46 protein-coding genes, 1 tRNA gene and 1 other RNA gene (1 of these 48 running past the window's edge) are annotated in these 57,671 nt (G+C 39.3%); 17 read left to right on the top strand and 31 right to left on the bottom strand.

All coding sequences use genetic code 11. From position 1 onward, the window contains the following. From P2W72_RS13885 to P2W72_RS13840, 10 genes are all read right to left on the bottom strand, one after another. A protein-coding gene (locus P2W72_RS13885) for an alpha/beta fold hydrolase (protein WP_276363678.1) crosses the window boundary here: on the bottom strand, positions 1-330 show its beginning. Its footprint begins 789 nt before the window's first position; only the first 330 of its 1,119 coding nucleotides appear in the window; the start codon lies at positions 328-330; its stop codon lies beyond the left edge, outside the window. An 85-nt stretch (positions 331-415) separates the two neighbouring features. Further along, positions 416-1,489, bottom strand: a complete 1,074-nt coding sequence (locus P2W72_RS13880; protein WP_276363675.1) for a DUF5017 domain-containing protein — start codon at positions 1,487-1,489, stop codon at positions 416-418. 21 nt (positions 1,490-1,510) lie between these two features. After that, entirely contained in the window at positions 1,511-3,325 is a 1,815-nt protein-coding gene (locus P2W72_RS13875; RefSeq protein WP_276363672.1) for a RagB/SusD family nutrient uptake outer membrane protein, read from the bottom strand. Positions 3,326-3,344: 19 nt separating this feature from the next. After that, complete coding sequence (locus P2W72_RS13870) at positions 3,345-6,521, bottom strand: TonB-dependent receptor (protein WP_276363669.1); 3,177 nt, start codon at positions 6,519-6,521, stop codon at positions 3,345-3,347. Between the two features lie 336 nt (positions 6,522-6,857). Next, positions 6,858-8,195 (bottom strand): hypothetical protein, encoded by a 1,338-nt coding sequence (locus P2W72_RS13865; protein WP_276363666.1) that lies wholly within the window; start codon positions 8,193-8,195, stop codon positions 6,858-6,860. A gap of 52 nt (positions 8,196-8,247) precedes the next feature. Further along, positions 8,248-9,636 (bottom strand): DegT/DnrJ/EryC1/StrS family aminotransferase, encoded by a 1,389-nt coding sequence (locus P2W72_RS13860; protein WP_276363664.1) that lies wholly within the window; start codon positions 9,634-9,636, stop codon positions 8,248-8,250. Between the two features lie 210 nt (positions 9,637-9,846). Then, a complete protein-coding gene (locus P2W72_RS13855; protein WP_276363662.1) occupies positions 9,847-11,061 on the bottom strand; it encodes a RidA family protein in 1,215 nt (404 codons plus the stop codon). A 24-nt stretch (positions 11,062-11,085) separates the two neighbouring features. Beyond that, a complete protein-coding gene (locus P2W72_RS13850; protein WP_276363659.1) occupies positions 11,086-11,472 on the bottom strand; it encodes a high-potential iron-sulfur protein in 387 nt (128 codons plus the stop codon). A gap of 45 nt (positions 11,473-11,517) precedes the next feature. After that, the gene (locus P2W72_RS13845; RefSeq protein WP_276363656.1) at positions 11,518-13,617 is read right to left on the bottom strand and encodes a PVC-type heme-binding CxxCH protein; all 2,100 of its coding nucleotides are present in this window, start codon (positions 13,615-13,617) and stop codon (positions 11,518-11,520) included. 322 nt (positions 13,618-13,939) lie between these two features. Continuing rightward, positions 13,940-16,438 carry a heparinase II/III family protein gene (locus tag P2W72_RS13840; protein WP_276363654.1) on the bottom strand — a complete coding sequence of 833 codons (2,499 nt, stop codon included), beginning with the start codon at positions 16,436-16,438 and terminating at the stop codon, positions 13,940-13,942. A gap of 508 nt (positions 16,439-16,946) precedes the next feature. On the opposite strand from P2W72_RS13840, the gene P2W72_RS13835 reads away from it, so the two are divergent. The 3 genes from P2W72_RS13835 (at position 16,947) to P2W72_RS13825 (ending at position 18,989) form a co-directional block, all read left to right on the top strand. Further along, positions 16,947-17,498, top strand: a complete 552-nt coding sequence (locus tag P2W72_RS13835) for a fasciclin domain-containing protein (RefSeq protein WP_276363651.1) — start codon at positions 16,947-16,949, stop codon at positions 17,496-17,498. A gap of 120 nt (positions 17,499-17,618) precedes the next feature. Beyond that, positions 17,619-18,170, top strand: a complete 552-nt coding sequence (locus tag P2W72_RS13830; protein WP_276363648.1) for a sigma-70 family RNA polymerase sigma factor — start codon at positions 17,619-17,621, stop codon at positions 18,168-18,170. After that, positions 18,171-18,989: an anti-sigma factor gene (locus P2W72_RS13825; RefSeq protein WP_276363645.1), complete on the top strand. Its 819-nt coding sequence runs from the start codon at positions 18,171-18,173 to the stop codon at positions 18,987-18,989. A 34-nt stretch (positions 18,990-19,023) separates the two neighbouring features. Here the strand turns inward: P2W72_RS13825 and P2W72_RS13820 are convergent, their stop codons facing one another. From P2W72_RS13820 to P2W72_RS13775, 10 genes are all read right to left on the bottom strand, one after another. Further along, a complete protein-coding gene (locus P2W72_RS13820; RefSeq protein ID WP_276363641.1) occupies positions 19,024-19,452 on the bottom strand; it encodes a hypothetical protein in 429 nt (142 codons plus the stop codon). 395 nt (positions 19,453-19,847) lie between these two features. Then, positions 19,848-20,843, bottom strand: coding sequence for an aldo/keto reductase (locus tag P2W72_RS13815; RefSeq protein ID WP_276363638.1), 996 nt, complete (start codon positions 20,841-20,843; stop codon positions 19,848-19,850). 15 nt (positions 20,844-20,858) lie between these two features. Then, entirely contained in the window at positions 20,859-21,344 is a 486-nt protein-coding gene (locus P2W72_RS13810; RefSeq protein WP_276363635.1) for a cupin domain-containing protein, read from the bottom strand. Positions 21,345-21,351: 7 nt separating this feature from the next. After that, complete coding sequence (locus tag P2W72_RS13805; protein ID WP_276363633.1) at positions 21,352-22,377, bottom strand: alpha/beta hydrolase; 1,026 nt, start codon at positions 22,375-22,377, stop codon at positions 21,352-21,354. A 51-nt stretch (positions 22,378-22,428) separates the two neighbouring features. After that, entirely contained in the window at positions 22,429-23,148 is a 720-nt protein-coding gene (locus tag P2W72_RS13800) for a carboxymuconolactone decarboxylase family protein (RefSeq protein ID WP_276363630.1), read from the bottom strand. Between the two features lie 182 nt (positions 23,149-23,330). Further along, a complete protein-coding gene (locus P2W72_RS13795; RefSeq protein ID WP_276363627.1) occupies positions 23,331-23,957 on the bottom strand; it encodes a flavodoxin in 627 nt (208 codons plus the stop codon). A gap of 28 nt (positions 23,958-23,985) precedes the next feature. Beyond that, positions 23,986-25,092, bottom strand: coding sequence for an alpha/beta fold hydrolase (locus tag P2W72_RS13790; RefSeq protein WP_276363625.1), 1,107 nt, complete (start codon positions 25,090-25,092; stop codon positions 23,986-23,988). Positions 25,093-25,147: 55 nt separating this feature from the next. Then, positions 25,148-25,627 carry a hypothetical protein gene (locus tag P2W72_RS13785; protein ID WP_276363623.1) on the bottom strand — a complete coding sequence of 160 codons (480 nt, stop codon included), beginning with the start codon at positions 25,625-25,627 and terminating at the stop codon, positions 25,148-25,150. Between the two features lie 44 nt (positions 25,628-25,671). Then, the gene (locus P2W72_RS13780) at positions 25,672-26,124 is read right to left on the bottom strand and encodes a nuclear transport factor 2 family protein (protein ID WP_276363620.1); all 453 of its coding nucleotides are present in this window, start codon (positions 26,122-26,124) and stop codon (positions 25,672-25,674) included. A 315-nt stretch (positions 26,125-26,439) separates the two neighbouring features. After that, on the bottom strand, positions 26,440-26,751 hold the full coding sequence (locus tag P2W72_RS13775) for a hypothetical protein (RefSeq protein ID WP_276363617.1): 312 nt from the start codon (positions 26,749-26,751) through the stop codon (positions 26,440-26,442). Between the two features lie 168 nt (positions 26,752-26,919). On the opposite strand from P2W72_RS13775, the gene P2W72_RS13770 reads away from it, so the two are divergent. Then, positions 26,920-27,816, top strand: coding sequence for a helix-turn-helix transcriptional regulator (locus tag P2W72_RS13770; protein ID WP_276363614.1), 897 nt, complete (start codon positions 26,920-26,922; stop codon positions 27,814-27,816). Here P2W72_RS13770 and P2W72_RS13765 read toward each other — a convergent pair. Both P2W72_RS13765 and P2W72_RS13760 read right to left on the bottom strand, forming a co-directional pair. Continuing rightward, the gene (locus tag P2W72_RS13765) at positions 27,793-28,032 is read right to left on the bottom strand and encodes a hypothetical protein (protein ID WP_276363612.1); all 240 of its coding nucleotides are present in this window, start codon (positions 28,030-28,032) and stop codon (positions 27,793-27,795) included. The genes P2W72_RS13770 and P2W72_RS13765 overlap by 24 nt on opposite strands. A 105-nt stretch (positions 28,033-28,137) precedes the next feature. After that, positions 28,138-28,213: transfer RNA gene (locus P2W72_RS13760), tRNA-His, on the bottom strand. A 296-nt stretch (positions 28,214-28,509) separates the two neighbouring features. Between P2W72_RS13760 and P2W72_RS13755 the strand changes: the two genes are divergently transcribed. Continuing rightward, a complete protein-coding gene (locus P2W72_RS13755) occupies positions 28,510-30,609 on the top strand; it encodes a cation-translocating P-type ATPase (RefSeq protein WP_276363611.1) in 2,100 nt (699 codons plus the stop codon). 22 nt (positions 30,610-30,631) lie between these two features. Beyond that, a complete protein-coding gene (gene rnhA, locus P2W72_RS13750; protein ID WP_276363609.1) occupies positions 30,632-31,099 on the top strand; it encodes a ribonuclease HI in 468 nt (155 codons plus the stop codon). Here rnhA and fbp read toward each other — a convergent pair. The 4 genes from fbp to P2W72_RS13730 are packed head-to-tail and all read right to left on the bottom strand — an operon-like array spanning position 31,096 to position 33,786. After that, positions 31,096-32,166, bottom strand: coding sequence for a class 1 fructose-bisphosphatase (gene fbp, locus P2W72_RS13745; protein WP_276363606.1), 1,071 nt, complete (start codon positions 32,164-32,166; stop codon positions 31,096-31,098). The two genes, rnhA and fbp, sit on opposite strands and share 4 nt — an antisense overlap. Before the next feature lie 21 nt (positions 32,167-32,187). Beyond that, positions 32,188-32,682, bottom strand: coding sequence for a metallophosphoesterase family protein (locus P2W72_RS13740; RefSeq protein ID WP_276363603.1), 495 nt, complete (start codon positions 32,680-32,682; stop codon positions 32,188-32,190). A 4-nt stretch (positions 32,683-32,686) separates the two neighbouring features. After that, positions 32,687-33,346, bottom strand: a complete 660-nt coding sequence (locus P2W72_RS13735) for a methyltransferase (protein WP_276363600.1) — start codon at positions 33,344-33,346, stop codon at positions 32,687-32,689. Positions 33,347-33,399: 53 nt separating this feature from the next. Beyond that, positions 33,400-33,786 (bottom strand): VOC family protein, encoded by a 387-nt coding sequence (locus P2W72_RS13730; protein ID WP_276363597.1) that lies wholly within the window; start codon positions 33,784-33,786, stop codon positions 33,400-33,402. A 444-nt stretch (positions 33,787-34,230) separates the two neighbouring features. Between P2W72_RS13730 and P2W72_RS13725 the strand changes: the two genes are divergently transcribed. Together P2W72_RS13725 and P2W72_RS13720 are read left to right on the top strand one after the other, a co-directional pair. Beyond that, positions 34,231-36,405, top strand: a complete 2,175-nt coding sequence (locus P2W72_RS13725; RefSeq protein WP_276363595.1) for a glutamine synthetase III — start codon at positions 34,231-34,233, stop codon at positions 36,403-36,405. A 114-nt stretch (positions 36,406-36,519) separates the two neighbouring features. Then, complete coding sequence (locus tag P2W72_RS13720; protein ID WP_276363594.1) at positions 36,520-37,713, top strand: AIR synthase related protein; 1,194 nt, start codon at positions 36,520-36,522, stop codon at positions 37,711-37,713. A 150-nt stretch (positions 37,714-37,863) separates the two neighbouring features. On the opposite strand, the gene P2W72_RS13715 is transcribed toward P2W72_RS13720, so the two are convergent. Beyond that, positions 37,864-41,160 (bottom strand): TonB-dependent receptor, encoded by a 3,297-nt coding sequence (locus P2W72_RS13715; RefSeq protein ID WP_276363593.1) that lies wholly within the window; start codon positions 41,158-41,160, stop codon positions 37,864-37,866. Between the two features lie 241 nt (positions 41,161-41,401). On the opposite strand from P2W72_RS13715, the gene lpdA reads away from it, so the two are divergent. From lpdA to P2W72_RS13700, 3 genes are read left to right on the top strand one after another with little or no spacing between them, the layout of a single operon-like run. After that, positions 41,402-42,790: a dihydrolipoyl dehydrogenase gene (gene lpdA / locus P2W72_RS13710; protein ID WP_276363592.1), complete on the top strand. Its 1,389-nt coding sequence runs from the start codon at positions 41,402-41,404 to the stop codon at positions 42,788-42,790. Positions 42,791-42,850: 60 nt separating this feature from the next. Next, positions 42,851-43,180 (top strand): multidrug efflux SMR transporter, encoded by a 330-nt coding sequence (locus P2W72_RS13705; RefSeq protein ID WP_276363589.1) that lies wholly within the window; start codon positions 42,851-42,853, stop codon positions 43,178-43,180. Between the two features lies 1 nt (position 43,181). Further along, positions 43,182-44,027, top strand: coding sequence for an MBL fold metallo-hydrolase (locus P2W72_RS13700; RefSeq protein ID WP_276363586.1), 846 nt, complete (start codon positions 43,182-43,184; stop codon positions 44,025-44,027). 36 nt (positions 44,028-44,063) lie between these two features. Here P2W72_RS13700 and P2W72_RS13695 read toward each other — a convergent pair whose 3' ends face one another. Continuing rightward, the gene (locus P2W72_RS13695; protein WP_276363584.1) at positions 44,064-45,047 is read right to left on the bottom strand and encodes an aldo/keto reductase; all 984 of its coding nucleotides are present in this window, start codon (positions 45,045-45,047) and stop codon (positions 44,064-44,066) included. 173 nt (positions 45,048-45,220) lie between these two features. On the opposite strand from P2W72_RS13695, the gene smc reads away from it, so the two are divergent. The 4 genes from smc (at position 45,221) to P2W72_RS13675 (ending at position 51,547) form a co-directional block, all read left to right on the top strand. Beyond that, positions 45,221-48,772, top strand: coding sequence for a chromosome segregation protein SMC (smc, locus tag P2W72_RS13690; protein ID WP_276363581.1), 3,552 nt, complete (start codon positions 45,221-45,223; stop codon positions 48,770-48,772). Between the two features lie 11 nt (positions 48,773-48,783). Further along, complete coding sequence (locus tag P2W72_RS13685) at positions 48,784-49,713, top strand: M28 family peptidase (protein WP_276363578.1); 930 nt, start codon at positions 48,784-48,786, stop codon at positions 49,711-49,713. 10 nt (positions 49,714-49,723) lie between these two features. Next, positions 49,724-50,105, top strand: an RNA gene (gene rnpB, locus P2W72_RS13680) — RNase P RNA component class A. Between the two features lie 62 nt (positions 50,106-50,167). Next, positions 50,168-51,547 carry a sigma-54 dependent transcriptional regulator gene (locus P2W72_RS13675; RefSeq protein WP_276363575.1) on the top strand — a complete coding sequence of 460 codons (1,380 nt, stop codon included), beginning with the start codon at positions 50,168-50,170 and terminating at the stop codon, positions 51,545-51,547. A 75-nt stretch (positions 51,548-51,622) separates the two neighbouring features. Here the strand turns inward: P2W72_RS13675 and P2W72_RS13670 are convergent, their stop codons facing one another. Genes P2W72_RS13670 through P2W72_RS13660 form a run of 3 tightly spaced genes read right to left on the bottom strand, consistent with a single transcriptional unit; the run spans position 51,623 to position 54,564 of the window. Further along, positions 51,623-53,029, bottom strand: coding sequence for an NAD(P)(+) transhydrogenase (Re/Si-specific) subunit beta (locus P2W72_RS13670; RefSeq protein ID WP_276363572.1), 1,407 nt, complete (start codon positions 53,027-53,029; stop codon positions 51,623-51,625). Between the two features lie 40 nt (positions 53,030-53,069). After that, positions 53,070-53,378, bottom strand: coding sequence for an NAD(P) transhydrogenase subunit alpha (locus tag P2W72_RS13665; RefSeq protein ID WP_276363569.1), 309 nt, complete (start codon positions 53,376-53,378; stop codon positions 53,070-53,072). A gap of 55 nt (positions 53,379-53,433) precedes the next feature. After that, a complete protein-coding gene (locus tag P2W72_RS13660) occupies positions 53,434-54,564 on the bottom strand; it encodes an NAD(P) transhydrogenase subunit alpha (protein WP_276363566.1) in 1,131 nt (376 codons plus the stop codon). Positions 54,565-54,742: 178 nt separating this feature from the next. On the opposite strand from P2W72_RS13660, the gene lepA reads away from it, so the two are divergent. Further along, the gene (gene lepA, locus P2W72_RS13655) at positions 54,743-56,530 is read left to right on the top strand and encodes a translation elongation factor 4 (RefSeq protein WP_276363563.1); all 1,788 of its coding nucleotides are present in this window, start codon (positions 54,743-54,745) and stop codon (positions 56,528-56,530) included. Between the two features lie 83 nt (positions 56,531-56,613). After that, positions 56,614-57,492 (top strand): tetrahydrofolate dehydrogenase/cyclohydrolase catalytic domain-containing protein, encoded by an 879-nt coding sequence (locus P2W72_RS13650; RefSeq protein WP_276363560.1) that lies wholly within the window; start codon positions 56,614-56,616, stop codon positions 57,490-57,492. Positions 57,493-57,671 lie beyond the last annotated feature (179 nt).

Below are 57,671 nucleotides of genomic sequence, written 5' to 3'. Positions count from 1 at the left end.
AACATACAGATAAACCGTCAGTCTTTCATTTTCAGCGGTAGCAAAATTCAGAGAATAGCGTGTGAAACCATTATCCTTAAGGCTATCAGTTATTTTAATATCCAAATCTGGTAGATTTTTACGATCAGGTAATTTCCCCATTACCTTCTCCATATTCTTCAGGATTCTCTTTCTTAAATGAGATGAAAATTTATCAGGATCAACTGAGTTAAACCCAATTTCCTTATCGCCGGAAGTATAAACTTTGTGGTCTGCAACTACAGCTGTTGTATTAAAAAAAAGGCCTGTAAACAGTAACAGATAAACAGGATAATTCAGAATGGTTCTCATAATAGGAATTTTGTCAGCTCTCTCTATAAAAACAAAAGGATCAATCTTTATCAGATTGATCCTTTTGCCACTTGTAAAGAATAACTTATGGAGTTACAGTTATTGAAATTTCCTTAGTTACCTTCTTTTGCTGATCAATATTTCCATTTGATGCAACAAAGACTGCTTTGTAAGTTCCTGCTTTAGCATAAGTATAACGATACTCACTTAAAACAGGACTTGTAAGACCTTTTATAGCAGTTGACCAGTCTGGTCCTAAATCAACTTTATCAATTGTGATACCCTTACTAACTGCCCAATGCTCGCTTTCTGGATCATTATACGGACTTGCAGGATCAAAAGGTACGAAAGGTTTATAAACCGCGGTTGGCTGATACGCCGGTTCCTTTGGATTATAAATTGGGTTAAGCGGATCAAAAATAGGATTCTTAGGATCAAATTGCGGAAGACCTGCATTAAGATAAGTATTACCCTGAAGTGTTAATCTTGTAGCCGTTACTGAAGATAAGGCAGGTGCTTTATCTTTCAGATCATCAACAATTCTAAAACCTGTACTTGCCTGATCTGCAATTGTTAAAGTAAGCGTATTATCCAACAACTTCTTGCTGTTTAAAGTAAAAGTTTGAATAAACCACTGACGTGCAATACCATTAGTTGCCTGTGCTTTAGTATTGTAACGGAAAGCAAAATAAATAGGCTTTCCTGCAACAATAAGATCAGACACATCCACTGTACCTGAAGCAAGGAAAGCTGCACTGGTACCCAGTTTAAATCTGCTGGTAATATCAACCCAGGTTGCCGCTTTTACTTTTGCAACACTACTGTAGTCGCCAGTAAAATTAGTAGATGCAAGCAATGAAACCTGATTCGCCTGAGTACCTAATTGTACGCTGCTTGAAAAGGCAAGAGTAGCTCCCTGCCCGGCAACATCAACAACACGACCAGTATTGGATTCGAATTGTTTAAGTAACTCACCGGAATAGAAAGAAATATTCTGAGTCTCTCCTCCGCTTATCTTAAATTTAATAACCTCTCCTGCTTTAACAGTGGTCTTTTCTGCCGTGACATCAAATGCCGGTGTCTCTGCATCAAGCGTTGGTTTTTCGCAGGATGCCATAAATAGCGCCGCTGCGATAATACTGTATATTTTAAGTTTCATAATTTCTATATTAAATTAATGTTATTCCCAACCAGGATTCTGAGTCATTTTTAAGTTTGAAGACATTTCGTTAATAGGAACAGGCATTAACAAATCTCTTGAACTTACGTTTGAGTAGTATTTAACAAAGAATTGTCCAGGACTCTGCTGCTGCAATTTATTGCCCATATCCTGATGAACTTTAAGGAATGTTCCCCAACGTAACAGGTCTCCTTTCCTAAGATTCTCAAAGTTAAATTCTCTCATTCTTTCATCCTGAATAGCTGCAAGGAACTCTTCTTTTGAAGCAGGAGCAAGATTACCTTCCGTATCCTTACTGATGGTTGCAGTTGCGGTAGCGCCTGAACCCCCTCCACCTGAAATGGTTATTGTTGGAACAGCAGAATATTTACCTTCATTAAAGAAAGTAACAGCCATCGGATCACGATCAAGAGTAATAGCAGTTACTATTCCTCCTGAAACTGTTGCAGTAGCTGTTGCACCGCCATTGCCACTGATCGTTACGGTTGGAGCTGTGGTATACCCTGCACCACCATTTGTTACCGCGATTGTTTTAATACCGGTTGACCAGGCTCTTCTTCTTACCTTATTGAATGCTTCTACGGCATCGGCAGTTGGGCCTTTTAATTCATTCTCAGCTTCTGCATACATTAACAAAATATCAGAATATCTTAAAAGAACCATATTAATCGGAGTTCTAGTTGGGCTCTTTGGTAATAAAGTCTCATATTCCCTCCTCCATTTTGCCGGTTTCATGAGATTCTTGGCATTCTCATTTACAGGTAATAAACTCATCGTCTTATCTCCGGTAGCTGTATAAGTAAAATGAGCAATACTAAACCATTTGCGGTTATCACCAGATTCAAACTTGTTATAAAGCTCTGAAGTGATATTCATATAGGCATCTGCTCTTCCTGTTTTCGAATTAACTCCGGCAGCAGGACCATTGATCCAGCCAATATTTCCAGTTTCTACGTATTGGTCTGTAAGGTTACCATAGAATTCAACTTCCCAGATACTTTCCTTGATATCATATTTATCACCGGCAAGTTTCATGAAAATATCAGAATAACTTGGATTTAAAGCATGACCTGCCTCTGCATCATCAATAACCATTTTAGCCCATTTACTGGCCTCTGCATATCTGGTTTTATCTTTTACAGGCTCTCCGGCCATATGAAGATTAACACGGGCAAGCATACCACGAACAGCTGATTTACTGATTGCACCACCAAACCCTAAAGTTTTAATACCTGGCACAAGCTTTTCAGCTGCTTCCATATCCTTAATGATTTGAGTATATACATCCTTTGCAGAAGCTCTTGCAATGTCTACATCAATTACGGAAGACGTAGGCTCAAGCTTCAGAGGAACGCCACCATAATATTGTACCAAAGTAAAGTAATAGTAAGCTCTTAAAAATAAAGCTTCCCCTCTGATCGGATCACGCTTTGACTGAGGGATTGCTGTATTTTTATCTACATTTTTAATCAATACGTTTGCTTTATTGATACCTGCCCAAAGGTTATTCCATAAACCTGCATTATACTGGTCGGCAGATGAATAGAAATAGTTCCATGGACCTGTAGTCAGGGTAGCTCTGTTCATATAGCCTTCATCAGCAGTCCATGCGAGCAAATAGCTGGCATAAGTTCCGTGAAGACCACCTGCACCCAGATGATGATAAACACCTGCACGGGCAAATTGTAACTGAGCTTCTGTTTGATAGTAATTATCCGGATTCAGAAAGTCAGAAGGTTCCGTTTCCAGGTATTTCTTACATGAGCCTAAACTCATTAAGAAAAATGCTGCGAGTATATAATGTTTAATTTTCATTTTCTTTCAATTTTAATCGTTAAAATCCTGCTTTAATACCAAAAGCAATTGTCGGTGATCTTGGATAGGACGAGAAGTCAAAGCCCGGAGTCAGAGTATTGTTACGGGTTGATACTTCCGGATCCATTCCTGAGTAATTTGTCCAGGTAACCAGATTCTGTGCAGAAACGTTTACACTTAAACTACTCAGGTAAGCAGACTTAATTAGTTTCTCAGGTAAGTTGTAATTCAAAGAAACTGTTTTAAGACGAATGAAAGAACCATCTTCAACAACTCTTGAAGAGTGGAATCCAATTGGACCTTGTCCGCGGGTACGATAATTAGCATTTGTTGGATTAGTTGGCGACCAACGATTAGAATAGCTCGCAAACTGATTGATATTAGCCCAGCCATTACTATTACCTTCCATAATCAGTCTGTTGGCATTGTATAGATCATTACCATACGACCACTGCATGAAAACATTCAGGCTGAAAGCTTTATATGTAAAATTATTAGAAAAACCACCGGTATGAATTGGCTGACCTCTTCCAATAAAAGTAAGATCGGCATCATTCATGATTCCGTCGCCATTGATATCTCTGTATTTAATATCACCCGGCAGAATAGTATTTCTAACTGCACCATTGGTTGGGATATTCGGTTTCAGGATGTAAACACCAGGAGAAGGATTATCAAAATCCCCATACTGATAATTACCTTCCCAGATATATCCGATCATCATACCTGCAGGTTTTCCAATTTCAGCTACGTATAAAGGCTTATTAAACTGAGAAACATATTCAGAGTTACTTGGTAATGAACGCTGCCCACGGGTTAGTTCCATTACTTTATTTCTGTTGAAACTGATGTTAAAATTACTTTCCCACATGAAGTTCTTAGACTGCACGTTTACGGTATTTAAAGTAAATTCAAGACCATCATTCCTCAATTTTCCTATATTCTTAACAGCTGAACCAAAGCCTGTTGAAGGAGGCAAAATTGCATTCAGCAACAAATCTTCTGTTGTTTTTCTGTATAAATCTACTTCAAAAGTGATCCTGTCTTTCAGCACACCAATTTCATAACCTAAATCTATTGTATTTACCTTTTCCCATGCCAGATCCGGATTACCTACAGCAGAAACATAGTTAGAAGCGATTGGGGTAGAGTTATTGAATGAATAACCATCGATATTTTGCAGTAAACGTGCATAAGTATCAAAATCACCTACCCTGTTATTTCCATTGCTGCCATAACTGGTTCTAAGTTTGGAAGTTGAAATACCCGGGAAAATCTTAGCAAAGAAACCTTCTTTATGCATATTCCATGCTAATGCTGCTCCTGGAAAATATCCCCAGTGATTCTTAAACTTAGACGAACCGTCAGCCCTGAAAGTACCGGTTATAATGTATTTAGATTTGTAATTATAATCTAAGCGGCCTGCATAAGATGCCATGGTATTACGGCTGGAATATGAAGTCTGATTAAATGCTAAACCTTCATCCAATCCATCCATACCAAGATTCTCGTTTGGCAACAATCTGCCGCCGTATCCTTTACCGCTCGTATTACTGCTGTTAATAGCGAATAATGCCAGACCGGTAATATTATGATCCTTTTTAATGGTTTTCTTGTAATTCAGCGTAGTCTCATTGGAGAAACTGTTCGAAAAAATATTATTAATCGAACCATTAACACCATTTACGTTATTCGGACTTGATCCGCCTTGTGCAGTTTTTGAATTATAAAAGCGCTCTAAGGTCAGTTTATTATGACGTACACCTGCAGTAGACTTCAATGTGAAATCTTTGTTGATATCATAACTAACATATCCGTTTCCTTCAACAAGGTTGGTGATATTATAAGAGTGCTGATTTTGAAGATCAATAAATGGATTAACCCTGAAGTCAGATGCATTCATCGCTTCATCATCCACTGCATCAGCCAATAGATCATCAGTTGGATTTGGTGTAATCGGACGATACAACCATGCTCTTGATAATGCAAAAGCAGTAGGGTTGCCCGAAGTCAATGCACCCTGGTTAATGATTTGTCCGTTTTGTTTGATTCCACTATAATTTGCAGTAACACCCGCTTTGATCTTATTACTGATCGTTTGGTCAACTGTTACACGACCTGAATAACGGTTGAAGCCGGTATTTATAATTGAACCAACCTGATCAAATAATGAACCTGAAATAGAATACTTTGTTTGCTCAGTACCACCTCTCAATGCCAGATTATAATTCTGCACCGTACCTTGCTGCAATACATAATCCTGGAAATTAATTCCTTCAACGTTTTTGTAATCTTCCAGAGTTTTACCGCCGGCAAAGAATGCAGTTGTAGTTGCAGATGCCGGATTCAGCTCCATCTGGTATTTAATGAACTCATACGGGCTCATCAGATCCATTGGTTTCGGAACTGCCTGCATTCCATAGGAACTTGAGAAATTAATAACCGGTTTTCCTACTTTACCACGTTTCGTTTGAATCAAAATTACTCCGTTTGCCGCTCTCGATCCGTAGATCGCAGTTGACGAAGCATCCTTTAAGATGGTCATTGATTCAATCTCCTCAGGGTTGATAGATGCCGGATCCGGATCTTCCACCGGGAAGCCATCAATTACATACAGAGGAGAAGTACTTTGAGTAAGGGAACCCGCACCACGGATTACGATATTAATACCACCACCCGGCTGACCATCGGCAGCATTAACTTTTACACCGGCAACACGACCAGCCAAAGCTTCTGCAAATGTTCCAACCGGCGCTTTTAACATTTCATCCATTGGTACCACACCAACAGAACCGGTAAGATCAGGTTTTGCAACAGTTCCATAACCAATCACAACTACCTCACTTAATGAAGCACTTGATGCCTGAAGGCTTATATTAATTGTAGTACGATTGCCAACAACAGTTTCCTGAGTGACCATCCCTAAAAACGCAAATACAATCGTTTCATTATTTGCTGCCTGTATACTGTATTTTCCATTAGCCAGAGTAGTAGTTCCTCTGCTGGTTCCTTTAACCCTTACGGTTACACCGGGTAAAGGCTGCCCTGCTTCAAGAACAGTACCGGTAATGTTCTTTAGTTGCTGAGAAACTGCCTGCCCGGAAAAACTGAGCAGAAGCATCATCAGCATTACCATCCCTGCTCCGGAGGGAAAGTACCTGTGTTTTTTAAACGCCATCATGTAAATTTTTAGCATAGTTTATAATTAAAAGTGAATAAATAGGCTCTTTTGTTACGGGTGCGTACCCGCAATTTGTTTTTAAAAATATCAACCGCTCAATTAAAAAATCAAACTGTTAAATTATTACACATCGAGTAGGGTGCAACCTAACGATCTCAAAAAACACTTCAAATTCATAAAGTATTTTTCAGAAAAACTAAACTATCTGGAAACTAAAGACCGAAAACAAGATCTGTAAATGCTAATTAAACAATTAACGTTTACGTACACTAATATAAATAATTATTTAACAATTAAAAATATCCTTAAAAAAACAGAGGGCATGAATCACACCCTCTGTTGAAATAATTATTAAAACTGGACGAATGGATTAGGTATCTTGATCAAATCCGTACGCGTATGATCATTTTCAGTAACTCTTGCTAATGCATAAACTTCTCCACCTTTTCCTACTGCGATTGAATTTACATAAAGGGGACGATCACCATCTTCATAAAATATGGGACCATGATCCTGATACCTGCCTTCCGGGATATTATAAGTAATCAGATGAAGGTTTTCAAGTCCCTTGGCTGCACCTTTCGCTATCTCTGACGCTCCTGCAACCCTCTTTCCATCAACATAAATAGGTCCACCGGTCAGATAATAAATCGTTTTACCATCCGGACCTAATTGAAATCCAAGGTAACCATAACTAAACTGGTCGAACATCCCACTTTTTTGAGAGGGCTCTGAAGTAATCCTTTGCACGAGCTCAATGTTCGGCTTTTCAGGATGGAATCTGAATAAGTATCCGGAATTCCCATGTACTCCATATGCGGTGTTTTCAGGTTTATACCAAAAAATCTTCCTCCAGTTATAACCCATACTACCCGGACGGGTGGGATCATACTTTCCAAAATAATCAAGTCTCAGATTAGTATTTTCTAATTTTTTAATTACACCCTCCTCAGGATTATAACCCCAAATATCCCCTTCAGAAATTGAAAAATAAACAGTGCCATTAAGTGGGTTTATCACCAGTGAACGACACAATGAACGAAAATCGTCACCGGGCTCACCATCCTCACCATTATGGGATATCTGTCCTAAATTTCTAAGTACTCCCGTATTGATATCATAATGAACAAACCTGCCTTTTGGCCATGTAATACCATAAATATGGCCACGTTCAATATCCATTGTCATGGAAACCATACCCTCACCATTAGGCAAAACAGCCAGATCCTCAAATTCACCGCTTTTCAGATCATAGGAAAGAATATGACCTCCGGGATATAGCTTATAGCCTGCAGGCGGATTTACAGGTAAACGATCCATCCCTTTGATTAATTCATAAAAACCTACATGGGTTGAAAAATACAGCTTGCCATTTTTCTCATAAAACCGTGTATGACTCTTCCCCTGAGGGATACAGCCATGATCCTTCTCACCGCAGACTTCAGTAAGGTCAGCAATAAATTTTGTCTGATCCGTTGAAGGATCATAGACATACATTTTACCACCAACGTCTACCCGATCAGATGAAAGTACATAATAGATTTTTCCGTCACTTGCCGCTGAGAGGGCATTATACGTATCATGAGCTTGCAGGAAGCCCGAATTATATGTTTTTGCAGTCAAAGTACTGCCCAGATCTGAAGTAAAGGGCATAACTATCCCCTCTTCAATTCCTTCAATTTTATTCATGTATCTTGATTTGTCTTTTTTAATTCCGCTTCCTGAATTTTAAACAGGGGGACTATTTTTCCAGAGTCTTTTTAACTTCGCCTGCATTTGCATGAATCTTTGCAATTGCTGAAGCAATCGAATCCATATCTTCTTTACTTCCCAAAAGCAGATTTTGGGTAAACCATACAGCTTCAGTACATAAAAGGTCGTTTTCAGGACATTGATTTTGCTCCATATACTTGTTATAGTCAAGCATATCTTTATGATACATCCGCTTGTAATTCTTTGATGCAAATGCTTCCTTTAAGAATTCCTGCTTATTTAAAGGGGTATACCCGCCCGAACAAGGAACTCCTTCTGCCCTTAAGGCCTGCATAAATGCATTTCTGGACAATCCCTGGAAAAATTCTTTCTTATATCTGAAGGAAAATAAATGGAATGAGATTCTGGTTGCAGAATCATATGTTTTATAAGGCACAATACCCGGAATGTTTTCAATCTTAGATTTCAGGTATGCGGCATTCTGTTCACGAGTGGTGGTCTGCGCATCCAGTCTCTTAAGCTGAGCCAAACCAATAGCTGCCTGGTATTCAGTTAACCTGACCTTAGTGCCAATCCTTACACTTCCGGCATTAAAAGTACCAACTGCAGTACCATAAGGCAAGCCAAGGTTCTGAAATGAAAAACAACGATCGATAAATGCCTCATCATTACTAACTACAGCACCACCCTCGCCAATTGGAATATTTTTAGAATTCTGGAAACTGAAACAGCCTGCATGGCCAATTGTACCTACCTTCTTATTATTAATTTCTGTAAGCGGTGCCTGACAAGCATCTTCAACCACTAACAAATTATGCTTTTTAGCAATTTCCATTATTCTTGGCATATCGGCTGGCATTCCTAAGATGTGCACCGGCAATATTGCTTTGGTTCTGGGAGTAATCTTAGCTTCAATCTTTGCAGGATCAATCTGATAAGTTTCAGGATCAATATCAACAAATATCGGCATTGCCCCATTCATCAAAATAGCCTGAACTGTAGAAATAAAGGTATATGGCGGAACAAGAACCTCATCACCTGCTTTAATATCAAGCTGGTTCAAAGCTACTATAAGTGCATTTGTTCCGTTGCTAACAAGCAATGTACGCTTTACGCCAAGAGTATCTGACCAAACCTTCTCAAATTCTGAAACAACAGATGCACGCGACCAAACTCCGCTTCTCAATACTTCCAGAACGCGTTTCTCATCAGTTTCAGGAATCCAAATTGGCCATTTAATCCATCTCGCCTTATCCCAGGCTGCTGGTCCGCCAAGAATTGCAGGTCGTGAAGTGTTATCAAGACCTTTAGCCATCAATGAAGGGCTTATACCCATAGACAACATAGCTCCTGCTCCTGCAACAGATGTTTGCTTTAAAAACTTACGTCTTGAAGCATCGGTGTTTTTATTTTTCATGATAATAATATAAGGCAACAAATAATCAGGAGTATCACTCCATAAAACCTTCAGGAAAATAGTCTGAAATTATTTCAGACGCATCTGCACTGATTTTCACGTCTTTATAGTTAACGTTTACGTACCCGAAAATATAAATTTTTTTCGTTTAAACAATAGAAAAGCACGAATAATTTGATCTTAAAAAGCAAAAATGAAATTATACCCCCGTTATTTATTTTCAGTTAGCACAGCGATCATATCAATTGTAAGCCCTGCTCCTCTCAGTCCTACATCTTTAACCAAAGCTTTAGATGCAGCAGGTGGTCGCTTAGGGTCATAAAATTTCGGGCGTAATTCATTAAGACCTGAACTGTGAGCATCTTTACTTACGTAATATGTTGCTTTCACAAGATGCTTAAAATCACTTCCTGATTTCTTAAGAATAGCATCCATTGAATTAAAAATATCCATTATCTCAGGCTTAGCCTCTCCCGGATTATTACCAAATAGCCCGGATATATAAATCTTATTGCCATAATTAATTCTGGTAACCTTACTGTAAACCGGTGAAGCTGTCATTCCGGGAGGTGTAATAAAATCAAGTTGTTCTCTGGAATCAGTTTGAGTATTAACAGAAGATGCAATGAGTTCAATTTCTACCAGGGGATCTTTACTTAACCATTCTACATATACCAATGGAGGAATGCGTTCACCTTTAAAAAAATCAGCTATCTCGCGCTCTACAACAGCTATATTTGTTACCGGATTAACAAAAGATTTGATCTGTACCACATCCTTCTTCTTAAGTCCGAGATGATCAAGTGTTTCACCGAGCTGCTTTAAAGTACCTCTGCTTGCGGCAGAAAGCATCCCTTTATCTGCCTGTCCGGAAACATAAACAGCTGAACCTGCAGGCATTATAGCCACATCTGCCATTCCCTCTGCAGAATCTGAATTTATATATTTTACCTCCCGGCCCCGATAACCTGAAGCAACAGCAATTGCATCAATACATATCAGGGCATCTTCATGAGCAAGTTTACCTGCCACAAAACTTATTGCAGGTACCTTTCCTGATTTAAACCGTTCTTTAATCAGAGAAACTGCTTCATCTTTCAGTTCATGACTGCTGATATAAACATTAAGCTTAATAATCTTATCTATTCCGGAACCTGATTTATTAAGCGCCTTAGATAGGTTTTGAAATACCTGGCTGCTTTGCTCCCTTAAACCGGAGCCTGCAATTTTGCCGGTCTTGCCGATTGGTAAAAACTGTACTGTATGCGCCAGCGGAAGCTCATCTACAATTACCGCATCTGAATAGTCTCCTGACGATGAAGTAATGTACTGAACTCCCTTTTTATTACCCGAAACCGCCCCTTTTTCCTGCGCTGAACCTGCAATAGCACAAAACAGCAGAGTTATAAGAATAAACCTTTTCATTTAAGCTCTTTTAAGGAACTATTGTTAATTATTTACAGGAGCCCAGTAAGCACAATATCCATCAGCACGAACAGGACCTTTGAATAACATACAACCTCCGCAAGGCTTATCTTTGCCCGGCGGAATGTATAAAGTACAATTACTGCAATGACTGTCAGCTATTGGGGTCTTGTTAACATATGCCAGTTTTTTACGCTTTTCAAGCTCTTCCGCACTCACTCCTGCCATGTTATCACATGGGTTCTTCTGTGCCGGCTGGGGCGTCTTAGGTTGCTGATCCTTACTTTTATCTGATCCTTCAGCCAATGCCTTGAGTGAACTTCCTGCAATGACAATACCTGCACCCAGAGTCACTGATCCGGCAAATAAATATTTACCTAAGAATTTTCTTCTTGAATATTTGTTTTCCATATCAATTTAATTTGATCGGCTCATTATTAAATAAGACGAATAGTATTAGTTCTTTTTTAGCAAAGAAAAACCTGCTTTTACATCTTCAGCAGAACCTGTGCTCAATCCGGCAGCAAGTTCTTTGGTTGATTCATTTTTATTTAATCCGATTTTCAATCCTTTTAACGCTGCGGTCTGAATATTAGTACCTGCAAGTGCTGCACCTGAAAGTAAATTCAGATAGGAAGAGAACTGAGCCTTATCATACCTTGCTGCAATTACATTAGACAGATCCTGAACAAAGCTTAATTTCCAGGCTTCTTCCTTACTGAAGAATGAATCATCCTTAGCAAGTTCATTTAAAATTTCAACAGATGAACCCTGATCAGAGCTCAAAACAGCACTTCTGAACCACTCATTCTGACCATGCATTTTAACAACTTCTGCCAGTGACCGGAAAACTGATTTCCCTTTAAATTCCCCAAGGCTAAGTGCAGCCTGCAATGCCACTCTCTTAGAGGGGTCATTAATCATTTTTATCACTAATGGCAATGTTTTAGGAAACCTTTCGGCCAGAATGATCGCATTCTCACGAACACCGGGCTCAGAATCCTGAAGCGCCTGTTTGATTATGGCAACATCAAGTGCATCCATACCTTCAAGCACATATAATGCATGAAGTCTTGCTCTTGAACTCTGTGCTTTTGAAACTAATACTTTAACTGCAGGAATAATTGATTTATCCTGACGCTCTAAAAGTAAACGCTGCGCATTAGAACGATACCATCCATTATTGTGCGATAAATACTCTAATAATTTTTCACTGGATGCATCTCTTAAATTCACACTAACACCTTTATAACTTGTATTAGCCGGAACTACACGATAAATCCTTCCCATATCGCTTCCTGCCATGAAATCCATTTCAGCCTTAAGATCATCAGGAATTGATACCGGAGTTTCAATATGCTGTCTGTAATAATCCAGAACATATAAATATCCATCAGGACCTACAGAAAAGGTAACCGGGCGGAACCAGGTATCAGTGGAGTAGATAAACTCTCTGCTTTTTTCAGAACCGGCACGCTTTGCTACAAGTACAGGACTGGTTTCAGAAGGAATCAAAATATCCCTGTGGATCAAACTACCCGACACATCTGTTGTAAATACATTACCATAAAATTCTTTAGACAAAGCATCGCCATTATATATAGTACCGCCTGATGCACCTGTAAAACGATCTTCAGCATACTCTATTCTGTTCAGATTTGCCTCTTTATACATTTTATTTCTACGGGCACTTCTTTCGGCTCTCCAATAAGCCGGCGGAATTTCCTGAAACATGATTTCCTCATGATCTGTAATTGATACATTAAACTTACTGCCTGGCATAAACGCATGCCGGTGAGTATATCTCCATGGAATGATAGCCTGCTGCAGGTGAATAGAATTTTCAGTGAAGAAACGATGTCCCCAGTCATCAATGGTCTGACCAAATTGTCCGGGACCGGTTTCCAATTCAAAAACATTACGATCTAACCTGAAACGAAAATCAGCTCCTCTTACTTCAAGCGGTGCTGCCCCGGGAGTTTTGCTGTAAACAACTTTACCGCTTTGACCGCGGTTATTGGCGTATATCCAGTTATCAACTCCCAGTCTGAGGCTGGTAACCTGAGCTTCAGAATTGTTCTGAAAAAAACCTGAGAACAAAATTTCGGAGCTATCTGATTTCCCGTCACCATTGTTGTCTTTTAAGTAGAGGATATTGGGTGCCGCTGTAACAATTAAACCACCTTTCCATGGCAAAATACTTGTCGCCTCTGTGACATTTTCAGCAAAAATGATCGATTTGTCAATTTTCCCATCGCCATTGGTGTCTTTCAGAATGCGAATACGTCCATGGCCTTTACCCGGTTCAACTTCATAGGGATAATCAGGCATTTCTACAACATAAGCATTTCCCTGTTCATCAAATTCGAGTGCCACAGGATCGAAAACATGTGGTTCAGAAGCAAATAACTGCACCGAAAAACCATCGGCAACACTCATTTTCTTCATTGATTCTTCCGGACTCAATGCCGATGGATAACGTTGTGCAAAGCTGTTACCAGCCAATAAGATTAAAGTTGCCAGTAAGGCTGATCTGCCTTTTAAATTAGTATTCATTCTTGCTATTTTTCTTAAAATCATTTATGTGAAAGCACCGTTTTCAACTATCATGATGAATTTCACGAACCTAAATTATTTATTAAAATTTCAATAATCCTCAATCAAAGCTTAATTACTGAGATATTACATCCGGATTTAACTGACATATGTACTCTTTATACCTGGTAAGCCCCTTAAAATCCAGTTTAACAGGTAATCAAACCCCTTTGCGGTTACGTACCCGAAATTAGAGTATATAAACGGGATATTAAAATTTATTTTGAAGCGAAAGTACAGTCCCTCCTGTTAAACTATAAATAAGCAAATCAGGCATGACATCCTATTTTGTTGATTGGAATACTGTAAAGTTCAACTTTCCTGAATATTCGGTATGAGGGAAGGTTATAAAACGCATTTTCTCCTCATTTTCCATCCTCAAGCCCGGATCTTCTTCAAGCTCAATCATATTTCCTTTAACCCCACTTACACGACAATAAACGGTATCACCATTTGGAAAATCAAGACGTACAAAAGAAACATCAGGAACTGTACGATCAGTTTTAAGAGTCCACTTTTCATTGATATTTACCAGATCCTTCACTCCGCCTTTCACCTCTCCGCCTGAATCATACTTCCACCCTGCCCCTGAAACAACCTGAACTCTGTCTCCATTAATTTTAACACGGTCCTGAACCGTTTTACCTTCAAGTTCATACGTTATAATATATGTGTCTTCCGCAGCTTTAACAGATTTAATCCAGGGATTAGTTTTAAATGGTTCATGCACAGCGATGAAAGATGACTGCCCTCCTTCATGCCTTTGCATGTATCCCAAACGCATATAATCATCCAGTTTATTATCATTCTCATCGGCAAGTCTGACTGAAGGAGCCTTAAAAGTGTAAATTTTTGTTCCCGCCTGCGAAATGTTATGTGTTCTCAAGCCCGAATTCTGGTATCTCCATGTTGCTGTCCAGGATTTATCTGCTTCAGCTGTCTTAATATCCCTTAAATAGCTATAAGCGTGAATTCTTTTACCCTCATTATCGGCCTCGTACTGATTTTTGGGTTTTGCAGTGCCGCCCCATGAAGGAACCAGTGTAGTCACAGAAGTATTAACCGGAATACTGCTTTCAAATACTCCTTCTTCTTCGCACATACCGTGCAGAAACCAATCGTGAGTAGTACCACCCCTAACATCAAATCGGTCTATCACATAATCTTTCCCTTCTGCAGCATGAATATGAATCAGCCTTCTGCGATATTGATTTGCAGATTTATAGGCAGGTGAAGCATCAATGTCCATCACTTTTACATTTGGATTCAGGTCATCATAAAATTTCAGTTTACCACTTGCCGGATTTTCCTTAGTACCTGTATCCTGCACTTTCTGATTAATTACAACTGTATTGTGTGAAGCGGTATGGAGAGTCCACCCCCTGTATTTTGAATGGGTATAGCCTATATCAGACAATAACTCCTGACCTGAAGCATAAAGTATAATTGATGCATTATCAAGGTGATGGTGACCATAATTACCACTCCAGTTCATATTTAACATAAACTGATTATCAGCACTTCCTGCACCGAATGCCGCATTTCCGTAGGCAGCCCATAATTTTGAAACGGAGACATCCAAAGGCTTCTGTTTCGTGCCCCTGATTGCCCAGGTATCATTTAGAGGAATTTTACGTCCGTTAGGCAGAATTGCATTCTGAGTCACAGCCAGGGCACCTTTAAAAAATGGCATTGATTTCGTAAGATCCAGATTATCAAAACGCTCTGCCTTCAGGTCGGCCGGGTCAGTATATCCATATGCTGCCTCCGCCACACTTCTTAAGCCGCCGATCGTCTGGTCATGATAAGAAGCCGTTCCCTCTTTCCACCAGCCGTCAGAATAGAACCCGAGTTTTAAAAATTCGGTAAACCTACCGACACCATCATGTACCATATCAGGTCTGTTCAGAATTCTTCCCAAACGCACCATATCACGATACATTCCCGGCGACATATTAGTATAAATTTCAGGATTTGCCGCTGTAAAATCATATCCCATCACCAGAAGGTCAGTCACGATTCTCTTGTCAGTATCTTTACCTATCAGCTTATCCATTCTTGCCCATTCATAGCCATCTTTAAGAATATCATAAACATTAGCCATCTGAGAGGGAATATCGCCATAAGCCCACCAGTTCCATTTAGCGCCCCGGTATGGAACAAGTCCCTGATAGGGCCACTTCTGATCTGCCGGAAAGAACTTCTTTGCCGCACTCGGATAATCATAACGAATAGCATAATCAGGAAACACCTGGGCAAATCGCCCCGCAATTGCCGCTGCCCTGTCGCCATAGGCATTATCTCTGGTAGCTGCCCATACCTGTGCAAGTTGCTGCCCCTGCTGCTGAATCCATTTCCAGCGCTCAAACCATGCATGTGCCTGATAAAAATATTGCGTCCCCTCCTGGTTTTCATAATACCGGTAAACCTGCTTAGCCCCACCCGGAGCAATAATCACTTTCTCCTTATTATCCGGAAATTTCTCATTTGGGAAAGTCATACCGCAAAAATTACACTTCACACTTTCGCCCAGTTCGGGTGTCCAGCCAAGTACATTCATCTCCTGAGCTCCTCCATTACAATTTGGACACCCGATAAAATGTATACCTGAAGCAATCGGCACTTGTGATTTCACCTCTTCAAGACTCATTTTAATCAATGATTCAACATTGCGTTTCAAACTTTCGACCCGCTGCTGATCTGCCTGAGCATAAACATTCGAACAGTAGAACATGCTGATTCCGGAGATAAGCACTTTACAAAATAGTGATCTGAACTTCATACCATGTATTTTTACATTCAATTAATCGTGTACGTACCCGAATCTATTGTTATTTTTTGGGAATGTCAAACAGAGCTAAAAAAACCTTAGCCTGATAAATATTTTTTTTATTAAAATAAACTGTAACCGGTTGATAAGCAAAGAGTCTGAATTAAAATAAAAAAAAAGATCAGTTATTTAGGGGGGGGGGGTAAAACGGCATCTGATTGTCACAATAAAAACAGGAAATTATGGAGCAAGCAATAAATGAAGCAATTGAAAAATTAGAGAACAATGAATTGAGTTTAAATGAGCTGCTTGATATTCTAACAAACATTCAGTTAATCATAGCCTGAATCTAATATCCGGCATTACAACTTCAATTTAAAGAAAGCAATTAAATCGTTATTAATTACTGACAATCAGCTATTTAAAATGTTTCGAAGACAGATTTTATAAATAAATTAAATAATAAAAATCCAAAATCAATCTTAGTTCGTAATTCATTGCATCAAACAAAAAATGAATTATGAAACAGATATTTATTCTTGCGATTGCACTAGCAGCTTCTGCAATCAGCACTCAAACAATGGCTCAGAATACTAAAATGGTTGGTGGTGCGGCCATGTATCCAGGCAAAGACATTGTTGACAATGCCGTAAATTCCAAAGACCATACCACACTTGTAACTGCGGTAAAAGCAGCAGGCCTGGTAGAAACATTGAAAAGTGATGGACCTTTCACAGTTTTTGCACCTACCAATGATGCGTTCAATAAACTCCCTGATGGAACCGTTTCCAATCTTGTTAAACCTGAAAATAAAGCAATGCTGACCAAAATACTCACCTATCACGTCCTATCAGGAAAATACGATTCAGCAGAAATTGTGAAAGCGATAAAAGCGGGTAAAGGAAGTGCAGAATTCACTACTGTTAGCGGTGGAAAGCTATGGGCCATGATGAAGGGCAAAGAATTGATTCTTAAAGATGAAAATGGCGGAACATCAATGGTAAGCATTGCAGATGTGAATCAGAAAAATGGTGTAATCCATGTTATCGATAATGTTGTATTACCCAAATAATTAACTTAATCAAAAAAATGTAAAAAAAGCTCCGGCAAAAATCCGGAGCTTTAATTCTATTTATATTGTGCCTGTTGATTTAATGAATAATAATCAAAATTAAAGGAACGATCATAAACATTGGGCCGAAAAACTAAAATATCACTTACAGAACCGGAACTTATTCAGGCTATACAGAATAAGGATAAAATCGGAGCAGAAGCATTATATGATATGTATTCTTCTTCACTGTATGGTGTTATTTACAGAATTGTGCTTCATGAAGAAATAGCCGAAGACCTGCTGCAGGAGACTTTTATCAGAATCTGGAATTCCTTTTCATCCTATGATACTTCAAGAGGTAAATTATTTACATGGATGGTTAATATTGCAAGAAATATTGCGATCGATAAAACCAGGTCAAAAGATTTCCGTAACAGTTCCAAAACCGAAAACATAGAGAATAACGTACTATCTATAGAAGGAAATTTTCAATCAGAAATGAATCCCGAAACTCTTGGACTAAAAGAGCTGGTAGAAAAATTAAAACCTGATCAAAAAATGGTGCTTGATCTTGTCTATTATAAAGGTTATACACATGTTGAAGTGGCAGAACAACTGGAAATTCCATTAGGGACTGTAAAAACAAGACTAAGAAATGCTATTATTACGTTAAGAAAGGTATTTAATTAAGTGAAAGACCTGAAAACATATTTGGAAAGCGGAATACTTGAGCAGTATGTTCTTGGCGACCTGAGCAAAGACGAAATGCTTGAGGTTGAAAGGTATGTTGTTCAATATCCTGAAATCAGGCGTGAGCTGGAAGAGATTGAAAATGCTTTGCAGAAATATGCACAGCAAAATGCTATTGAACCTTCAGTAAGGAACAGATCCAAAATTATTGATGCGCTGGAAATTCCCGGCAATAAAAATGAAGTCCCGGTGAAGCAAATTGAAAAAGCTTCGGGAACAACAAAGTTTTACAAATATGCATTTGCAGCTTCTCTAAGTCTTTTGTTTATCAGCATTATATTATTGATTAACCTGAATAATAAACTGAGAGAATCCTATACTCAAATAGCAGTTCTTGAATCCGGGAATCAAAAATTCTCTAATCAGGTAAACTATATTGAGAATGAATTGACTGAAGCAAAGAACACGCTTCAATACTACAGAAATCCTGCTTCCTATAAATTAATTACACTGAAAGGTTCAGAAAAAGCTCCTGATGCACGCGTCACCCTTGCTTTCAACCCTGACCGTGAAGAGGTTATGATTGATATGTCAAACCTGAAAATGCCTTCAAACGACAATGAACATCAATATCAGCTATGGGCAATTGTTGACGGAAAGCCTGTTGATCTTGGTGTTTTTGATTCAGGATCTTCTACTGCCGGCATGAAGAAAATGAAGTCAGTAAAATCAGCTGAGGCCTTTGCCGTTACTCTTGAACCCCGGGGAGGAAGTATAAGTCCCAGCCTTGAACAAATGATGGCAATGGGCAATATCTGATATCAGCTATTCTATTATAAATACTTTGTTTAGGTTACAAATCAGATTTTTTCTGCTTTAGTCTGTAAGATTCGATTGGAATAATCTCATCTGACACAAGATCATTAAGGTAAATGTCAAACGTCTTTTCGTGTACGTAAAACCAATAAATATTTACTTTGTGAGTCTCCTGCATCTCAGCAAACTCAACAATATAATAAGGCGATTGAGCTTCGGGATAACCCTGAATCATTGTCACCAGCCGGATATCCGGATTTATCTTTCTAAGTTCATTTGTCTTTGCCTTAACTTCAGGAAGATTCAGAATAATTTCATGAAGCTTATCCTCGGCTTTAAAAGGATCATTTTCCGACTGGAGATCTCCGGCTGGATTAGAGGATTCTTTGCTTTTTTCAGTTACAGAATTACAGGAGAAACTGATTAAAATAATGAGAAGTAAAGCTAAAGCTGCAAATTGTTTCATCTGTTTATTTTTTATTTTTTAAAGGTGATGAGCCTTCCTGCCTGCGGTAGAAAGGACGATCATAATTTAACAATCATCCCCCTGCGGGTTTTAGCAAAATCATGATGGTTTGATAATGTTATTTAAGGCTAAATTTTTAATAAAAAAGGGCCGAATAACAAGTACTCGACCCTACATCTACCTATGAAAAACATGCCCTTTGGGGGCAATTATTCATTAACAAATTATATGCCACTTAACAATTACAGAAAATATCTGCAAAAATAGGATGTCAAAAAATCAAACTTCCCACTATGTAGACCAATTTACCCATTATGCGGATTTTAATCCCCGCAACAACTGTATGACATATTTGCTGAATTATCTCCTTATCTTTAGTTTGTTAACAATAAGCCTTATCGCCCGACTCGTTTTTGCAAATGTTCAGGATATCGGGCTCCCTGTACTTCCACTCCCGAAACTGCTTCTTCAATCTCTTTAAGATTGTTTTCAGATAACTTAATTTCAGCCGCCCCAAGGTTTTCTTCCAGACGATACGCCTTTGTTGTGCCTGGTATTGGAGCAATCCAGGGCTTTTGTGCAAGTAACCAGGCAAGTGCTATTTGCGCAGATGTAGCATTTTGCTGTTTGGCTATATTGCTTAGAAGGTCGACTAAAGCCTGATTTGCCTTCCTGTTTTCTTCGCTGAAACGAGGAACCACATTCCGGAAGTCAGTGCTATCAAACTTCGTATTCTCATTTATAGCCCCGGTCAGAAAACCTTTTCCCAGCGGACTAAAGGGAACGAAACCAATTCCCAATTCTTCCAGAAGGGGAATGATTTCCTTCTCGGGCTCTCTCCACCACAAGGAATATTCACTTTGGAGAGCAGCGACAGGATGTACGGCATGAGCGCGACGAATTGTTTCGGCTCCGGACTCAGAAAGGCCAAAGTGCTTTACTTTTCCCTCATTGATTAGATCTTTCACAGTTCCTGCAACGTCTTCTATGGGAACCATGGGATCTACCCGATGTTGATAATACAAATCGATTACATCTGTTTTCAATCGTTGTAGTGATCCTTCAACAGCTTTTCTGATATGTTCAGGCCTGCTATTTAATCCGCTCCAATTCGTTTCTTCTGGTATAGCTGGTTCAAAACCAAACTTTGTTGCAATTACCACCTCGTTCCGAAATGGCGAAAGTGCTTCGCCTACTAATTCTTCATTAGTAAACGGACCGTAGATCTCTGCGGTATCAAAAAAAGTTACACCTAATTCAAAAGCCTTGCGAATAAGTGCAATCATTTCCTGCTTGTTGTGAGCTGGCCCATAACCGAAGCTCATTCCCATACAGCCCAAACCGAGAGCCGAAACTTCGAGGCTGCTGTTTCCCAATTGTCGTCTTTCCATGATTATTTAGATTAGCTATTTAATGCTGTTATATTCGTCATCAGTTACCCTTTCCAGCCAAACTGTCTCTCCTTTTTCTCTTCCTGTAATAGCGATCTGAATGAATGCAGTATCAGCGCTTGCGCCATGCCAATGAGGGATATCAGCCGGGCATTTTACCACTTCACCTTTTTTTATAATGACTTTCCCCTTTCCTTTCTCCTGATAGTATCCTACACCCTCTAAGGCTAATATAATCTGTCCAGCGGGATGCAAGTGCCATTTAGTTCTCGCCCCTGGTTCAAAGGTTACACTTCCTGCTGCAATCTGATTGACACTATCTGCCTGTACCAAATTATTTAGCCAGGCAGTACCGGTAAAATTTTCATTGTTTATCATTTCCCCTCTTGCAAAAATCAGCTCTCCTTCTTCTTTGCTGCTTTCTGCTTTGTTTTGTTGTTTACAAGAAAATGCCAAAACTCCAAAAAGGTATATTATAGCTATGTTTTTAAGGTTCATCATTCTAAATTTAAAGGTTGGTTTGATAAAAGTTCAACAATTTATTTATGGCTTGCGATACATACCCGGGCTTCCAGTAGCATTGTACGTGAGTAGCCCCATCAATCAGAAATAATTCCTTGTTTTTTGCATTGGTTGCTTTGCGAAATGCTTCATCTGTCATATATTTTGTATCGGCTTTACTTCCAGCAATCATCAACAAGGGTTGATTGATCAGATCCATATTAGTAGCGGCATCCCAGGTCATTAAATCGAGCAGGCTGCTTTTGGTGTATATAAAGGTTGAATTTGGATGTGCATGGGTTCTATAATAGTACACGTATCCTTCACGATATAGATCAGTTGGGATTTTAGCGATTTCTTCATCTGTTATGCTCGCCACACCTGCATAAATCATTTCACCACCTGCAGCTTCTTGCGCCCGGGCATCTGTAGCTTGCTTTAAACGCTCCTGAATTGTAGCTAATCCGGAATTCTGAAAGCCATTACGTCTTACCTCACCTGAATTAAACATACTCAAGGTTGCAACGGCTTTAAACCTTTTGTCCGATTGGGCCGCTTTTAAAGTATAGCCACCGCCACCACAGATACCTAAAACACCCAAACGGTTCGCATCTACCCCTGCGTATTGAGTAATAAAGTCAGCCATTCCATGAATATCTTCAATACGGCATGCAGGTTTATCCGTATGACGCGGCTCTCCGCCGCTTGCTCCCTGGTATGCAGCATCGGCAGCAATGGTTATATAACCCACCTCTGCCAAACGCTGCGCATATAGCCCGGCTGTCTGTTCTTTTATACCACCGTTAGGGTGTGCAACCACCACTGCCGGATATTTCTTTGACGCATCGTAATTTGCCGGTGTGTAAACATTAGCCGAGATATCTATCCCGTTCAGCTTATAGGTTACGGGATGGATGTTTAATTTTCCTTTTTCATTTTGGGTTATAGCTCCTTCGTATACTAGTGTATAGGGGTTTTGTTGTGCCTTTTGAGTAGATTGTGAATCTGGCGTATCTATAGCTGATAATGTCATTGTGAATGCGATTATTAACGATAACTTTTCATGGTTTGAATACTTAAAATATTACTTCTTATTATTCAGAATTTCGTCCAGAACCTTCTGCACAGCTTTAGCTTCTTTTTTGCCGATCGTCTCTTTGATAAGTCCCACGAATTGATGCAATTGCTGCGGTGTCAAGCCTAGATTGAGGCAGATTCTCAGATGCGATTGTAACATAGGTTCCACCCCACCGATACTGCTGAGTACCGATACAGTCGCCAATTCCCGTTCAGCATACGTCAGCACATCCCGTTCAAAAATATCGGCGAAAAGATGCTCTTTAAGGAATATCTCTATTTGAGGTGCAAATGCTGAATACCCGGTTTTCGGTCCCATCTCAGGTACGCCAGTTAATTTTGCCAGTATTGCTTTACCACGGTCGTATTTGCTGCGTTCATCATTAACTGGCGACGCTTCAGCACCTATTATATCATTAATGCCTCTGGCTTTCCGTTCATCTAATACGCTCATAAAAGTTTGCAATCCGCGAATACTGCGGGGAAACCCTGAGTAGGCATAGAGATGAACAATAGCTTCCTTTATCTGATTAACGGTCAAGCCCGCCTCAAGCCCTGCAACTAATTCAGTTTTTAGCTTTGACAAATCACCTTTAGCAGTAACAGCCGCAATGCGAACAATAGCCTGGTATTTATTACTTAATCCTTGATCGGTTTGCGTTTGGGCGTTTACAGAGGTCGTAATAATTACCACTGCGAAGAGTATCAATGTTAAGAGTCTGCTCATTTTTATATTGCCGGTTACTATACGTTTTTCTTAATTGAAGAGTATAATACAAAAGTCGGAGTTGAAAGTCAGGCAATTGGTATAAGGATTACGGTTATTGCTACCAAAATTACTTATCCGATGAATTGGCCGCACCAGGTACCGATGTTCCATCTACCTAAGACATGGGTTTCGAACTATCATTAAAGCAAACCTATTTTCTTCAACCAATTTTGTACCTCAACCTGCACCTGCTTTTCTTTTTCTCCCTCCATCACGAATAAAATACCGTCTCTTTCTATTCCCCCTTTTGTTGAGAACCCTTCCAAAATTTTACTGTTCGGGCATAACTCCTTTACGGTTTGAAACGTGCTGCCGATCCCATAGCCTGCATGAGTATTAAAAGGGATTATAGTTTTACCGCTTAGATTATACTGCTTTAGAAAGCTTTTCATTGGCGGCGGCAATTGCATGCCCCAGGTAGGAAAGCCTACAAACACCACATCATATTGATCAATACTGCTAATCTTCGTTTTAAGGGGCGGCAAAAATCCTGTGGCACCTTCTTTTGCCACTTGGTCCACAGTCGTCTTATAATCCTCAGGATAAGGATTTTGCAATTCCAATCCCACCAAATTCCCGCCAACATTGTTATGAATGATTTCGGCAACTGCTTTTGTATTATTCGTGCGGGATAAATACACGATCAGGATTTTTTTATCTGTTGACGGTTTAGCCGCTTTACTCACTGACGAATTTTGTGGATTTGCACATACTGAAAACATACAATTTACTATCAGCAAGCATATTAGCAGAGCTTCCTTTTTCATAGTTGAGAAATCACTTTAATATTTTAAATTAGTCTAACCTCTTCACTTCTAACCATTTTGATAACTGATCAGCTATTTCAATATTGTTCAAATCAGAAAAAGGAAAGTGCGTATTGCCTTTTATTCCAATCTCTGGCAAATGTACTACCGTTGCATCGCCACCATACTTATTGATTGTAGCAGCCCACATTCTTGCCATTTCGAGGCCCGAACGCCAATGGTCTTCATTCCATACTTTATTTGGTTCCAGGGCGATGTTATCTCCGTAATAAATAATGATTGGTTTTCGGGTTAGCTTGACGAAATCGGCCAGGGGTATTTCCACTCCTTTCAACCCGCCAAAAAGTCCTGATGACATTATTGGTTGGGGCAGCTCACCTTGCGGAAATACGAACCCACTATATGGCTCGTAAGCCACTACAGCTTTAATTTTGTCATTTTTAATAGCTGTAAGCCAGCCGGGACCACCGCCTTGTGAATGAGTAACCAGGATTCCCTGTCCTATTTTATCAAATAATTGTGAAACAGCATCCGAAACAATAGCCGCATCAAAATTGCCTGTATTGGGGGTCATTTGCCTGAAAAACTGTTCAAGGGATACAGAATCTTTTGGAAACTCAACATTCGGATAGTAATTGGGGTAGTTGCCAATTCTGAATTGGGTGAACCAAAACTGTTCGTCGGGAGTTGGAGTTATCGTTGCTGCTACGGTACTCTTCCCGGCCTCGCCACGTCTGGGTTGGTCAAGCAGATAAACGCCAAAGCCCCGTCTCAGAAAAATATTCTGAAATCCCTCTCTTCCATCGGGTGTTGTTTCCCATGTTTTTTTGGACTGTCCGGCCCCATGCAGGAAAACTAAAGAATATTTACGGGCTTTTACCGGAATCTGATAAAAAGCATAAGCATGGTCACCGTGAATAGTTTGTCCCTGAGGTTTTAAAGCATTATTTAAATCGAAGTTCCCCGGTGCAGTAACTTTTGTTCCTCCGACTGCAAAGCTGCCTTGGCTCTGTATTACCAACGCTTCTGTGTTATTGCCGGTTCTGGTTACAGCACATGCAGAAATGAGAATTGAAACCGCGAGTGATATAGAAACAAAGAATATCTTCCGATTTATGATTTCTGATTTTTTCATGATTAAATGACTTTACAAATACAAGCGTTTGAATAACAACAATCTATTTTCTCTATTACTTTTTTGATGGCACTACAACACCTGGACATTGAAGCACTGCCTTCGGAAGACGCTGGCCGGTATTTAAATCAATGTTCCAGCCAAACTTAGACGTAATAACTACTTTGTCCCGAAAAGGTGCGATGCCATGTTCTACCTCAATAAGACTATAGGCTCCGGCTGCATCGTAAAAAATGGAGTCATGGTCGAAAGCCGTCCGGATAATATTTTGCATTTCAGGCCGGGAAGGAACTTCAGTTGCGTACTTTCGGCTCATGTAATGAACGCCGGGACCTACACTGGAAACTTCCGGTGTTCCAGGCTTATGCCGTCCTTTTACTTGGCTCCCATACCGATTGGAAGAGGCGCCTGCGGTAGCAGACATCATCGGCACTTTGCAGGCTGATGATAACATTGCTGCAAGTGCAAGTCCCGATTTAAGAAGTTTGCGATGGTTTAAACCTGAATTTGTCTTTTTATTTATGGAGTCTTCCATGATAATATTACTAAGGTCACATTTCTGTCGCAGCATTCAAAAAACTACTGTCCAAGCAGCCTGGTGAACGACATTGAGCCTAAGGTCCATTTACCGTCCTGCCTCACATACACTTCGGTAACTACAAAAGGATTTGTGACTTCATTGCCACCTACAACCGCTAACAGGCGAAGTCGGCTTAAGAGGATTGCTGTATTGCCAATTAATTGCACAGATGTCTCCTGGATATCTGCTTGTTTGTAGTGAATTCCTCCACTTTTAATGGTATTAAGTTCCCTATCTTTGTTCATAGTGCCTCCCATGTGAACAAAGACTGCCTTTTCATGGAAGAGAGCCGCCAGTGTATCGACCTTTTTCTCTGACATCCAGCGCCACTTCTCTTTAGAGAGATTAATAAGCTCTTGTTCGGCTTGTGTATTTAGAGCAGTTTGTGCTTGTGCGCCGAGTCCTGAAAAAGATATCAGTAATAAACACAATTTTGGAATTGATAATTTCATATTAGTCTCACGTTTTAAGTTTCATATTTTATTTCACCCAACCATTTCACCATTGCAGGATCAGGATGGTCGAAGAAGCTACTCTTCTTCGTATCAAGCGATTTGATTCAAAATCGAATATATTGAGGTTTTTCTTCCATCTATTCCTTACGAACAGATTTTGGAATGGCAACGATACCTCCTTTATGTCATCCACCGAAGTACGATCCGGACAATTGTTTTGCTGTACTTCATTCCTGTTAAAAGCAACAAATCATTCTGAAACAGGTTGTTTTTACCTTCCGTAAAGATTCCAAGGATTCAAATTGTACCTTATTATCCTCTTTGAGTTTCCGGTTGCTGGTGGAAGGGGGGTGTTTCAATTTGATTAACTGCAGGGACAATTTCGCTTTGAACGATTAAGTCTTTAAGTCTATCGGTATTGAAGTTGCTAACAATATGGCTCTGAACCGTCCTACTTTGTACAAGTCCTACATACACATCGCCATACAGCTGATGCATCGTATATAAGCCAGTGTTAATGGTATCAAATACACTTCTCTCACACTCTTCCGGATCTGTTACCCGGGAAACGCCAAATCCCGGCATGGGCATTTTTACATCATTATTTAAAACCATACTGTTCATAACATTCTTTAAGTAGTTGTCTTTCAATATACAACAAAGTTCCAACCGAAATTTCTTATACCTTGTATATGGATTACGGTAATGTGTACCAATATTACTGATCTGTTAATCCTGATAAGAAAATATGTGGGTAGAAGCCTTACTTTTGAGTAAATAAGAGAGAATAATATGGAAGACATGAGACGATTTGAGACGATAACTCAATACAATGCCTTTAATAACAATGAGACATTGCATCCTTTGGTAAGTGTGGTTGATCTCTCTAAGGCGGCTCCGAGACAAGGTTCCCGTATGTACTTTGGCTTCTACACCATCTTTTTAAAAGATGTGAAATGTGGTGACATGATATATGGTAGAAACACGTATGATTATCAGGAAGGAACATTAGTCTTTCTGGCACCCGGACAAGTGGCCGGCGTTAACAGTAAGGGCGAGACCTATCAACCTAAAGGTTACGCACTTGTATTTCATCCAGATTTAATTTATGGCACCGCCCTCGGAAAGCATATACAGGACTATACTTTCTTCAGTTATCAATCAAACGAAGCCTTGCATTTATCTGAACGCGAAAGGAAGATCGTATTGGATTGCTTGTTGAAAATTGAGTACGAACTGGAACGGGCTATCGATAAGCACAGCAAAAGACTTATTGTATCCAATATAGAATTACTTCTGGACTATTGTGTCCGTTTTTATGACCGCCAGTTTGTAACTCGTGATCATGTACATCACGGTATTCTGGAAAAGTTTGAAAGCTTGCTGAATGAGTACTTCCAGTCTGAAAGGCCTCAGATGGTAGGACTGCCCTCTGTTGCCTATTGTGCGGATAAACTCAACCTATCTCCAAACTATTTTGGCGATATGGTAAAGAAAGAAACCGGCAAAACAGCACAGGAATATATACAATCCAAACTAATTGACCTGGCTAAAGAGAGGATATTTGATACAAGCAAGACCGTCAGCCAAATTGCATTCGAATTAGGATTTAAATATCCACAACATTTCACACGGCTGTTTAAGCAACGTGTGGGGTATACACCTTTAGAATTTCGAACGCTTAATTGACTCACGATCTGAACGTTGGCGTTGTTCCCATTCTGCTGCATCACCAAAAGAAGAAGGCGATGCGGCTTTGAAATTAAGAATGCGGCTTTTGAGATTAACCCTTGCAGTCTTATTAAAGTCAGTATTCTTCCTTTCAATCACCACATTTAACTTCTTAGCTAAAGCAATAATCTTCGCAAGACTCTCCTCCTTATTTGATTTTAAAATGAGCTCCATAGTAGTTTGCTATTGTGGTATATGCAAAACATAATGAAAATAAATATCTTTCAGGAATGGATAAAACAAAAAAGCAGCCCTTTTTCAAAGCTGCTTTTATAAACGGGGTGGAAGATGGGGCTCGAACCCACGACCCTCGGCACCACAAACCGATGCTCTAACCAACTGAGCTACATCCACCGTTTTTTGTGACTGCAAAAGTAAGCATTTAGCAATGTTTTGCAAATTTTTTCGGAAGAATTAAAATGTTTTTTCAGGCTTAAGGAATTCTTCAGACCGGAATATGGGATAAAAAAGAATTTAATCTGTTAACTGATCTTCATTCCTGATTCCTCTTTCCTGATTATCAGAACACTATAATCAAGAACTGATATCACAATCACTTCAGGGCAATAGTCATCTAAATCCCATTAAATTCCTGCCCTGTTAAATTTAGCTGTATATAATCTTAAATTTGTTAGAGTTAGTAGGCTGAATATGGAAAATGAAGAGTTAATTGAACTGCAGGTAAGCGGAATGCATTGCAATAATTGTGCACTTTCTGTACATAAACTTCTGGAAAAAAAGGGCATGAAGGATGTGTATGTTGATTTTGCAAACGACGAAGTTAAATTCCGCACCAATGACCCTTCAGGTACCTCATTAATTATCAAAGATATTGAAGGACTGGGATATAAAGTAAGTGAAGAGAGCATACCGATCAGAGAAAAATTTTACGAAAAGATTGAAAATAAATTTTATTTCAGCCTCTTGTTCAGTATACCGCTTTTCTCACATATGTTTCTGCCATTCCATTGGTTGCATCAAGCTGAAGTACAACTGGCTCTATGCATTCCTGTATTCATTTTGAGCTGTATCCATTTTGGCAAAAGCGCAATTAACTCTCTGAAAAATGGAATCCCAAATATGGATGTACTGATTTTCATTGGATCAAGTGCAGCATTTTTTTACAGCCTTTATGGCACGATAAATAATCTGGGTCCGGATTTCCTTTTTTATGAAACAACAGCAACGATCATATCTCTTGTTCTGCTTGGAAATGTACTTGAAAAGCGGTCAGTTACTCAAACAACTTCTGCAGTCAGAGACCTTATGAAATTTCAGGAATTGAAAGCCAAAAAATTATTGAATGGTAAAATTATTGAAATAAATTCTGCAGAAATACTTCCCGGAGATGTTCTTGTGATCAATACCGGTGATAAAATTCCTGCTGACGGGGATATAATCTGGGGAGAAGCTTCAGTAAATGAGGCGATGCTAACAGGCGAAAGTCTTCCTGTTGAGAAATCCAAATATGATCAGGCAATCGGCGGAACGCTTATTGAAAAAGGAAGCATCCAAATACTTGTAACAAAAACCGGAAAACATACCATACTTGCTCAGATTATAGAACTTATGAAAAGAGCACAGGCGGCTAAACCTGAAATTCAAAAACTTGGTGATAAGGTAGCTGCAATATTTGTTCCTGTTGTTGTTGGCATTGCAATACTAACCTTCCTGATGGCTTACTATGTATTTGATACTGATTTTCAGAAAGCCATGTTAAACTCAATTGCGGTACTTGTCATCTCCTGCCCCTGTGCAATGGGGCTTGCCACTCCTACTGCAGTTATGGTCGGACTTGGAAGAGCTGCTAAAAATGGGATATTAATTAAGGGTGGAAATACCATTGAAGAAATTGCCCGACTAAAATATATGGTTTTTGACAAAACCGGAACATTAACCACCGGTAAATTCAGGATCAAATCCATGCAATGTGATTCTTTAGGTCAAGAAAAGACAGAAGCCATCATATCAGGAATTGAAGCATACTCAAACCATCCCATTGCACGTTCACTGGTTAATGAACTAAGCAGCAAACAAACTGAAAAGATCATTTTCACCAAAATTTCAGAAGAAAAGGGACTTGGAATGACAGGCACTGACTCTGAAGGGAATGTCTATCAATTTGGCTCAGTTCAAATTCTTAATCAGGGAGAGGAAAGCGGAGATTTCAGCTTATTTCTCAAAATGAATGAAAAACTAGTTGCGAAAATAGCCATTGAGGATGAAATAAAGCCTGATGCTTATCAATTAATCAGCAATCTCAAAAAAACTGGTATTATACCCGTGCTGCTTAGTGGTGATCAGAAAAAGAAATGCGAAGACCTTGGCAGGGAATTAGGCATTGAAAAAATATTTGCTGAAACTTTACCCGATCAGAAACTAAAAATTATTGAGCAGTTCAAAACTGAAGGGAAAACGGCTATGGTTGGCGACGGCATTAATGATGCACCGGCACTGACCAGTTCAGATGTTGGTATTTCAATGAGTAATTCAAGTCAGATTGCCATTCAATCTGCTGAGGTTATCCTGCTTAAAAACGACCTTGTAGCTATTGATAAAATGCTGAGAATTGGAAGGCATACCTTGTTAACCATCAAACAAAATCTCTTCTGGGCATTTTTCTATAACATTGTTGCAATTCCTGTAGCTGCATTGGGCTTTCTTAATCCAATGGTGGGAGCACTTGCAATGGCATTTTCAGATGTAATTGTTATCGGAAACTCTATCCGCTTAAAAACTAAATCAGTATAATTGCGCCATAAATGCATTTTTCATGATAGAAATATTTACTGACGGGGCATCAAGCGGCAATCCGGGTCCGGGTGGTTATGGAGTAATACTACGTTCAGGTAAGCATTATAAGGAATTGTCGGAGGGCTACCGTAAAACTACCAATAACAGAATGGAGCTGATGGCGGTAATTTGCGGACTTGAGAGCATAAAGCTGGCCGGTCAGCAGATTATGATTTTTTCGGATTCTAAATACATCATAGATTCAGTTGAAAAAAAATGGTTATTCAACTGGCTAAAAACAGGCTTTAAAAATAAAAAGAACAAGGATCTCTGGCTAAGGTTTCTGGATGTGTATAAATTACATCAGGTTCGCTTTACATGGGTAAAAGGCCATAATGGCCATCCTGAAAATGAACGCTGTGACGAGCTGGCTGTTATGGCAGCACAAAAAAAAGATTTGCTGATTGATACTTATTTTGAAAGAGAGGAATTGAAACTTAATATCTAATCAACTCCGCCAACTATACCTAAATTTTCAAGTCTGGCTTCTGCTTTCTGCTCGGGACTTTGAGATGAATATTCCTGCATCAGCTCTTCTACTTTCAGTACCATATTCTCTGAACCAATAAATATTGCTGAACGCTGGTGAAGAGAGCTTACGTCTTTATTAAGAATTCTTTCAAATCCGTCGGTAGCACGCCCTCCCGCCTGCTCTATAATAAAGGCCATCGGATTACATTCATAAACAAGGCGAAGCTTTCCATTTGGAGCGCTGGACGTAGTTGGATAGATAAAAATTCCTCCCTTAATCATATTACGATGAATATCCGCAACCATTGAACCAATATAACGGGACGTATATGGCCTTGAAGTTTTATTATCTTCAACCTGACAATACTTCAGATATTTTTTCACTCCATCAGGAAAATGAACATAATTCCCTTCATTTATTGAATAAATCGTACCGTCCTGCGGAATTTTCATCTTTGGATGAGAAAGGCAGAACTCTCCGATTGAAGGATCAAGAGTGAAACCATTTACCCCTTTTCCTGTGGTATATACCAGCATGGTTGAAGATCCGTATATCACATAACCTGCAGCAACCTGCTCTGTGCCTTTCTGAAGTACATCTGAAAGATTGGCTTTCCCATTAACAGATTTACGTCTGTAAATAGAAAAGATAGTACCCACAGCAACATTAACATCAATATTTGATGATCCATCCAGGGGATCAATAGCGACGATATATTTAGCATTTTTGGAGACTTCACCATCAATATAAACAAAATCATCATTCTCCTCCGACGCAACAATACAACACTCCCCCCCGCTCTTCAAAGCTGAAATAAACTGCTCATTGGCAAAAACATCTAATTTCTTCTGAGATTCACCCTGTATATTAATCGTACCAACATCTCCAAGAATATCCATCAGACCCGCTTTATTCACCTCCCGGTTTACAATTTTTGCGGCGATTCCTATATCTCTTAATAATCTGGATAACTCTCCTTTTGCATATGGGAAGTCACTTTGCTTCTCAATAATAAATTGTCCCAGTGTTAAAACGCCCTGCATATACTTAGTGTACTTTATACATTATCTTATTGCCAATTCTATGGCTTCTAAGGTATGAATTTTTTCTTCTGAAATGCAAAATCTAAGCAATGTACGAACTTTTTGCCACCCCTGCATTCCGGCTGCTCCAGGATTTAAGTGTAAACAATGCAATTTTTTATCATACATTACTTTAAGTATATGCGAATGTCCGGAGATAAATAAGGCAGGTGGATTGCGATTGATCTCCTCACGTATCCGCAGGTCATACTTTCCGGGATAACCGCCGATATGAGTTATCCAAACATCAGTTGCCTCGCAGGTGAATCTGAGATTCTCAGGAAAAGCCAATCTTATATCCCGGCCATCTATATTACCATACACCCCTTTTAGTGGCTTAAATGCACTCAGCTTGTCTGCAAGTTCAATGGTGCCAAAATCACCAGCATGCCAGATCTCATCACATTTATCAAAATGGCTAAAAACAGCATCATCAAGGAATCCGTGTGTATCCGATATCAATCCTATACGAGTCATATACTCAGAAAATTGTGAAAAAATCGCTTAAAAGTTCACGATATTCATTTGAATACACCCCCTGTTTCTCATAAATCACAAAATTTTGTACTAAGGCTTCAGCACCTCCAAAACCAAATTTTAATACACTTCTGTGGGGTACTGAATCTGAAAATGAGCTGATCAATATTTCATTTTGAAGCCTGATAGACCCCTTTGAAGTTTTTATCATTTTTATCATTTGAGAAGTATCCAAAGGTAAAATCAACCACAAGGATCCATTCTCTGTTAAATGAGATTCAGAACTATTCAGAATAGTTTCAAAAAAATCAATATCTGTATGCCTTGCCACATCCTTCTTCGGACTATCTGATCTTAATGAATTAATAAAAAACGGAGGGTTAGATACAATCATATCATAACTTTCATTGCTGTTCATAAAATAATCCCCGATCGAAGAGCTAATAATTTTAAGATTTGATGAAAATTTTGAATTTCCGAAATTCATCCCGGCAGTCGCTGCAGCTGATTCATCTATTTCCACGGCATCAATCTTTGCGTGATCAAATCTTTGCGCCAGCATTAACGAAATCAGGCCGGTACCTGTTCCGATATCCAGAATTCTGGAAGGCTTGAATGAATTGCATAATACAGCAAGTAAAACACCATCTGTATTTACTTTCATCGCACAGTTTTTCTGATTGATGCTAAATTGCTTAAAATGAAAAATATCCGACATTAACTTTCATATAATTCAATAGGCAGTCCGTCAGGATCAGAAAAAAAGAAAAACTTTTTGCCAGTATATTCATCGGTCCTGACAGCTTCCACTGGAATCCCCTTAATTTTCAATTCTGCAACAGCAGAATTAATATCATCTATCTCAAATGCCAGATGTCTGAGACCACATGCTTCCGGAAAAGAAGGGCGGGGTGGTGATGCAGGAAATGAAAACAATTCAATCTGGTAATCTCCATTCAGTGACAGATCGAGCTTGAATGATTTCCTTTCCTCTCTGTACACTTCACTTATAATCTTTAAGCCCAAAATTTCAGTATAAAAAACCTTCGAAGCTGTATAATCTGAACAAATCACAGCTATATGATGAATTTTCTTAAGTTTCATATTCAATTGTATCGAAATATTATTAAATGCTCATCAATCGCGACAAATTTTCGTCGCATACTATCTATTTAAAAAGCACCTGGGGATTCCGGCTAATGCATTAATCTGAGATTTCTCAAAAGTAGAAAAAAGACTGAAAATCTGTACAGATGTTGTTTTAATTAACCCTGTATGATATAAAACATACCCTATTTATACTAAGCCTGCCCGGCAGCTTAATTATATACAGGATACCAACTTGCTATCTGCGATTAAAATTCAGGAACAAACGAAACAATTTCCAATTTTTAATGAAAATCCGGATCGATTTTCAATTTATCATTAAAAATACAGACAAAAATTGACTCATTTTTAAATTTTAACTCATTTTTAAACAAAAATTTCTTGTTTTATTCATTTTAGTACTATTTTTACAAAAGTTTTAACAAATTAATCAGAAAAACGATGTCATCTTTAAGATTTCAAGCTTTAAATGCAGTGCTTTCAAGAACTACTCCTGAAGTAAAAGCGCATCCATCCAAACTTTCAGAACTATATTGTATCAATGTCTTTGATCAAAAAAAGATGAAAGACACTTTATCGAAAGAGGCCTATAACAGCATTATAGAATCTATTAATTCAGGAAGTCCGATAGACAGAGGTATTTCTGAGCAGGTTGCAACAGCAATGAAATCATGGGCAATGGCCAAGGGTGCTACCCACTATACACATTGGTTTCAGCCTTTAACAGGAACCACTGCTGAAAAGCATGATTCTTTCTTTGAGCCTGGATCAGATGGGCAGGGAATCGAAAAATTTTCGGGTGATGCATTAGCTCAGCAGGAGCCGGATGCTTCAAGTTTCCCTAACGGTGGAATAAGAAGCACATTTGAGGCACGCGGATATACTGCATGGGATCCATCGTCTCCGGCATTTGTTACCGGAACAACTTTATGTATTCCTACCGTATTCGTTTCTTATACCGGTGAGGCTTTAGATTATAAAGCGCCTTTATTAAAGGCTATTCATTTTATGGATAAAGCAGCTGTTGCAGTTGCACAGTATTTTGATAAAAGTATTGAGAAGGTTAACAGCTCTCTCGGTATTGAACAGGAGTATTTCCTGGTAGATCTTGCATTATTTAATGCAAGACCCGACCTAAGCCTTACAGGAAGAGCATTATTCGGACATTTATCTGCAAAAAATCAACAGTTAGACGATCATTATTTTGGTTCAATCCCTGATCGTGTGATCGCTTATATGCAGGATCTGGAAACTGAATCTGTAAAACTCGGCATTCCATTAAAAACAAGACATAATGAGGTTGCTCCTTCTCAGTTTGAATGTGCTCCTTTGTATGAAGAAATGAACCTTGCTATCGACCATAACTCACTATTAATGGATTTGATGGACAAAGTTGCCAGAAGACATAATTTCAAGGTGCTTTTACATGAGAAACCATATGCAGGTATTAATGGTTCAGGAAAACATAATAACTGGTCTTTAATCACAAATACAGGAAAAAACCTTCTTTCTCCTGGAAAGACCCCGAAGAACAACCTGATGTTCCTTACCTTCTTTGTAAATACAATCAGAGCAGTTTATGAACACGCAGATCTTTTAAGAGCATCAATTGCTTCTGTAAACAATGATCACCGCCTTGGGGCAAATGAGGCTCCTCCGGCTATCATTTCCATGTTCCTTGGATCTCAGTTGAATGACCTTCTTGATGATATAGAAACATCAAGAGTGACATCCAAAATGAAGCAGGAGCCATCATTATGGGCTAATATTCCAAAAATACCTCATATATTACTGGATAATACTGATCGTAACAGAACCTCTCCGATGGCCTTTACCGGCAATAAGTTTGAGTTACGTGCTGTTGGTTCATCTGCAAACTCTGCAAATCCAATGACTATCCTTAATACAATTGTTGGTGATCAGTTAATTAAATTCAAAACAGAGGTCGACAAACTGATCAAAAAAGGCGAGAAAAAGGATGTGGCCATCATGACGGTAATCAAACGTTATATCAAAGAGTCTAAAAACATTCGCTTTGAAGGAAATGGATATAGCGACGAATGGGCTCAGGAAGCAGCGAAGAGAGGTCTGTCTAATATCAAAACCACTCCAAAAGCTTTAGATATTTTAGTTGATCCTAAAACTGATAAATTATTCGAAGAAACCGGAATATTCAGCAAACGCGAATCACATGCCCGTCATGAGATCCTTCTTGAAGAATATTTCAAGAAACTTCAGATTGAAGCCAGAGTAATGGGTGATCTGGCTGACAACGTAATTATTCCTACTGCAATTAATTACCAGACTACACTTATCCAAAACGTAAAAGGCTTGAAAGAACTTGGATTGGGTGAAGAAACTTATGATGCTCAGCTTGAAATCATCAAGAAAATTTCTGTACACGTTAACTTTATCAGAAAGAGTGTTATTGAAATGGTAAATGAGCGTAAAAAGGCTAATAACATTGAAGATATAAGAGAAAAATCAATCGCTTACGATGAAAAAGTAAAATCTTATTTCGAGCCTATCCGCTACCATGTTGATAAACTGGAGCAATTAGTTGATGATTCAAAATGGCCTCTTCCAAAATTCAGAGAGCTGCTGTTTATGAAATAATCTCCATAATTATAATGTTAAATCAAAGTCCTGCTTCGGCAGGACTTTCTTGTTTTATACCAAATCTTATATCTTTTATATTACATCTCGTATCTAAGTACTATTTTTGCATCGATGTCAGACCTTAAATATAACCTACGCGGAGTTTCTGCTGATAAAGAAGATGTGCACAATGCCATCAAAAATATAGACAAGGGTATTTTCCCTAAGGCTTTTTGCAAGATCATCCCCGATATTTTAGGTTCAGATGAAGCCTACTGCAATATTATGCATGCAGATGGTGCAGGAACTAAATCTTCATTAGCATACGTTTACTGGAAAGAGACAGGGGATCTGTCTGTCTGGAAAGGAATTGCTCAGGATGCAATTATCATGAATCTTGATGATTTGCTATGCGTAGGTGCTACTGACAATATTCTGCTTTCATCTACTATAGGAAGAAATAAAAACCTTGTGCCGGGTGAGGTTATTGCAGAGCTAATTAATGGCACTGAGGAAATTCTGAGTGAACTGAGAGAGCTTGGTATTGGAATTTATTCAACAGGGGGTGAAACAGCTGATGTTGGCGATATAGTAAGAACAATTATTGTCGATTCTACTGTAACCTGCAGAATGAAGCGTTCAGATATTATCTCTAATGACAGAATACGTCCGGGCGATGTCATCGTAGGTCTGTCGTCTTATGGCAAAGCAAACTATGAGCAGGAATACAACGGAGGTATGGGATCGAATGGTCTGACTTCTGCCAGGCATGATGTGTTCCATAAATACATTGCTGAAAAATATCCTGAAAGTTATGATCCTGCTGTACCGTATGAACTATTATTTTCAGGTTCAAAAAAATTAACTGATACAATCAGCATTCCGGCAACAGAATTTAATGAAGCACTGAACATTACTGCAGGCAAGCTGGTACTCTCACCTACCCGTACCTATGCCCCGATTATCAAAAGAATTCTTGATCTGCACCGTTCAGAAATACACGGAATGGTTCATTGCAGCGGAGGTGCACAAACAAAAATTCTGCATTTTATTGATAATCTTCACATCATTAAAGATAACATGCTCCCGGTACCCCCGCTTTTCCATCTGATACAGGAACAATCAAAAACGGAATGGAAAGAAATGTATAAAGTTTTCAATATGGGTCACAGAATGGAATTCTATATACCTGAAGCCATTGCCTCCGAAATAATTAAAATTTCAAAGGAATTTAATGTTGACGCCCAAATTATCGGACGGGTTGAATCTTCAGATAAGAAACAGGTGACAATCCGTTCTGAATTTGGGGAGTTTGTGTATAACTGATCAAAGCTAATTCACAAAAAAGTTATTCAGTTGATTCAGAAGGACTTTTTTGCATATTCCCCTTCGATCTGCTTTTCCTGCTGAGCAGAATAAAGTCAATAAAAAAAGACCTGATCCACTCGGATCAGGTCTTTTTTTATTGATTAGTTCTTACAGGAAATTATAACGGAAACCAAACTGCATGTAGTACGTTGACGCAAAAGTCTGCGTAGTTCCAAAAGTTGAGTCTACCGGTTTATTATTAAATGTATTTAACCAGAAAGTTGGTTTGGTTGTTCCTCCCGGAGTAAGTGAAGAAACGTTCTGAGGTACAAGAATACCCGCTGATTTTACGAAATCAATATTCCCCCATTTACTGTTTACCAGGTTACCGAAATTCATGATATCCAGAGTAAACAGGAAGGAGTTTTTAGATTTTCCGTAATCCTTGAAAATTTCCTGAGTTAATCTGATATCCATCTGATTTCTCCATGGCATCAATCCTCCATTACGTTCTGCATACTTACCTTTATTTTTCTTCAGATAATCATCCTGTTCGATATAGGCAAAGAACAAGTCACTTTGTTGTTGTGCAGTATATGCAACTCCACCGGTTGCAGAAGATGCAGGACGATTAACGAAAGTAATTTCAGAAGCATTCTTTGGAATATAGATCAAATCATTGGTCTGACCGTCACGGTTAAAATCGGTAGTATAGGTATAAGAGAATCTTCCCTGATGAGAAGCTTCAAAGAACATTGAAACTGAAGTGCCCAGATTTTTAAAATACTCTTTTCTATAGCTAAGTCCTGCAACTACACGGTGTGGAACGTTAAAGCTTGAATAGCTGAGTCCCGGATCATTAGCTGTATTAGAAATTGGTTTTAATGACCACGTATTCAATAGCTGATCACCATTACCATCAAACAGTACTTTTTGCTCGCTTCTGGTATAAGCCAGAGAGCCTGACAATCCTTTACTGAATGTTTTATTCAAAGAAGCAGTAAGAAACCACGAATGACCATCCTTCGCATTAGAAAGCAAGATCGGATTGAATGCCCCTGTTGCGGTAGCACTTGCCTGACCGGTGCTGGTAAGCTTATTGATAAACTTATCTACGTTAGCACCTGGATACATCGGACGGTTATCAGGATATCCTGAAACGTTCAATGGACTTGGATTAACCAGGTTAACATTGATTCCATTAGCAATATTCAGATCCTTGTTATAAATTCCTTCCAGAGTTCCAATAACTCCCCATGGCAGTTTTACATCAAGGGCAAGACTGCTTTTCCAGGTTTGAGGAAACTTGAAGTTCGGATCCATTGCACTCAAAGTTGATGGAATTGAAGTTCCTGCCGCAGGAGGTGTTGCCGGAAGGTATTTTCTCATATTCGGATCAAACGGCCCCGGTGTATTAGTCTGTCCGTTCCATGCCTGCGTGAACTGGATAAGTCCGGCATCCCCTGATTGGGCAACAATCCATACAAACGGAACTTTGGTAGTAAAGATACCGCTACCACCACGTAGCTGTATAGAACGGTCTCCCTTCACATCATAGTTAAACCCAAATCTTGGAGAAAACATAATTCTTTCTTTAGGAAGCAGTCCGGTATCATATTTCTGGCCACCTGAGAAAGTCAAAGGAGCAACTAAAGGATGTGTTTTAATTTCAGGGACGTCAGGATATGTTGGCAATTCAAAACGTAAACCTGCTGTCAGATTCAATTTTTCTCCTACTTTAAATACGTCCTGAACATAAGCAGAATACTGCTGGAATTTAAAAGTTGGGAATGCCTGAGCATAACCCGGAGACAATGAATAAGTGATTGCATAATCATTTGGTTTCGCTCCGTTCACAAAATCATCCCATGAATTGAATCGATAATATCCTGTTCCAAAACGCTGGAAACCATTTTGTGTTGTACTGAAATCTGCCTGGGCGCCTAAGGTTAGCTCATGATTCCCCAAACTCATGGTGAAGTTATCGGTAAATGAATAGGTCTTTACATCCCTGAGGTTACCATAAGTAAAGGGCTCATATCCGAAAGTAGTAAATGCAGTACCATCCTTCATGATATCAACCAATGGAAAAACATCACTTTCAGAGCCTCTCGGATCATTCTGATGAGTGAAACTTCCTCTTAAAGTATTAGAAAGCTTAGAACCGAATGAAGAGTTCAACTCTGCAGCAAGTGAGTACTGATTTGCCTCCTGAGTATAGTTTGAATTAGCAAAGTGTAGGTGTCCGGGAGCTAAACGACCTCCATTATTTGGAAAGTTAAACCCGGTTCCTCCTGTAGATGTACTGATAAATGATGGAGTAGCACTTTCTACCTGATTATAACGAACATTGAATCTATGATCCTTACTGATATTCCAGTCTAAACGGGCGAGAAATTTATTGTTATAAGACTTGTTGCTGTAACCCTGATAAATTCCGGGATCATAAGAATATTTGTTGATCAGGTAACTACGGATCATATCCATCTCTCCTGCTGTTGGTCTTGCAACGTTATTGTTTGACCCAAATGGAGCAGATGCCGAAGCGGCAACTCTGGCCTGACCAGGTCTTATTTCTTTAGCCCGATCTACGTTAACAAAGAAAAATAGCTTATTCTTCACAATCGGTCCGCCTAAACTCAAAGCAAATTGAGTAACATCCATTGATTGTAAAGTGATTGGATTTCCGGCAACTTTATCACCCTGATATTTTTCGTTTCTAAAACCCAGGAAAGCATTCCCGAAGAAGTTATTTCTACCTGAACGGGTAACAGCATTAATAGCACTACCTACGAAACCAGACATTCTTACATCATAAGGGGCAACATTTACAGAAACCTCTTCAATCGCATCAATTGAAATCGGAGATCCGCCCGCCGGAAGATTACTGCCAATACCGAACTGATTATTAAAATCAGACCCGTCAACAGTGAAGTTGTTCTGACGATAGTTACCACCACCAATCGAAGCACCGTTTGCCTGAGGAGTAAATTTAGTCAGGTCGTTTACGCTCCTGCTTATTGTTGGAACATTCTGGATTAAAGCACGGCTAATATTGGTTGTTGAACCGGTACGATTCGCATTCAAAACAGAATTTGGATCTGCTGCTGTAATCACAACTTCCTGTAATTCACGCCCTGAGGCATTTAAGGTAACATTAAGAACAAAAGGCTCTCCAAGTTTTAACTGTACATCATTAAAGGTTTCTGAATTATATCCAATATAGGATACAACAACTACATAAGGTCCTCCTACACGCATGTTAGGAATATTAAACCTTCCGTCAATACCTGAAGAAGAACCATATACGGTTCCGGTTGGCTGGTGAGTTGCCTTAATTGTCGCGCCGATCAATGATTCTTTTGAATCACGGATAGTACCCGACAAGCTACTTGTTGTGACCTGGGCATAAAGGCTAATTGCCGCTAATACCCCAACAAGTGTTGAGAGTAAAAACTTCTTCATAAATTCGTTTTTAATGGACTGATTTTAATTGGTTAATAAGAAATCGGGGCAAATATAAACAGCAATTTTGACTTTGTAACATTTGTGATATTAACTTACTGTTAAATATCAGGGTGCTTACTTATATTATATTATTGATCAATATTTTATAATCTCTTATTTCCTGAGATCAAATATTTTAAACCCGGCTAGTATTTTCTTAGATTTGCCCAAATTCTCTTTTGTACCAGAATAATATTATATGAATTACGACATCATCATTATCGGAAGCGGACCTGGCGGTTACGTTGCAGCTATCAGAGCAGCACAATTAGGCTTCAAAGTTGCTATTGTAGAACGTGAGTCCCTGGGTGGAATATGTTTAAACTGGGGTTGTATTCCAACAAAAGCACTTTTAAAAAGTGCCAATGTATTTGAATATATCTCTCATGCTGCAGATTATGGAATTAAAGTGCAGGGTTCTGAAGCAGATTTTGGCGCGATCATTAAAAGAAGCAGAGGGGTTGCCGAAGGAATGAGCAAAGGAGTTCAGTTCCTGATGAAGAAGAATAAGATAGAAGTAATTTCTGGTACCGGAAAAGTAAAAAAAGGTGGTAAAATAGAGGTCAAAGGACCCGATGGCTCTGTAAAGGAATATTCTGCAAAACATATTATTCTGGCTACGGGCGGTCGCTCAAGAGAATTGCCTAACCTGAAGCAGGATGGTGTAAAGGTAATTGGTTACCGTCAGGCAATGGTTCTGCCACAGCAACCTAAATCAATGGTAGTGGTAGGTTCAGGAGCAATTGGGGTTGAGTTTGCCTATTTCTATAATGCAATCGGAACAAAAGTTACCATTGTTGAATACCTTGATAATATTGTCCCTGTTGAAGATGAAGACATTTCAAAGCAACTGATCAGAAGTTTCAAAAAAGCGGGAATTACCGTTATGACCGGTTCTACTGTTGAATCAGTTGACACTTCGGGTAAAGGCTGCAAAGTTCAGGTTAAAACGGCAGTTGGTACTGAAACAATTGAATGTGATGTTGTACTTTCTGCAATCGGAGTTAGTCCGAATATCGAAAATATAGGTCTTGAAGAAGTTGGAATTGAACTTGAAAAAGGCCGTGTTAAAGTAGACGACTTTTACCAGACAAATGTTCCGGGGGTTTATGCAATCGGCGACATTGTTAAGGGACAGGCACTTGCCCATGTTGCATCGGCAGAAGGAATAATCTGCGTAGAAAAAATTGGAGGTCATCATCCTGAACCATTAAATTATAACAATATCCCGGGCTGTACCTATTGCTCACCTGAGATCGCATCTGTCGGATATACTGAAAAAGCCGCAAAAGAAGCAGGATACGAAATCAAAGTTGGTAAATTCCCATTCTCTGCATCAGGAAAAGCAAGTGCGGCAGGTGCAAAAGATGGTTTTGTAAAAGTGATATTCGATGCAAAATACGGCGAATTCCTTGGTGCTCATATGATCGGAACAAATGTTACAGAGATGATTGCTGAGGTTGTTGTTGCACGTAAGCTGGAAACTACCGGAATGGATATCGTTAAGTCGGTTCACCCGCACCCTACCATGAGTGAAGCCATTATGGAAGCGGCGGCTGATGCATACGGAGAAGTAATACATTTATAATGGACAATTGACAGTTGACAATTAAATCATTGTCAACTGTCAATTGTCAACTAAACAACCATGGCCTGGTTATACCTGATCATAGGCGGCATGTTTGAAGTTGCATTCACAGCATGTCTTGGAAAAGCAAGAACGGCATCAGGGGCAGAGTTTTGGCTGTGGATTCTGGGCTTTCTTTTCAGTGTTTCTGTAAGCATGTATCTGCTATATCTTGCATCACGCACATTACCTATGGGTACCTCCTATGCTGTTTGGGCAGGTATCGGAGCTGTTGGATCAGTAATTACAGGAATATTATTATTTAAGGAACCGACAGATTTCTGGAGAATATTTTTTCTGTTTCTGCTGATCTCATCAATTATTGGTTTAAAACTTTCAAGTAAAGTCTGATATGAAATTATTTACCGTAAACGCAGGATTCTTTAAACTGGACGGCGGTGCAATGTTTGGTGTTGTCCCTAAGTCGATCTGGCAGAAAACCAATCCGGCAGATGAGAACAACCTTTGCACATGGGCAATGAGATGCCTGCTGGTACAGGATGAAGACAGATTAATTCTTATCGACAATGGAATTGGTTATAAACAGGATGAGCGGTTTTTAAAGCATTATTACCTGCATGGTGATGATTCGCTGGAAAAATCACTTGCATTTCACGGATTCTCTAAGGATGATATTACCGATGTTTTTCTGACTCATTTACATTTTGACCACTGCGGAGGCTCTATAGAAAGACTGGAAGACGGAAGTCTTGTTCCGGCATTTAAAAATGCTGTTTACTGGAGTAATAAAGCCCACTGGGACTGGGCTGTAAATCCAAATGATCGTGAAAAAGCATCCTTTCTCAAGGAAAATATTTTGCCGATCCAGGAAAGTGGTAAACTAAAATTCATTGATACTGTAGACGGAATCCCATTCACCCAAAATATAAAGATCCGTTTTGCATTCGGACATACAGAATCCATGATGCTGCCGCAGATTAGTTATAAAGGCAAAACCATTCTTTATATGGCAGATATGCTCCCTTCAGTAGGACACATTCCAATGCCTTATGTGATGTCTTATGATATGTTTCCAATGAAAACCCTGAATGAAAAAAAGAAGTTTTTTGAGGAAGCTACACAAAACGGATATGTTCTATATCTTGAACACGACCCTGTAAATGAGTGCTGTACGCTTCAGGAAACAGAAAAAGGCATCCGGGTTAAGGATACCTTTAAATTAACAGATATTTTATAAGCACAGGTCAGGATTAAAATCCTGACCTGTTGTGTTTTATGGAATGATAACCTTTGGTTTAGTACCTGTAATCTGATCTATTTCCTCCATTACTTCATCTGTCATCAGTGGAACTACTTCAAGTGAAGTCAGATTTTCCACTAATTGCGAAGTCTTGGATGCTCCAAGGATTACTGTGCTCACATTTGGATTTCTCAAACACCAGGCAATTGATAACTTAGGCAGGGTTGTATTTAATCTGTCAGCAAGACTTTTTAATAATTTTACTTTACGGATATTATCTTCAACCAGAAGTCTGTTTCTAAGCCATTCTATATTATCCATACTGAAACGGGCATCTTTAGGATCTGCATCGTCATACTTCCCTGAAAGTAAACCGGATGCCAGAGGACTCCAGATTGTAGTACCCATACCAAAATCTCTGAACAATAACTGGAACTCCATTTCCATTTTATCACGCCAGAGCATATTATATTGCGGCTGTTCCATAACCGGACCCACAAGATGGTTTTTCTCAGCAAAATAATGAGCCTGCATAATCTCTGAAGCACTCCACTCAGAAGTACCCCAGTATAAAGCCTTACCCTGCATAACCAGCTGATGCATTGCCCATACAGTCTCCTCAATCGGTGTTTCTTTGTCTGGTCTGTGCGCAAATAAAAGGTCTACATAATCAAGCTGCAGACGCTTCAGTGCATTGTTTGTCCCTTCAAAAATATGTTTTTTGGAAAGTCCGATCATATTGGGCTTCTTCTCCTCTGCTCCAAAATAGATTTTGGTAGAAACAACGTAAGAATTGCGATCCCAGTTTTTCTTTTTTAGAATCTTGCCCATTACGATCTCTGACTTACCTCCTGCATAACCTTCTGCGTTATCAAAGAAGTTAACACCACCATCATAAGCAATGTCCATTAACTCTTCTGCTACTTTATCTTCAATCTGCTGACCAAAAGTTAACCAGCTCCCCAAAGAAAGTGCGCTGACCTTTAATCCGGATTTACCTAAGCGTCTGTATTCCATTTTTTAGATTTTTATATTATTAATATTAATGATTGATTTAAGGTTTAAAAATACATTTTGTAAAGCAAAAAAACATTTATGATTTCATCATTAAAAAATTATTTTGATCTGAGGATTTTTATAAATTGACCTTTTAAAACTAATCTGAATTTACAAGCCGACGAAATTAGGAAATGCAGCTTACCCAACTGGAAATCAAAGGATTCAAAAGCTTTGGCGATAAGATCACCATCAATTTTAATGATGGTGTTACGGCTATTGTTGGTCCGAATGGCTGCGGAAAATCAAATGTAGTAGATGCAATACGTTGGGTTCTGGGAGAGCAAAGCACGAGGATGCTTCGTTCAGAGAAAATGGAGAACATTATCTTCAATGGAACTAAAACCAGAAAACCCTCCAATCTTGCAGAAGTTTCACTGACTTTTGACAATACCAAAAACATCCTTCCCACAGATTTCACTAAGGTAACCATAACCAGAAAGCTTTACCGCTCAGGAGAAAGTGAATACAGGCTCAATGATGTTCAATGCCGGCTGAAAGACATCACCGACCTTTTTCTGGATACAGGAATTGGCTCAGACTCCTACTCCATCATTGAATTGAAAATGATTGATGAGATCATTGCAAACAAGGACAATTCAAGACGGGCACTTTTTGAGGAAGCATCAGGGATTTCAAAATACAAACTCCGTAAAAAACAGACATTCAATAAGTTAAAAGACACCGAAGCAGACCTTAGCCGGGTTGAGGATCTGCTCTTCGAAATCGAAAAAAATCTTAAAACTCTTGAAAATCAGGCAAAAAAAGCAGAAAGATATTACAAACTAAAAGAGCAATATAAAAATCTAAGCATTACTCTTGCTTCTTTCAGAATTACAGGATTCAGGGAAGCACTCGAAAGGCTTGAAAACAAAGAGCAGGAACATGCTGTAGACAATAGCAGTATAAGCACTGCCATCAGTAATCTGGAGGCTGCTCTTCAGAAACAAAAACTTGACAATCTGAATCTTGAGAAAAACCTTTCTATTCAACAAAAGGCAAGCAATGAATTCATTGCAAAGATCAGAGCTTATGAAAGCGATAAAAAGCTGAAAAATGAGCAGTTAAGACATCTGGAAGATAAAAAAGGAAGACTCAGTGAAGAACTGGAAAAAGACAAAAACCAGCTAAACCATGTTTTTTACAATCAGAAAAGATTAAATGAGGAACTTTTACAGGAGACGGAATTATTAGAAAAGCTGAAAATAAGTGTAGAATCGCAGCACCAGGGCCTTAGCGATCTCAGAACTCAGCAGCAAAATTCTAAAACAGATCTTGACCTACTTAATAAAGCAAACAATGAACTTCAGAATCAGGTATATAAACTTGAAAAAGACATAGCAATTCTGAATATTCAAAAGGAGGCTCTTCACCAGGAAAGCAGCCGGAATATGGCCGACACAGTTTCCAAGGAAAGTGAATTGAATGAATTCAATAAGGTAATCTCGGAAATTAAGGAGCAGCTGGAATCGAAAGAAAAAGCATTTGAAGAAAATAAGGCCCTTGAAGATGAACTGATCCGTCAGATTCAGAGAAATACCGAACAGGTCAGGGAAAAGAAAGAACTCCTGAATCAGGAAAGCAGAAAACTGGATTCCAAACAGAATGAATATAACCTGACTAAATCGATGGTTGATAATCTGGAAGGGTTCCCTGAATCAATTCGCTTTCTGAAGAAAAATGCAGGCTGGGCCAAACAGGCTCCCCTGTTCTCTGATATTTTATTCTGCAGGGAGGATTACAGGATTGCCATTGAAAATTATCTTGAACCTGTCATGAATCATTATGTTGTAGAAACACAAAATGAAGCTGTAAATGCCATTCAGCTTCTTAAAGATTCTTCAAGAGGCAGGGCAAATTTTTTCATTCTTGAATCAATAAACAAGATAAAAAAGATTCAGGAATTTAAACCTGAAGGTGCTAAACTGATTCCGGCTCTCGAAATCATAGATGCAGATACAAAGTATCGGCCTCTATGTGAAATGTTGCTTCATAATGTATTTTTACTTGAATCAGGGGATGAAAATGAATTGAAATCTTCATTACCTGAGCAGCAGATTGTGATACTTAGTAAAACAGGTACCTTCTCAAAGACAAGGGCTGGCATGTCCGGAGGTTCTGTGGGACTTTTCGAAGGAAAGCGAATTGGCCGGGCAAAAAACCTGGAAAAGTTAAGTAAGGAGATCAGTTCTACCGAAACTTCCATCATCAAATTAAAAAAATCCATTGCTGAGCAGGAAGAACTATTGAAAGAATTGCAGGATTCATCACTCAAAGATCAGCTGCAAATCTGGCAGATGGAGATCAACAGGTTAAGCAATGAATTTACGTCCATAAAGACCAAACAGGAGCAATATCTTGCATTTATCGAGAACAGTCTTAACAGAAAACAGGATATCGAGCTTAAAATCAATAGCATCAATAATGAAATTATAGCCTCAGAGCCTCTACTTGCAGAGCTTAAAGTGGATAAACAGATCAGACAGGAACAACTCATCGCCTCCCAGCAGGAATACAATGAACTTTCAGAAATACTGAACTCAAAATCAACTCACTACAATCAGGAAAACATTCGATACCATCAGCAGCAGAATAAAGTTTCGGGAATTGATAAGGATCTTGAATACCGCGAAAGTCAGCAACGAAGTCTGGAGTCGAGAATAGAGATTAATCAGGCTGAGCTTGAAAAAACTCAGATCAGTATTCAGGAAACTATAAAACATACTGACAATTCTGATGAAGATCTGATTGCTATGTACGCACAGAAAGAGGAATTCGAAACTGCGGTAAGGGAAGCTGAGCAGGAATATTATGCTTCTCGTGGAAATATTACTGAGGCTGAAGAGAAAATCACTTCCTTAAGACGCAGCAAAGAGCAGGCCGATCTGATCAGCAGCGAATTAAAAGATCAGAAGACAGCTATTAAGTTAGAATTAAATGCTCTAAAGGAAAGATTATCAGTTGAGTTTTCAGTTGATATTGCTGAATTGATCGATGAAGATATCAGTGATGAAAATCAAACAGAAAATGAACCGGAACTGCGTGAAAAAACCGAAAGACTGAAAAGACAGCTGGATGATTACGGAGCAATCAACCCTATGGCGATGGAAGCTTATCAGGAAATGAATGAACGCTATACCTTTATTCAGGAACAGAAAAAAGATCTTTCTGAGGCTAAATTATCACTGCTTCAAACCATCAAAGAAATTGATGATACCGCGAAAGAAAAATTCATGCAAGCGTTCAGCAGTGTCAGAACACATTTCATAGAGGTTTTCCGTTCACTATTCAATCAGGAAGACAGCTGCGACCTTATTCTTGTTGATCCTTCAAACCCGCTTGAATCTGATATTGATATCATTGCAAGGCCAAAAGGTAAAAGGCCATTATCGATTAACCAACTATCCGGCGGTGAAAAGACCCTTACTGCAACAGCTATTTTATTCTCATTATACCTCTTAAAGCCAGCGCCATTCTGTATTTTCGATGAAGTGGATGCTCCACTTGATGATACCAATATTGATAAATTCAATAATATAATCAGAGAATTTTCAGACCAGTCGCAATTCATCATTGTATCTCATAATAAAAGAACAATTGCCAGCACAGATATCATTTATGGAGTTACTATGGCTGAGCAAGGTGTTTCGCGGGTAGTAGCTGTAGATATTCGTGAAGTTGCATAATCAGTATTATTATGATTCTTAGATTGCTGTTCATTTTTGCTTTCCTGATAAGCAATCAGGTAATTGCACAGAGCAACGACCGGAAAAAACTGCTGTCTGATCTTGAGAAACTCTCTTCAGATCGGTTTGAAGGCAGAAAGACCGGTTCATATGGCAACAAGCTTGCCGCCGAATATATTAGCAGCCGCTTTAAAGAAGCAGGATTGGAATCCTATAATGACGGATATAAACATTCATTCAGCTTTAAAAACAGTAAAGATGAACAGCTCAATGGCACAAATCTGATTGGCTTTATAAAGGGCAAAAGTAATGATGCCATTGTAATCACCGCTCATTACGATCATTTAGGGATCAGAAATAACGAAATATTTAATGGAGCGGATGATAACGCATCGGGAGTTTCTGTACTCATAGCAATCTCAGAATATTTCAGCAAGCATAAACCTGAAAACACTTTGATATTTATCGCCTTTGATGCAGAAGAAATGGGCATGCAGGGTGCTAAATCTTATATAAAAAAGCCCTTACCTTCCAGATCTGGCATCAAGCTGAATGTAAACTTAGATATGGTGTCGCGCAACGACAGGGCAGAATTATATGCGGCCGGTACTTACTATAATCCCGTTCTGAAAGAATTCATTACAGAGGCAGGCAAAAACAGCGGAATCAAAATCCTTTTCGGACATGATATTCCCGGCAGCGGAAAAGATGACTGGACTTTACAGAGTGATCATGGCGTATTTGCAAAAGAAAATATCCCATTCATCTATTTTGGTGTTGAAGATCATGCCGGATATCATCAGTCCAGCGATAAATTCTCTGAAGTAAACCCCGATTTTTTTCACTCGGCTTCAAATGCTATTCTGAGAAATGTCATTGAATTTGACAGAAATATGGATAAGATTAAGACAAGTTCACCAAAATCCTTACCAACAAAATAGCTATCTTTGTTCAGCAAGCCGTTCTATCGCTCTGATGCAAATCAGTGAGGAAAGTCCGGGCAACACAGAGCATCCTGCTTCCTAACGGGAAGGCTTCACAACTGTGAAGACGGAAAGTGCCACAGAAAATATACTTCCCGCCCCGGCGGGTAAAGGTGAAAACGTGAGGTAAGAGCTCACGGTACAGTATGGCGACATGCTGTGCGGTAAACCCCAGGAGTTGAAAGACCAAATAGGTTCCGGAAGCGAAGCTGCTCGTTTCCTTATCCCGTACGCACGGGATTATCCGGAATGGGTAGGTCGTTAGACCCTGCGAGCAATTGCAGGGCCAGATAAATGATAGAATTTTCGATTTCGGAAAACAGAACCCGGCTTACAGGCTTGCTTTTTTTGATTTAAATTCCCATGATTGGGATAAAAAATATATTGTTTTAATCCCTGAATCTATCTCAGTATGGCAAGAATACTAATAATTGATGACGAACGGGCAATCCGGAATACCTTGAGAGAAATCCTGGAGTATGAGGACTATCAGGTTGATGATATCGACAATGGTATTGATGGATTAGATCTGATCAGAAAAAATGATTATGATCTGGTACTATGTGATATTAAGATGAATAAAATGGATGGTATGGAAGTTTTGAGCGAAGGCTTAAACATCAGACCTGACCTTCCATTCATTATGATTTCTGGCCACGGAACTATTGAAACTGCTGTCGAGGCCAGCAAAAAAGGTGCTTTCGACTTTATCTCCAAACCACCAGATCTGAACAGACTTCTTATTACGGTAAGAAATGCCCTCGAAAAGAAAGATCTGGTTACAGAAACCAGAGTCCTTAAAAGAAAGGTCAGTAAAACACGTGAAATGTTAGGCAATTCACTTGCACTTGAGCGGATTAAGGACACTATTGATAAGGTAGCTCCTACTGATGCCAGAGTATTAATTACCGGAGCAAATGGAAGTGGAAAGGAACTGGTTGCCCGCTGGCTTCATGAAAAGTCAAATCGTGCAAATTCGGTTCTGATAGAGGTTAATTGTGCAGCCATTCCCTCAGAATTAATTGAAAGTGAACTTTTCGGTCATGAGAAAGGTTCATTTACCTCGGCAGTAAAACAAAGAATAGGAAAGTTTGAACTGGCAAGTGGCGGAACCTTATTTTTGGATGAGATCGGCGATATGAGTTTATCGGCTCAGGCCAAAGTACTTCGCGCCCTGCAGGAAAATAAAATCTCCAGAGTTGGAGGAGAGAAAGAGATTGAAGTTGATACCCGTGTTATTGCGGCAACCAACAAGGATCTTCAGAAAGAAATTGAGGCTGGGAATTTCCGTATGGATCTTTACCACCGTCTGAGTGTGATTTTAATTCATGTTCCACATCTTGCCGAACGTATAGAAGATATTCCGGTTATTGCTCAGAATTTCTGTGAAGAAATCTGCAATGATTATGGTATACCTGTCAAAAAAATTACAGATTCAGCCATGGAGGCCTTAAAAAAACTACCGTGGACGGGTAATATCCGTGAACTCAGAAATATGATCGAACGTCTGATTATTTTGAGCGACAAGGTAATTACTGATTCTGATGTAAGAACTCATGCAAGTCCGCTATCAGTTTCTTCAGATTCCGAAAACAATATTTTGCCGGCAACTGTAAACTTTGACAGCTATGCTAATTTTCAGGAATACAAAGATGCTGTGGAAAAGGATTACATCAAGTATAAACTTGAAAAAAACAACTGGAACGTATCAAAGACTGCCGATGATATCGATATTCAAAGAAGTCATTTGTACAGTAAGATTGAAAAATACGGACTTAAAAGGGCTGAGTAGTTGAGGTAAAAGCAGAAAGATCAAGCTGAAAAAGTATGATGATTTATTCATTTAGCTTAAGTTTCTGCTGCAAATTTACAGGGTCTTAATCTCGGCCACCAGTTGCTGAAGAACTGATTTTGCATCACCAAAGAGCATGGAAGATTTAGGCTGAAAAAAAAGCTCGTTCTCTATGCCTGCATAGCCCGGATTCATACTTCTCTTATTGATAATCACCATTTTAGACAACTCTACATTAAGTACAGGCATACCATAAATAGGAGAAGCAGGATCAGTCTTGGCAGCAGGATTTACAACATCATTTGCACCCAAAATCAGAACTACATCCGTTTGAGGAAATTCATCGTTGGCCTGCTCCATTTCCAAAAGTCTTGCATAATCCACATCAGCTTCTGCCAATAACACATTCATATGTCCCGGCATACGACCTGCAACAGGATGTATAGCATAATTCACCTCCACTCCTTTCTCTGATAATAATTTTTCAAGTTCGTGACAAACATGCTGTGCCTGAGCTACTGCAAGTCCATACCCTGGCACAATCATTACCTTTTTTGCATAACTCATAACCACAGCAGAATCACTGATACTGATCTGTTTGTATGAACCCTGATCTTTACCCGATACAGCAGCAGAAGAGCCGCCAAATGAACCAATAAGCACATTACTTAATGGACGATTCATTGCTTTACACATCAGAATTGTAAGAATAGTTCCGGCCGAACCTACCAGAATACCCCCCGTCAGCATCACCGGATTATCATAAAGAAAACCACCAAAGGCTGCAGCAACACCGGTAAATGAATTCAGAAGGGATATAACCACAGGCATATCTGCTCCTCCAATTGGAAGTACGAAAAACAATCCATAAACTACAGACAACACAAGAATGGTATAGAACAAGGTATCTGAAATATGTTCCGGAAATATAATCAGATAGGCCGAAAGGCCAATAATAACAGCAAATATGAACAGGTTTACAATATGTTGTCCTTTAAATGAAAAATCCTTAATCCGTCCATTCAGCTTTGCCCAGGCCACCATACTTCCTGAAAATGAAACAGTTCCAATAATCAATCCTGCAAATATGATCAGAAGCATTCCACTATGTACGCTTCCGCCCCGGCTCAGCAAATGAGAAAGATGGTCAAACTCAACAATTGAGATTAAAGACGCACATGCTCCGCCCATACCATTAAACAAGCTCACCATTTCGGGCATAGCGGTCATCTTTACTTTTTTGGCAGCAAGTGTACCCAACACAGAACCAATAATCAGTGCTGAAAATATCCAGGGATAGTTTCCTAATTTCTCTCCATCCTCCTGATAAAGGAATATCGTTCCCAATACTGATATTGCCATACCACCTGCCGCCAGTAAATTCCCTTTTCTGGCACTTTCAGGATGGCTCAGCATTTTAAGTCCGATAATGAACGTTACAGAACCTACCAGATAACAAATGATTAAAATACTCAAGTCCATTTTATGCTATTTCTAATTGTGAGGTTTGTTCTGATTAATTTTACTTCTTCTTCTTAAACATTTCGAGCATTCTGTCAGTCACTACAAAACCTCCAACTACATTTAAAGTACCCAGAATAACTGCCAAAAACCCTAATATGAGTGCAAGCAAATTATCGCTTTCAGCTTTTCCCATTACAATGATTGCACCAATAATCACTACTCCATGAATTGCATTGGCGCCACTCATTAAAGGAGTATGCAGTACACTTGGAACTCTCCCGATTACTTCGATTCCAAGAAAAACACTCAGAATTACAATGTAAATCATTTGCTGGTGCTGGCTAAGCCAGCTAAATATCTGTTCCATAATTTTGTATTAGCATTTACTGGTTCTGAATTTATATACGGGTATAAAACACAACTTATCCTTTTATTAATAAATCATTCACTCTTTCGTTACAAACTTCATTATTATATGAGATACAACTTCCTTTAACCAGATCATCAGCAAAATTTAGCAGGAGCTGACCTTCAGAATTAATGATCAGCTGCAGGAAATTCAAAATATTTTTCCCATATAGTTTACTGGCATCTGATGGCATTGTAGCCTGCAGATTTGAATTTCCGATGATTGTTACGTTTTTATAAACGACAGTTTCCCTGTCCTTTGTATGAGAGGTATTCCCTCCTGTGGATGAAGCCAAATCAATAATCAATGAACCGGCTTTCATGGTATCCAAAACACTTTCAGGTAAAAGTACCGGAGCTTTCTTTCCCGGAATCTGTGCAGTTGTAATAATAACATCGGCTTTGGCTGCTACATCAGCAATTCTTTGCTGCTGCTTTTGTTTATACTCTTCAGTCTGCTCTACCGCATATCCGCCGGCTTTGGATGCATCGAGGGCTCCTTCCACCTCAATAAACTTTGCGCCAAGGCTCATTACTTCCTCTTTTACTGCAGGGCGGGTGTCAAATACCTCCACCACTGCCCCCAGCCTTCTGGCTGTTGCAATAGCCTGTAAACCAGCTACACCGGCTCCAAGGATCAGAACCTTTGCCGGAGCAATACTGCCGGCAGCAGTCATGAACATCGGAAAATATTTGGGCAACTGCATTGCAGCAAGAATCACAGCTTTATAGCCCGCAATATTTGCCTGTGAGCTCAGAACATCCATACTTTGAGCTCTTGTGGTTCGGGGAAGCATATCCATACTAAAAATAGTAATTCCAATCTCAGACCAGGATTTGATCAGTTTAAAATTAGAAAGCGGACTGTACACTCCAATTACAACTGCAGACTTCTTCAACAGTTTCAGATCATCGTCACTTAATAAATTGATGGATAAGACTATATCTGATTCGCCTAAAACAGATGATCTGGAGCTGATTTCAACTCCCTGTGCAATATATTGATCATCTGAGGCAAAAGCCAGATTCCCGCAAACACTTTCAGCAATAACCCGGACATTTAACTTTTTCAGTACAGGAATGTGTTCCGGAATCAGTGAAACCCTTGTTTCAAACGAAGGCTCGCGCAAAATACCAATAGTCATGAATTCAGCTATAAATGAGTGGATAATGCCTAAAATAATCAAAAGAATTCATGACTCGGTTCACTATTTTAAAAAATACTGTAACTTTTTAATTGTATGAGAACCAATAGAGTGATTTGTCCTGAATTAGAAGAACTAATCATTAATTTACTCTTAAAAGCCTATATTTGCGGTTCAAATGAAGCACATACGTAATTTTTGCATAATTGCACATATTGATCACGGCAAAAGCACATTAGCAGACCGTCTTCTGGAGTATACCAATACGATCACTCAAAGAGAATCGCAAGCTCAATTGCTTGATGATATGGATCTGGAACGTGAGCGTGGGATTACTATTAAGAGTCACGCAATCCAGATGGATTATACTCTTGACGGACAGCAATACGTACTAAACCTGATCGATACTCCGGGACATGTGGATTTTTCCTATGAAGTATCACGCTCTATTGCAGCTTGCGAAGGTGCATTATTGATCGTTGATGCATCTCAGGGTATTCAGGCTCAAACAATTTCTAATCTTTACCTTGCGCTGGAGCACGATCTTGAGATCATTCCGATCCTTAACAAAATGGATCTTCCCGGAGCAATGCCCGAGGAAGTGAAAGACCAGATTATTGAACTTATCGGATGCAGGCGTGAAGATATTATCCCTGCTTCCGGCAAAACCGGATTAGGTGTAGACAATATCCTTGAAGCTATTGTTCACCGTATTCCTGCTCCTAAAGGAAATCCTGACGGAGAATTACAGGCACTGATCTTTGACTCTGTATTTAACTCATTCCGTGGGATTATTGCATACTATAAGGTACTGAACGGTGAAATCCGTAAAGGAGATAAGGTAAAGTTTGTCGCCACCGATAAGGATTATATTGCAGAAGAAGTCGGAACACTGAAGCTGACTCCTAAGCCTAAAGACGTAATCAAAACCGGTGATGTTGGTTATATCATTTCTGGTATTAAGGAAGCCCGCGAAGTAAAGGTTGGTGATACGATCACCCATAAAGACAAGCCAAGCCTGGAACCTATTAAAGGTTTTGAAGAAGTAAAGCCAATGGTATTTGCCGGTATCTATCCCGTTGATACCGACGAATATGAAGATCTGCGTGAAAGCATGCATAAGCTTCAGCTGAATGATGCTTCAATCGTATTTGAGCCTGAATCATCGGCAGCTCTCGGCTTTGGTTTCCGCTGCGGATTCCTTGGGATGCTTCACATGGAAATCATCCAGGAACGTCTTGAGCGCGAATTCGACATGACAGTAATTACCACTGTCCCTAACGTATCATACAAGGCATTTACATCCAAGGGAATTGAAATCGACGTCCATAATCCATCCGACCTGCCTGATCCAAGCAAACTGGATCATGTAGAGGAACCTTATATCAAAGCAAACATCATTACCAAGTCTGAATTTGTAGGGTCAATCATGTCGCTCTGTATTCAGAAAAGAGGTACAATCATCAATCAGTCATACCTTACTTCTGACCGGGTTGAACTGATTTTTGAAATGCCAATGGGCGAAATTGTATTCGATTTCTATGACCGGCTGAAAACAATTTCAAAAGGTTATGCTTCATTCGATTATCACCTGATCGGCTATCGCCAGTCTGATCTTGTTCGTCTGGATATCCTGCTGAACAGTGAACCGGTGGATGCATTGTCTTCACTGATCCACAGATCAAACTCATACACTTTCGGCAAAAAGATCTGTGAAAAGCTGAGGGAACTGATTCCTCGTCAGCAATTTGAGATCATAATCCAGGCATCAATCGGTGCTAAGATTATAGCCCGTGAAACTGTCAGAGCATTGCGTAAAGACGTTACCGCCAAGTGTTATGGCGGCGATATTTCCAGAAAAAGGAAACTGCTTGAAAAGCAAAAGAAAGGTAAGAAACGTATGCGTCAGGTAGGTAATGTTGAAATACCTCAAACTGCCTTTATGGCCGTGTTAAAACTGGAATAATATATAATTTTGCTATTTGCGAATCGCGAAATTTGACTGTTGAAAAGCTATTAATTGTTAATAAATATCATATATCGACCAAAATGCAATTACTCGACGGAAAATATGTCTCAGAAAAATTAAAGCAGGAAATTGCTGTTGAAGCAGCTCAAGTTCTGAAAAACAGAGGCCGGAAACCACATCTGGTAGCGATACTTGTTGGACATGACGGTGGTTCTGAAACATATGTTGCAAGCAAAATCCGTAATTGTGAAAAGGTAGGTTTCAACTCAAGCCTGTACCGTTACGAAAACAGTATTACAGAGGAAGAACTGCTGAAGAAAATTGATGAAGTAAATCAGGATCCTGACACTGATGGCATTCTGGTACAGCTTCCATTGCCGGCACACATCTCTGCTGATAAAATAACAGAGAAGATATCACCTGAAAAAGATGTAGACGGATTCCATCCGGTAAATCTGGGACGTATGCAGCGCAATCTTCCCTCCTTCCTGCCGGCAACTCCGTATGGAATCTTGTTAATGCTTAAGGAATATGGTATCGACACCAGCGGCAAACATTGTGTGGTGGTTGGAAGAAGCAATATCGTAGGTTCTCCGATGAGTATCCTGATGGCAAGAAATTCAAATCCGGGTAACTGTACAGTAACGATCTGTCACAGCAAAACTCCGGATATTAAAAAACATACTCTTGATGCAGACATTCTAATCGTGGCTATCGGCAAAAAGAATTTCATTACCGCTGATATGGTAAAGGAAGGTGCTGTAGTAATTGATGTAGGTATGAACCGTGAAATTTCAACTGAAACTAAATCAGGGTTCAAGCTTTTCGGAGATGTTGATTTCGATAATGTTGCTCCGAAATCATCATGGATTACTCCGGTACCGGGTGGAGTTGGACTTATGACCATTGTTGGTTTATTAAAAAACACTCTGGCCTCTGCAAAAAAGGAAATATATTAAGGGGCATCCTGAAAACATGGAGGGTTTTTTAATTACCAGAATACCCACCATGCTTTACTGATTCCGATATAAATACCATCCGCTCTTACCTCTACCGGATAAGTATCTACATAATTAACGTGAGTTCGGGATAAGGCAAGAATTATTTTGAAGGAACAATTAATTTATAACTCTTTGAT

Origin of the sequence: Daejeonella sp. H1SJ63 (assembly GCF_029360775.1) — a bacterium.
Lineage (GTDB): Bacteria > Bacteroidota > Bacteroidia > Sphingobacteriales > Sphingobacteriaceae > Daejeonella.
This window is presented reverse-complemented; position numbering and strand designations above follow the sequence as displayed.

Coding starts and splice junctions, on each gene's coding strand:
- P2W72_RS13880 (WP_276363675.1), bottom strand. CDS start 1,489: ATGAAACTTAAAATATACAGTATTATCGCAGCGGCGCTATTTATGGCA.
- P2W72_RS13755 (WP_276363611.1), top strand. CDS start 28,510: ATGGAAAATGAAGAGTTAATTGAACTGCAGGTAAGCGGAATGCATTGC.
- P2W72_RS13735 (WP_276363600.1), bottom strand. CDS start 33,346: ATGAAAGTAAATACAGATGGTGTTTTACTTGCTGTATTATGCAATTCA.
- P2W72_RS13835 (WP_276363651.1), top strand. CDS start 16,947: ATGAAACAGATATTTATTCTTGCGATTGCACTAGCAGCTTCTGCAATC.
- P2W72_RS13840 (WP_276363654.1), bottom strand. CDS start 16,438: ATGAAGTTCAGATCACTATTTTGTAAAGTGCTTATCTCCGGAATCAGC.
- P2W72_RS13785 (WP_276363623.1), bottom strand. CDS start 25,627: ATGGAAGACTCCATAAATAAAAAGACAAATTCAGGTTTAAACCATCGC.
- P2W72_RS13795 (WP_276363627.1), bottom strand. CDS start 23,957: ATGAAAAAGGAAGCTCTGCTAATATGCTTGCTGATAGTAAATTGTATG.
- P2W72_RS13685 (WP_276363578.1), top strand. CDS start 48,784: ATGATTCTTAGATTGCTGTTCATTTTTGCTTTCCTGATAAGCAATCAG.
- P2W72_RS13660 (WP_276363566.1), bottom strand. CDS start 54,564: ATGACTATTGGTATTTTGCGCGAGCCTTCGTTTGAAACAAGGGTTTCA.
- P2W72_RS13670 (WP_276363572.1), bottom strand. CDS start 53,029: ATGGACTTGAGTATTTTAATCATTTGTTATCTGGTAGGTTCTGTAACG.
- P2W72_RS13810 (WP_276363635.1), bottom strand. CDS start 21,344: ATGATGAACCTTAAAAACATAGCTATAATATACCTTTTTGGAGTTTTG.
- P2W72_RS13790 (WP_276363625.1), bottom strand. CDS start 25,092: ATGAAAAAATCAGAAATCATAAATCGGAAGATATTCTTTGTTTCTATA.
- P2W72_RS13820 (WP_276363641.1), bottom strand. CDS start 19,452: ATGAAACAATTTGCAGCTTTAGCTTTACTTCTCATTATTTTAATCAGT.
- P2W72_RS13700 (WP_276363586.1), top strand. CDS start 43,182: ATGAAATTATTTACCGTAAACGCAGGATTCTTTAAACTGGACGGCGGT.
- P2W72_RS13730 (WP_276363597.1), bottom strand. CDS start 33,786: ATGAAACTTAAGAAAATTCATCATATAGCTGTGATTTGTTCAGATTAT.
- P2W72_RS13855 (WP_276363662.1), bottom strand. CDS start 11,061: ATGAAAAGGTTTATTCTTATAACTCTGCTGTTTTGTGCTATTGCAGGT.
- P2W72_RS13770 (WP_276363614.1), top strand. CDS start 26,920: ATGGAAGACATGAGACGATTTGAGACGATAACTCAATACAATGCCTTT.
- P2W72_RS13815 (WP_276363638.1), bottom strand. CDS start 20,843: ATGGAAAGACGACAATTGGGAAACAGCAGCCTCGAAGTTTCGGCTCTC.
- P2W72_RS13695 (WP_276363584.1), bottom strand. CDS start 45,047: ATGGAATACAGACGCTTAGGTAAATCCGGATTAAAGGTCAGCGCACTT.
- P2W72_RS13870 (WP_276363669.1), bottom strand. CDS start 6,521: ATGCTAAAAATTTACATGATGGCGTTTAAAAAACACAGGTACTTTCCC.
- P2W72_RS13650 (WP_276363560.1), top strand. CDS start 56,614: ATGCAATTACTCGACGGAAAATATGTCTCAGAAAAATTAAAGCAGGAA.
- lpdA (WP_276363592.1), top strand. CDS start 41,402: ATGAATTACGACATCATCATTATCGGAAGCGGACCTGGCGGTTACGTT.
- P2W72_RS13780 (WP_276363620.1), bottom strand. CDS start 26,124: ATGAAATTATCAATTCCAAAATTGTGTTTATTACTGATATCTTTTTCA.
- P2W72_RS13740 (WP_276363603.1), bottom strand. CDS start 32,682: ATGACTCGTATAGGATTGATATCGGATACACACGGATTCCTTGATGAT.
- P2W72_RS13875 (WP_276363672.1), bottom strand. CDS start 3,325: ATGAAAATTAAACATTATATACTCGCAGCATTTTTCTTAATGAGTTTA.
- P2W72_RS13720 (WP_276363594.1), top strand. CDS start 36,520: ATGTCAGACCTTAAATATAACCTACGCGGAGTTTCTGCTGATAAAGAA.
- P2W72_RS13725 (WP_276363595.1), top strand. CDS start 34,231: ATGTCATCTTTAAGATTTCAAGCTTTAAATGCAGTGCTTTCAAGAACT.
- P2W72_RS13715 (WP_276363593.1), bottom strand. CDS start 41,160: ATGAAGAAGTTTTTACTCTCAACACTTGTTGGGGTATTAGCGGCAATT.
- P2W72_RS13860 (WP_276363664.1), bottom strand. CDS start 9,636: ATGAAAAATAAAAACACCGATGCTTCAAGACGTAAGTTTTTAAAGCAA.
- smc (WP_276363581.1), top strand. CDS start 45,221: ATGCAGCTTACCCAACTGGAAATCAAAGGATTCAAAAGCTTTGGCGAT.
- lepA (WP_276363563.1), top strand. CDS start 54,743: ATGAAGCACATACGTAATTTTTGCATAATTGCACATATTGATCACGGC.
- P2W72_RS13805 (WP_276363633.1), bottom strand. CDS start 22,377: ATGACATTATCAGCTATAGATACGCCAGATTCACAATCTACTCAAAAG.
- P2W72_RS13845 (WP_276363656.1), bottom strand. CDS start 13,617: ATGAATACTAATTTAAAAGGCAGATCAGCCTTACTGGCAACTTTAATC.
- rnhA (WP_276363609.1), top strand. CDS start 30,632: ATGATAGAAATATTTACTGACGGGGCATCAAGCGGCAATCCGGGTCCG.
- fbp (WP_276363606.1), bottom strand. CDS start 32,166: ATGCAGGGCGTTTTAACACTGGGACAATTTATTATTGAGAAGCAAAGT.
- P2W72_RS13705 (WP_276363589.1), top strand. CDS start 42,851: ATGGCCTGGTTATACCTGATCATAGGCGGCATGTTTGAAGTTGCATTC.
- P2W72_RS13865 (WP_276363666.1), bottom strand. CDS start 8,195: ATGAATAAAATTGAAGGAATTGAAGAGGGGATAGTTATGCCCTTTACT.
- P2W72_RS13675 (WP_276363575.1), top strand. CDS start 50,168: ATGGCAAGAATACTAATAATTGATGACGAACGGGCAATCCGGAATACC.
- P2W72_RS13765 (WP_276363612.1), bottom strand. CDS start 28,032: ATGGAGCTCATTTTAAAATCAAATAAGGAGGAGAGTCTTGCGAAGATT.
- P2W72_RS13800 (WP_276363630.1), bottom strand. CDS start 23,148: ATGAGCAGACTCTTAACATTGATACTCTTCGCAGTGGTAATTATTACG.
- P2W72_RS13665 (WP_276363569.1), bottom strand. CDS start 53,378: ATGGAACAGATATTTAGCTGGCTTAGCCAGCACCAGCAAATGATTTAC.
- P2W72_RS13850 (WP_276363659.1), bottom strand. CDS start 11,472: ATGGAAAACAAATATTCAAGAAGAAAATTCTTAGGTAAATATTTATTT.
- P2W72_RS13775 (WP_276363617.1), bottom strand. CDS start 26,751: ATGAACAGTATGGTTTTAAATAATGATGTAAAAATGCCCATGCCGGGA.